The following is a 57,671-nucleotide window of genomic DNA, read 5'->3' as shown; positions in this document are numbered from 1 at the left end:
CCCAATGCCATCGCCCAAAGCTTTGCCCGCAGAAAAAGCGGCAATCTCGGCGTCGTGCTTCCTTATGTGCCGAAGGTACATATTTTTTCAACCTATTATTTTTCGGAGATTTTGAGCGGGATCGGGGAACAGGTTCGCGAGCTTGGTTACGATATGCTGCTTATTTTTCGCAAGCCCGGCGATGACAACGGTTACATCGAGTTGTTTCGATCGCAAAAGATCGACGCTTGCATCCTTTTGGGAACGACGGATACGCCGGAGGAGCGGAAAGCGTTAAGGGCGCTGAAGGAGGCGAACCACCCGTTTTGCTTGGTGAACCAGCATTTTGCGGGCGAAGATTTTCTTGAAGTGGATGCGGATCATGAACAAGGCGCCTATGAAGCGGTGAAACATCTGCTTGATGAGGGTTATCGCCGCATCGCGTTCCTGAACGGTCCGCCCGGGTATTCGAACAGTGCGGATCGCCTCAAGGGATACGTACGCGCAATGACGGAAGCGGGCATATTCAATCCCGTCGATGATCCGGATGAAGCGATCCCCGCCCAATGGCTTGAAACGGGCAACTACAGCCGGACGAGCGGGTATGAGTCGGCATTTCGTTTCGCCCGCCATCTCGATAGCATCGATGCCGTTTTTGCCGCGAATGACCGCATGGGCATCGGGCTTATTCAAGGCTTTCGGGAATTGGGCGTTCTGCCCGGCAGAGACATCGCCATCGTCGGCTATGACGATTCGGATGGCGCCCGGATTACAGATCCGCCGTTGACGAGCGTGGCCGTCCCTTTTTACCGGATGGGGGCATTGGCCGCCAAGCTTTTGCTTAAGGAAAATGCGGATGAAGCTGTGTCGGAATTTCAGGAAGGGGTAAATCATATCAGCGGTCATCTATATCAAATGGCAACCCGGCTGGTCGTTCGATCATCGAGCGCTGGGAGCCAAGCATAGTTATGAATAGGGTGCATATGAAAAGGAGGCGTATTCAATGCAGCAGATTCGAGTAGGAATGGTAGGCTACAAATTTATGGGGAAGGCGCATAGCCATGCGTACCGCGACATTCCGATGTTTTTCCCGGGTGTCGTTCAGCCCGTCATGCAGGCGATTTGCGGCCGCGACGCGGACGGGGTGTCCCAAGCCGCAAAGCAGTTCGGCTGGCAGGATTACGTCACGGACTGGAAAGAACTGATCGGGCGGGATGACATCGACCTCATCGACATCAATGCTCCAAGCGATATGCACAAAGAAATCGCCCTTGCGGCGGCGAAGGCAGGAAAGCATCTGCTCTGCGAAAAACCGCTTGCGCTGACGCTTCAGGATTCCCGTGAGATGCTGGCGGCTGCCGAAGCGGCAGGAGTCAAACATATGGTCGGATTCAATTATCGTTTTGCCCCAGCCGTGCAGCTTGCCCGCAAGCTGATCCAGGAAGGCCGTCTGGGACAAATTTATCATTTCCGGGGCTGGTTTTTGCAGGACTGGATTATCGATCCGGAATTTCCGCTCGTGTGGCGTCTCCAGAAAGATATCGCCGGTTCCGGTTCCCATGGGGATTTGGGCGCGCATATCATCGACCTGGCCCACTTCCTTGTGGGCGACATCGAGGAAGTTATCGGCATGAGCGAGACGTTTATCAAAGAACGGCCGCTGCCGGGCTCCATGAGCGGTTTAAGCGCCAAGGGCAACCAATCGGACGAAAAAGGCCCCGTCACCGTGGACGACGCAACCTTGTTCCTGGCGAAATTCGCCAACGGCGCATTGGGAAGCTTTGAAGCGACCCGGTTTGCCGCCGGCCACCGCTGCACGAATTCCTTCGAGATCAACGGAAGCAAAGGCAGTTTGAAATTCGATTTCGAACGGATGAACGAACTTCAGGTTTATTTTACGGAGGATGACGAAGACGTGCAGGGCTTCCGCCGCGTTCTGGCGACCGATCCCGCGCACGCTTATGCCGAAGCCTGGTGGCCGCCGGGGCATACGATCGGGTTCGAACATACGTTTATCCACGAAACGGTCGAGCTGCTTCAGGCGATCCGCGAAGACCGGCAGCCCGTTCCGAATTTTGCTGACGGCGTGAAATGCCAGCAGGTGCTTGAAGCCGTCGATTTGTCGATCGCGGAGAGAAGATGGGTGCGCACCGAGGAGCTTTAAAATATGAGCTTGAGCTTAAAGAGGAGATGTGGACATGAACAAAGCGCTGATCGTATGGGGAGGCTGGCTTGGCCATCAGCCCGAGGAAGTATCGGCCATTTTTCGCGGCATTTTGGAAGATGAGGGTTATGAAGTCGAAGTGTCCGACACGCTAGCGGCATTTGACGATGCCGAAAAATTGAAAACGCTTGACCTGATCATTCCCGTATGGACGATGGGCGAAATCAGTCAGGAAAGGGTCAACAACGTGTCGGAAGCCGTGCAATACGGCGTCGGTTTAGCCGGATGCCACGGGGGCATGTGCGACGCATTCCGCAGCAACGTCGACTGGCAGTTCATGACGGGCGGAAACTGGGTCGCGCATCCGGGCAACGACGGCACTCCCCATCGGATTAACATGGCGAACACGTCAAGTCCGATCGTAGAGGGGATCGAAGATTTCGACGTCTCGACCGAGCAGTATTACCTCCATGTCGATCCTGCCGTCGAAGTGCTGGCCACGACCCGTTTTCCGGTTGCGGACGGTCCCCATGTTTATAACAAGTCCGTCGATATGCCAGTGGCGTGGACCAAGCGGTGGGGACTCGGCCGGGTATTCTATTGCTCGCTGGGGCATCAGGCGAACGTGATCGAGCTTCCGCCGGTCAAGGAGATTATGCGCAGAGGGATGCTGTGGGCGGCCGAAGGCAAAGCCAAGGCGGCAGGGAAGCAAGCAGGAAGCCAATATACCGGCATGATGGATAGCCAGGTTTAAATTTAGCGGATTGGAGAGCGCTCATCATCATGAAGAAAATGAATGTCGGCATTATCGGATGCGGAAACATCAGCTCCATATATTTTGAGAATTTGAAAACGTTTCAAGCGGTCCACGTTTCCGCCTGCGCGGATTTGGACCTGGACCGGGCAAAAGCGAAAGCCGAGCAGTTCGGAATCGCCAAAGGCTGCACGGTTGCCGAACTGCTTGCGGATCCGGAGATCGAGCTGGTCGTGAACCTGACGATTCCCGCTGCGCATGCCCGGGTCTGCCTGGATATTTTGGAAGCCGGAAAACATGCTTATGTCGAAAAACCGCTGGCCGTCACCAGGGAAGAAGGGCGGGCCATTCTGGCCAAAGCCAAAGAAAAAGGGCTGCTCGTCGGCAGCGCCCCGGATACGTTTCTTGGCGGAGGCATCCAAACCTGCATCAAACTCATCGAGGACGGTTGGATCGGCACACCCGTGGCGGCGACGGCGTTTATGATGGGCAGGGGACATGAGCATTGGCATCCGGATCCCGAATTTTATTATGCCAAGGGCGGGGGACCGATGTATGACATGGGGCCGTATTATCTGACGGCTTTGGTGGCCATGCTGGGTCCGATCAAACGCGTGGCGGGGGTAGCGAAAATATCTTATCCGGAGCGAACGATCACCAGCTCCAAAAAGTTCGGCCAAACCATTGCGGTCGAAACGCCGACCCATGTCGCAGGCGTACTCGATTTCCACAACGGAGCCATCGGGACGATGATTACGTCCTTCGACGTCTTCGGCGGCAGCCGGCTGCCATGCATCGAAATCTACGGCAGCCAAGGCACGCTTAGCGTTCCGGATCCCAATACCTTCGGCGGGCCAGTGCTTCTGAAGCGCCATGACAGCCAGGATTGGAAGGAAATCCCGCTATCCCATGGCTATGCGGCGAATTCGCGGGGAATCGGCGTGCTCGACATGGTTTATGCGCTGAACGGCGGCAGAAAGAACCGCGCCAGCGGCGATCTCGGTTTCCACGTCCTTGAAGCGATGCATGCCTTCCATGACTCTTCCGAGCAGGACCGGTATTACGTCATGACAAGCACCTGCGAACGGCCCGCACCGCTTCAGCAAAATCTCCCTTACGGCGTGATGGATTAATCCATCGCGCTTTTTTTCGAAAAAATAAGGGGCGAGGCATCTTTCCATAGCCAAAAACACAAGAATATCTTAAAAGCTTGGAATACATTAATATCTATATAGAATGAATTAAAGTTTTTACTTGTCATTCCTTGATCCACAGGGAATATCCGTTTCAAAGATGTGACTTACTTTAATTCAATCTATCTACAAGATATAAAAACAGACGATTCTTGAATTTGACTGCCCGAGGTGAGATAGATGCCTGTTAAAAGGAAGAAACAGAGACGGCGCTCGTCAAAATGGATGGGCAAACCGGTGCTTGTCATGCTAAAGGATGGCAGCAGCTATATCGGCACGGTGAAAAAACATGACCGCAGCGGTGTCGTTCTAAACGGGATATGGGCCGATCCGCGGCAAACCGCGGCAATTCTGGAGAACAGAGAAAAGGCTCAAGTATCCGGTCTGCTAAGCCTGCTGTTTGGAGGGGGATCCCGTCAGCCCGCGCCAACCGTGAATTCGACAAGAGTTGGAGGAACGGCCGCTAACGGTGGCGGAATGGGGATGTTCGGCTTCTTCGGAAAAATCATACCTGGCATCCAAATCGGAATGAACGTGATGCGCTCGATTATGCCGCTTATGGGATTGCTGAAATAACGACCGGGAGCATGGATGTAACGGATTCTTTCACAACCGCAGTATTTGCCGCACTGCCCGTACAACATCCATCATGCACCATACGATAATGTGCCCTTCGAATTGATTGAGGAGTATGGAAAGAGCGGAGTTGCAGGAGCATACGTTTATAGCCCTTTCAAATCTGTAGGTATTGTTCTGGTCCTCTTTATTTTGTTCGTTATTATCTTGAAAACTTGCTGGATCTAATATCGTAGGCACTGCCGGCATTTTGCGGCGGCGCCTTTTTTGTGTTTTTACGTTGGCCATTTCCCTTGAAGTGTGGCGCAAAGAAGCGGACGGGAGAATGGCGAATGATTCGCTGGCACGAAGAAACGCTAATGAAACATATTGGCGTGCGAACATTTTTCGGTGAAAGCCTTTTCATTGCTGACTAAATGTGGTATCTTGGAGATAACCTAATTGTGTCTAAATTGTGAATGGATGCGGCGTCATTGCGTATGATAAAGCATCACTGTATTAAGGGGGAATGATCCATGACCACGTTGATTCTTGCGCTGTTTACCGCGGCGATGCTTGGAGTGATCCTGTTTGGGAAGAAACATGAGGTACTGATCGCCAGCATCATTAACGCCGTTTTGCTTGTTGGCCTCGTCACCGCATTTAGCCTGAACGCCGGGCCGAACAGCATGTTCTATTTGGCGCTTGTGTTCTACTTCGTGATTCCGATGTATGGCGTGATCGCGCTGTTTGGAGCCATGAAGAAAAATCGTGCGAAAAAGGAAAATTCCTTGGCTTGATCGAAATCAAATATGTAACGGAAAGCGCCAATGGGGTGCTTTTAAACAAAACCGACTCTTTATGGAGTTGGTTTTATTTATGGAAGGGAGTCATTGGGTATATGCAGTGAAAAGATGCAAGGGCGGAAAGGGGGAGATTGCCGTTAGAACATTAGCGATCAGCGATATTCACGGATGTTTGGATGAGTTACACCTGCTGCTGCACAAAGTAAGTTACGATCCACAACAAGACAAGCTTGTACTGCTCGGAGACTATGTCGACCGCGGCCCGAACAGCAGGGGAGTCGTAGAGCAGGTAAAAGCGTTCAAGGAAAAGTGGGGCGTCGTCACGCTGCGCGGCAACCATGATCAGATGATGTATGACGCCATCGTTGTAGACAGTGAACCGCTGAACGCCAGATGGATCCGGAACGGGGCCAGGCAAACGCTGGAGAGCTATTGCGGAGCCGATTTTTTCGGCGAAGGGATGGGACCGGAACGGTATGCCGAAGCCAAAGCGCATGTTAAAAATCATTATATGCATCATTTGGAATTCCTTGGCGGTTTGGACTTTTATCATGAGACGGACACGCATATTTTTGTGCATGCGGGCATTAATCCCCAGTATGAAAATTGGAAAGACCAGCCTCAGGATGATTTTATATGGATCCGGGAGCCGTTTTTCCAATATCCGACGGGACGTGCACAGAAAGTTGTGTTCGGCCACACGCCCGTTTCCTATCTGCATGAGTCGGACGGAATCTGGTTTAGTCCCATGGAAGACAAAATCGGGATCGACGGCGGCTGCGCGTTCGGCAAACAGCTGCATTGCCTGGAGATTGGCGAACACGGAGAATATAAAATGTATTCCGTCCGTAGAGGCGAATCGCCTCAAACCGATGGGGATGCAACCGCTTGAACCGCTTTCGAGCGGTTTTTTTCTCGTGCGGATTTCCTGAGAATTGGGTGGCGTGTGATAAAGCATGACGAAATGGTTAAAAATAGATGAGAATTCAGCCAGCAATCATGCCTGGCATGCCCGGAACGCAATCTTATGGGTAAGGATTTTGCAAAATTCGATTCCTGTCTCTCCAGGGTACAATGTATAGACGAATAAAACCGTTTCGCTCTATGTTGCCAATTGAAAGCCGCTTTTTGGATTTTTGCAAAATCCTCGGGTAAAAAAAGGAGTCGTATGGCCAGTGGAAATATTTTTAATGGTTCTTGTACTGTTGCTTCTTATCGGGATATCCAATGTCATCAACCACTTTTTGCCCGTCGTGCCGGTTCCGATCATCCAGATCGGTTTGGGCGTCGTGGCGACGTTCGTGCCCGGGCTGCACCATATTCCGCTCAATCCGGAACTGTTCCTTTTGCTGTTCATCGCGCCGCTGCTCTTCAACGACGGTAAAATAACCCCGCGGGACGAGTTGTGGCAGCTCCGGTCGAGCATCCTGCTGCTTGCGCTGGGGCTTGTGTTCGCGACAGTGTTGATTGCCGGTCCTTTTATCCACTGGATCATTCCGGCCATCCCTTTATCGGCTGCCTTTGCATTAGCCGCCATCCTGTCGCCGACGGACGCGGTGGCGGTCGGCTCATTGTCCGGCCGGGCGAAGCTCCCCGGCAACATTATGCGGTTGCTCGAAGGCGAAGCGCTCATGAACGACGCCTCGGGCCTGGTTGCCTTCAATTTTGCGATCGCGGCGACCGTCACCGGTCAATTTTCGCTGCCCAAAGCGATCGGCAGTTTTATCGTTATCGCAATCGGCGGCGTGATCGCCGGCGTCGTGCTTGGATTTTTGATCATCGGGATCCGGATGCAGCTGCGGCGTATGGGAATGGAGGATGTGACGCTGCACATGCTGATTATCATCCTGACGCCGTTTATTATTTATTGGATCGCGGAAGAAGTCCATGTTTCCGGCATTTTGGCCGTCGTGGCCGCCGGGGTGACGCATGCCATCGAACGCGACCGGATGAGAAGCGGGTCGGTCCGGCTTCGCCTCGTATCCGACAGCACATGGTCGGTCATCCTATTTTGCCTGAACGGTCTCGTCTTTATTTTATTGGGGCTAGAAATACCGGGGGTTATCATCGAGGTGTGGAAGGATCCCGCATATAATAACGGTCAAGTGATCGGATACATCTTTCTGATTACGGCAGTGCTCATTATTCTCCGTTTTTTGTGGGTATGGGCCGTAAACCGCCACTTCCGTTCCGCCCTGCTTACGGCATTGTCCGGCGTTCGGGGTGCGTTGACCCTTTCCGCCGCTTTTTCCATTCCTTTAACGCTGGCCGATTTTAGCCCATTCCCCGAACGGAGTTTGATCCTGTTCATTTGCTCAGGCGTTATTTTACTCACGCTCATCATTGCCAGCGTGCTGCTGCCGATTTTGACGCGGGAGGCCCAGCCCGATCCGGACAAGCTGGCCGAAAGTGAGAGAGCGGCACGGATTCGGGTGCTTGAAGCCGGCCTGAAGGCGGTCCGAGAGGAGATAAACGATGAAAACCGGCAGGAGGCCATCGAGCTGACTACGATCTATTCCCAGAGACTGCAAATGGCCAAAATAAGAAACAAGGAAGATCTCGGGAAAGCTTGGAAACAAGCTTTGGACATCCGGATTGAGGCGCTCAGAGCCGAAAAAAGAACCGCGGACCGATGGATGCAGGAAGGGCGGATCTCCCCGAAACTCGCGGACCGGTTTCGAGCGTCGCTCAGCCGGGTCGAAGCGCTGCTTACGACAAGAAAGAAAATCAAAAAGCTGCTTGTGCTCGGCTGGGCCGGCCTGCTGCGGATCTTGCGCAAAGCCCGGAGTAAAGCGGAAGTATTTGATGCCGCCAATCCTAAATGGAGGGTTTATAAAGAGCTCAAGCTGGATGCGATCCGGGCAGCCATCAAGCAGGTGAAATCGATGGAAACGTCTGAAAACCACGATACGATCCAGGGCATTCTTGCCGATTATCGCAGCATGGAGCTTCAGCTTCTAAGCGGCAAGTTCCGGGGCGAAACGGTGAAAGAGCTCAGCGCCGAACGGAGGGAGCTGGAACTGAAAGCCATCCAGGCTGAACGCAACGAGATTCAAACCATGTTCGAAAAAGGAGAAATCAGCCGGACGGTCGCCAACACGCTGCGGATGGACGTGAACTACCACGAGGGGCATCTGTATGAAGCGGAGTCCGTGCATGAGGAGGAAGCAGAGGCTTAAAGGCGGAATCCAAGTAAACATGCAGGTCAAACGCATTTACTTTTAAAGAATTTGATGATAATATGTACCAAACTTTACACGCGATGAAGAGAAGAGTAGATGAACCGCGTTTCCTGACAGAGAGCCCCGGCAGCTGAAAAGGGGCAGGACAAAGTTCATTGAACCAAGCCTCTGAGCGGCGCTTCGGAAGCGGGTGGTCCCCCGCGGATGGTGCGACAGGAGCTCCTGTTACAGAGCTAGGGTATAAACAGCCGAGCTATAAGCAGCGAAGCGCGTCTGCCGTACCTGAAAAGGCGGATATAGTGATATATTCCGCGAACCGGGGTGGCACCGCGAAACCAAATCTCGTCCCCAAGACTACGGTCTTGGAGGCGGGATTTTTTGTTTTTTCAAGAGTGGTTAAGGCATTCAAACAAACGATGAAGGAGGTTTATCGGATGACTATGAATAAGGAGCATGAACCATCCGTCGATTTTTTGGAAAAGGAGGTACGGGAGGACGTTAAAAACAATGCGTATTCAAGGCCGGTCGCGACGCGTTTTCCGCCCGAACCGAACGGGTACTTGCATATCGGAAGCGCATATGCGATCCATATCAATCATTCCATTGCGCGGAAATTTAACGGTACGTTCAACCTGCGCCTGGATGATACGAATCCCGTAAAAGAAGAGAGCAAGTACGCGGAATCGATCCAAGAGGACGTCCGATGGCTGGGCTTGAATCCGCCGGTTTTTTATGGATCGGACTATTCGGAGCGTTATGCCGAAGCGGCTTTCGTTCTCATTCGCAAAGGAAAGGCGTATGTTTGCGACCTGACGCCGGAACAAATGACGGCATACCGTGGAACGTTGACGGAGCCCGGCAAGGACAGCCCGTTCCGCAACCGGTCGGTCGAAGAAAACCTGCGCCTGTTCGAGGGCATGAAAAACGGGGACTATCCCGCGTCATCGAAGGTTCTCCGCGCCAAAATCGACATGTCTTCGCCTAACATTAACCTGCGTGACCCCGTACTGTACCGCATTATTCACGCGGAGCATTACCGGACCGGGAAGCGATGGTGTATCTACCCGATGTATGATTTCGCCCATCCGATCCAGGACTGGATCGAAGGGATTACCCATTCCTTATGCTCGGCGGAGTTTTTCGAACATCGCCCGCTCTATGAATGGGTCCTCCGCGAAGTCGGGGCGGAAGAACCTCCAAAACAAAGGGAATTCGGACGTTTGAACGTTTCGGGTTCCGTCACGAGCAAACGATATATTCGGGAGCTGGTGGAAGGAGGATATGTCGACGGCTGGGACGATCCCAGGCTTCCGACGCTTAAAGGACTAAGGCGGAGAGGCGTCACGCCGGAAGGGCTGGCAAGCTTTTTGGAGGCGGTGGGCGTCCTAAGGCAAAACAGCACGGTGGATTCGGCGATGCTAGACCATTTTATCCGCAGGGATCTGAAAGAAAAAGCCGTCGGCGTGATGGCGGTGTTGGAACCGTTAAAGGTCGTCATTACGAATTATCCCGAGGATCAAACCGAGATGCTTCGGCTGAAAAACAACGAAAACAATGAAGCGCTTGGCACCAGGGAGGTCCCGTTTTCAAGGGAGTTGTTTATTGAAAAGGAAGATTTCATGGAGGCTCCGGCCGCAGGATTTCACCGGCTTTCTCCCGGCGTGGAGGTTCGGCTCAAAGGCGCTTATTTTTTGAAATGCGAACATGTCGTAAAAGACCCGGCCACGGGGGATGTGCGGGAGCTGCATTGCTCGTATGATCCGGAGACCAAAAGCGGTTCGGGATTCAACGCGAGAAAGGTCAAATCGACGATCCATTGGGTATCGGCCAAGCACGGCGTAACCGCGGAAGTTCATGCTTACGAGAAGCTGCTCCGGGACGGCATCCAAATTCTCGAATCGGGCAACGACTGGGAGGAGCTCGTGAACCCCGATTCGCGGATCGTTATAAAAAAGGCGGTAATGGAGCCGTTTATGCGGCATGCCGAGCCGGGAGCAAAATATCAATTCATAAGACATGGGTATTTTTGCTTGGATTGCGGATACGCTGCGGATCGCAAGCGGGTATTTAACCGGATTGTGGCTTTGAAGGATTCGTGGAAAAAACCGTGATCCGCCGGAGAAATTTTTTTCATGCCGTTTGGGAACGATTCGTGGTTCTTTTCTGTTATACTCAGAATGAGATTTTACAGAAGGGACGAACGTAATCGCTGCATGGGAGACTCAAATAAAACAATCGGGCTGCTTGCGCATGTCGATGCGGGAAAAACGACGTTTGCGGAGCAGCTTTTATACCATACGAACAGCATTCGCAGCCGGGGAAGGGTGGATCATAAGGATGCCTTCCTGGACAGCCACGAGCTGGAGCGGGCGCGAGGCATTACCATTTTTGCCGGTCAGGCCGTCATGGAATGGCGCGGCTCGACGTATTATTTGATCGATACCCCGGGGCACGTGGATTTTTCGGCGGAGATGGAACGGGCCGTGCAGGCGATGGACTATGCCGTTGTCATCGTCAGCGCGGTCGAGGGAGTCGAGGGGCATACGGAAACGGTTTGGCAGCTGCTGCGGGCATACGACATTCCGGTGCTGTTTTTTATCAATAAAATGGACCGCGAAGGGGCGGACGCTTCCGTCGTGCTTGAACAAATCCGCCAACACCTTACGAAGGAAGCCTGCTTGATCCCGGGGGCGCTTAACGAAGGAATCGGCGAGCCGGTGATCGAATTTGCCGCGGAACGCGACGAAACATTGCTAGGCTTGTACTTGGATGGGAAAGTTACGGATGATCGGGCGGTCGAAAGCCTTCGCACGTTAGTCAAACAACGAAGACTATTTCCCGTGATGTACGGTTCGGCGCTTCAGGATCAAGGAATCGCCGGGTTTCTCGCCAATTTGGAGCTGCTTACCGAGACGGAATACGATCCTTCGGGAGAGGCAGCCGCGCGCGTGTTCAAAATTCGCCATGACGCACAAGGCGTCCGCCTTACGCATATGAAGCTTTTGCAGGGGCAACTGCGCGTGCGGGACGAAATCGGTTATGTCGATGGCGCCGGGGAGCGGCTGCAGGAGAAAATCACTTCGATTCGGGTCTACAACGGAGAAAAATTCACTGCGGTGGACGAAGCTTGGGCCGGCCAACTCGTGGCCGTAACCGGATTATCCGCCGTTCCGGCAGGCGCAGGGCTGGGCGCGGAAAAGGAGCGGAAAGCTTTTGAACTTGTCCCTGCCCTGAAGTCCAAAGTAAGGTACGATCCCGCCGTTTCGATCCGGGAGGTGCTGCGCTGCTTTCAGATCCTCCATGCGGAAGATCCGTCGCTCGGCGTCGTCTGGGACGAACCGCTGCAGGAGCTTCATCTCCATGTGATGGGGATCATTCAGCTGGAGGTGCTGAAACAGGTCGTGCTGGACCGTTTCCGCCTTGAGGTGTCATTCGGTAAACCGGAAATTTTGTACAAAGAAACCGTAGCCAACGCGACGATCGGTTGCGGGCACTTCGAACCGCTCGGCCATTATGCGGAGGTTCATCTGAAGATCGAACCGGGACCCGAGGGGAGCGGCGTGACCTTCGTCAACGACTGTCATCCCGACGATCTGAGCGTCGGCTACCAGCATTTAATCGGTCAGCATTTGACCGAAAAAGAGCATCGGGGCCTGTTGACGGGTTCCCCTTTGACGGATATCGTCGTGACTTTGCTGACGGGCCGGGCGCATAACAAACATACGTCGGGCGGGGATTTCCGGGAAGCGGCGCTGCGCGCGCTGCGGCAAGGCTTGGAGAAAGCGGACAACATACTGTTGGAACCGTATTATGCTTTTAAGCTGAAAGTGGGAGCGGACCACATCGGCAGGGCGATGTCGGATATCCAGCAGGCGCGTGGAAGCTTCGAACCGCCGGAGATCGACGGAGACACGGCTATCCTAAGCGGAGAAGCGCCGGTCGCGACGCTGATGGATTATCCGGCGGAAGTGGCCGCGTATACGAAGGGCAAGGGGGCGCTCACGCTTCGCCTCGGCGGATACCGGCCATGCAGCAACGCGGCGGAAATCATCGCTTCCAAACGATACGACAAGGATGCGGATCCCGAATATACGTCAACGTCGATTTTTTGCGCGAAGGGCAAAGGTTTCAGCGTTGCTTGGAACGAGGCGGACGGATACATGCATGCGGAAGTGCCCGGCATCCATGGCATGAAATAAAATTAGACGGCGACATAGGGCTGCGGCTTTTGCCTCTGTTTCAGGACAGTGCCGATGTTCAAGCCGTCGAAAAAGGATAGATGTTACCGTCCAGACAAAACGACGTTGCCCCTTTTCCCGAGACGAGCAGAATTAGCGCATCGCACCGTTCGGACAATCCGACGGCGGACGCTTCGTTGATGTCAAACAAGCGGTCCCAAAAGATCTGCTCGGTGACGGGCAGCATATTGCCAGCGGAAACGACCTTGTCGGCTTGAATCAGCACGGCGCCGGACTGCAATCTGCTTCCCGGGTGAAAAATCGATTCCAGCAGCGGGCTTGAAATTTGGGCGTTGATGGCGGTTCCGCCCTTGATGTAAGGCGCTACGGGGTCGCTTTTTTCCAAAACGATAAGCGCTTCCTGGCCTTTCAAGCTCATTCGGTGGACGGCGCGGGAAAGTTCGCTGCTGGATGACGTATACTCGGACAGAAGGCAGTTCAGAAAATAGGTGGAAACCAACGTTTCCAATTCGGCGAATTCTTTGGAGATTTCCTCCAGATCGTTCAAAATTCGTATATCGTTTTGACCGAACGCCGAGATGCTGTCCTGTAGCATGCCCGCAATATGATGCAGCTGTTTCGTCATTTCCTCATGCAGCAGCGTGGGATCATTCTGACAGTTCTTTTTAATCATGGCATGCATTACACTCCCAACCATTCGTTTCGTCTATTTGAGGGTTTGAAAGGGGTATAGCGCCCCGTTAAACGAAAAGGACTCTTTTCCCGTCTCTTCGGAAACGACAAACACAAGCGCATCCGTCCGTTCCGACATGCCGATGGCTGCGCGATGACGGGTTCCGAGCTTTTTGTTAGGGTATATTTTTTTGGTAAGCGGGAGAATGTTGGCGGCCGAGACGATCGTGTCTTTGCGGATTAACACGGCCCCGTCATGCAGCGGGCTTCCGACATGGAAGATGGAATCAAGGAGCTCGCTGGAGATTTCGGCAAACAGGGGCGTGCCCCTCGTAATCCAATCGTCGACCGGCTTCTCCCTCTCAATGACGATGAGGGCTCCTTTCCGGATTTCGCTGAGCTGGCCGACGGCTTTAATAATTTCCCCGCATTTTGTCGTGTACGGGAAAAGCAAACGATTCAAATGATATCTGGACGCCATTTTGCCGGCGGTTGAAAACCGTTTGTACAGATGTTTGATTTCCTTGAGAATCCCGATTTGCTCCTTGTCCAAGGATGAAATTAATGAGCCGATGCCATCCGAGATATCCTCAAGCCGTCGTTTGATTTCTTCCGGCTGCGGAGACAAGCGGTCGTATTCGTTTTCCACGGGATGGGCCTCCTTTGCTGTTCAATACAATGATTCCCTCGAATGGAGATAATTATTTGTTCGCCGGCAATGTTCGCTCGAATGGTTCATGTTTTGAAAAACAGCATGAAATAGCCCCGCCTTGCGCAGCAAGGCGGGGCTATAAGCTTTACACAGCGCTGCTTGATTAAGCGCCGCTGCTGGACAACAGCTTCAACGACTCGCGGTTAAAGGCGGGCAAATCGTCCGGAGTGCGGCTAGTGACGATGTTGCGGGACACCACGACTTCCTCGTCTTTGTAGTTGGCTCCGGCGTTTTTCAGATCGTTGCGGATGGATCGATAGCCGGTAATGTCCACGCCTTTCAGCAAATCGGTGTCGATCAACAACTGCGGTCCGTGGCAGATGGCAAAGACGGGTTTTCCTTCTTGCACGAAGGTTTTGGCGAATTGCCCAAAACGGTCGTCCGCGCGCAGTTGATCCGGCGAGAATCCGCCAGGTATCAGCAATGCATCGAAGTCTTCCGGATTGGCTTCGTCAATGCCCAGATCGATGCGGACTTTCCCGCCTTTTTTGCCGGTAATTTGGCGGCCTGCTTTTGTTTCGATCGTGACGACTTCATGGCCGGCTTCTTGCAATGCTTTGGCCGGTTCGGTAAATTCGACGTCTTCAAACAGGTCCGTGATGAGGGTTGCGATTTTTTTGCCCATGGTTGTCATCCTCCTAACATTTAAAAGCATTCATTATGGTACTTACCACAAACATAGCCGAATGAATTGTTTTCACACAAAATAAACGAAGACCTTCCAAGGTTGTGAATACCGATGGAAGGTCTTCGTTTTTAACGGTTTGCTATCTTCCCTGCGCCTGCCAATGCTCCGGTCTGATAAGGGAGGAAGGGATTTTGGAGTGGGCGTCTCCTTTCGCCGCATTCACCTGGGCTTGCGTCAGGAAAATGCTCCCTCGAAGGTCCGCGCCCCGGAGATCGGCATCCCGCAAATCCGCCCCGATCAAATCGGCGCCTTTCAAATCGGCCGACCGGAGATCGGCTGCGATCAGGTATGCCCCTCGCAAGCTTTGGTATCTCAGATCGGCTCCTTTCAGCTTGGCCCCGATCAGGTCGGCGCCGCGTTCGGGGATTTTTCTTTGTTTCGGCTGACCTTTAAGTTTGCGCTGCCCGTCTTCCCGGACAAACCGGCTTGTCTGCAGTAGGAGCGCATTGATGTCCGCCCGGTAAGCGGTCATGTCGATCTTCAAAAGCGATTCCGGATCGAGACGGGTAAGCCGGTCGGTTTCCTCTAGAGCTGAATCCAGTTCAGCGTGTATGGGGGCGGCGGATTCCAATGTCCGGGCTTCGGTCAAATACCACAAAAGCTCGTGAAGCTGCCACATGACCGGAAAGACGTCGAACATTTGCGCCGCGGTCTCCGGCGATCGGCGCCAGTCGCGCCCGCGGTAGGTTTCTTGGGAAACTTGCTGCCCGGCTCCAAAGCAGTCGTACACCGTGCATCCGCGCATGCCCCGCTCCCGAAGATCCTTGTGGACGCCGCAGCGGAAATCCGCATCCAGGTTCCGGCAGGGCGTCCCGGCTTTTTTATCGAAAGCGAAATCTGCCGATGCGGCATAAGGAAGAGCGACGCAGCATAATCCGAAGCATTGCCCGCAGTCTGCCCGAAGGCGGGAACGGTCGGTATCATGGGGGTCGTTTTGAACGTTTTGCATAAAATCTCCTTCAGTCCGTAATGATGTAATGGATCATTGCTTTATTTCATCGCGTACTCATTGTACATCATTTTTTAAGATAAAAAGCGGAATTTTGACGAAGGCTCCGGCGGCAAGAATGAATCGTCGTGACTTGATTCGCCTACAATCGATCGGAAGCAGCCGGAATCCCGGCGTTTTTTTGATTGCCAAATGAAAAGATTTCCATTAAGATCATATTAGTACGATCGTTCTATTGTTTGCGGTGTTTCGGGTATGAGGATGTTTGTTTTTCGCGCCTAGATTAGAACGATCGTCCAAAATATTCGAAAGTGGTGGAGGCCATGCATTGGGTTTATTGGGTTTTAGGGGGATTAAATGTTTTGATGTGGGGGAGCATTGCGATTATTTTTACCGCAAAAGCAAGAGAGATCGGCGTCCTGCATCGAACGAGGGAAGAGGCGCAAATGCCAAAGCCGTTCGTTTCCGTCATCGTTGCCGCCAGAAACGAGCAAAAAGCGTTGGAACGCTGCGTCCGGTCTATAATGGAGCAAACGTACGGGCCGTTGGAGGTCATACTGGTCAACGATCGTTCCGAGGACGGTACCGCCGCGATTGCGGCCAAGCTCGAGCAAGCTTATCCGAACGTGACCGTGCTGAATGTGCGGGAGCTGCCGGAACAATGGATGGGGAAAAGCCATGCCTTATTCCAAGGCACCCAAATCGCCAAAGGGGAGTGGCTTCTGTTTACGGATGCGGACATCTTGTTTCAGCCAGAATGCATCTCCAAGGCGGTTGCGTACATGCATCGGCATGAGCTCGACCATCTGACGATGATCCCCGATTTTACCGGACCGCATTTCATTTCGAAATGGTATGCCGCCTTTATTTTCATGAGCGCCTCGTCCTTCGGACAGCTGTGGAAAATCAAGGATCCGAAGTCGCAGCAATCGCTTGGCGTCGGAGCGTTTAACCTGGTGAAACGGGAAGCTTACGACAAAATCGGCACCCATGCGGCCTTTTCTTACGTGACGACGGATGACGCGGAGCTCGGAAAACGGATCAAAAAAGCCGGATACCGTCAGGATGCCATCTACGGAACGCGGATGATCGGGGTTTGGAACTGGTATGAGAGCCTGAAGCAGCTGATCGGAAGCGTCGAAAAATCCGTATTCAGCTATCCGAAGGCGGTTATCACCGCTTTGTCCTGTCTATTGACCATGATTTATCCTTGGGTCGGATTGTTTGTCGGTCCATTATCCGGCCGCGTGTTATGCGGAATCAGCGTGCTGTCGGTGTTATGGCTGTATTTCATCTATTCGCGGTATTCGGGCAGCGGTTTCTGGTACGGGATCGTCCATCCGTTCATCGGCCTGATTCTGACGGTCGGCGGATTTCAGGGAGCTTACCGCGCATCCCGGCGCGGAGGGATGACCTGGCGTGGAACGACGTACGATCGCACTCATTTGAAAGCGTAAACTATAGAAGCAGCTTCTCCGTCGGCGGGGAGGCTTTTTTTAGTCAGCTTGCGGATTTTATTATGAAAATATGAACATAAAACATTCGCTTGACTTCGTTTGAATGACGGAGTATATTACTTAAGTGTTAAATGATTAAGTCACTTATTTATTAGAATCTAATTAAATAAAGCTTAATTAATTCAATAGTTTCAGCATAAGGATTTTGCGAGTGAATCCGAAAAAGGCGGACTTCAACGGGCAATGTTGCAAAATCCGGACAAAAACGCAGTAGAGAACGTGCGAGGAGGTTTGCATTTTGCCAAAAAGCGAATTGCTGTTTGAAGTTTCGGGAATGTTCCGCCAACTGCTGAAAGGCATGTCCCATGAATGGAACAAATTCAGCACCAAGGAATACAGTCTCACTTTTCCGCAATTTCAGGTTTTGTATACCCTAAAAATGCGCGGCTCCCTCAAAGTGTCGGAGCTGGCGGACGCGCTGGCGCTTACATCTCCGGCGATTACGAGCTTAACCGACAAGCTGATTGCGGCGGGGTACGTCAAACGCGAGAGGGCGGAGGACGACCGCCGGGTGGTGTATACGATGATCACGGAAAAAGGGTATGACATCATCGACAAGGTGACCGAAGACCAAAAGGAGGTCATTCAGGTATTTTTCGGCATGTTGTCCGAGGAAGATATCCAGCATTTGAGAAGAATCTTCTCCTCAATGCTTTTGAATATAGATCAAAACAACGTTTAGAGGTGAAGGAGAGGGAATGGAGCATTTAACGTTAAAACGTAAAATAACCATCATGATCGCGATCATGGCCGCCATGTTTTTTGCCGCCATCAACCAGACGATAACCAGTACGGCAATGCCGCGCATTATCGCGATTCTTGACGGAATGGACTATTATACTTGGACCATCAACATTTATTTGCTGACGTCCACCATCGCAACCATACTGGTCGGCAAGCTGTCCGACATGTTCGGACGGAAACCGTTCATTCTTATCGGTATATTGTTTTTTATGGTCGGGGCCTTTTTGACGGGGACTTCCACCGACGTCTACCAATTTATTATTTACCGCGGGATTCAAGGGATCGGCGCGGGGATCATCCAGTCCACCGCGTTTACGGCCGTCGGCGACTTGTTCCCTCCGCGTGAACGGGGCAAATGGATGGGTCTGATGACCGCTGTGTTCGGCTTCTCCAGCGTGCTGGGACCGACGCTTGGCGGTTATTTGGTCGACCACATCGATTGGCACTGGCTGTTCTGGATTTTCCTCCCATTGGGCATTGTGGCGTTTATCATGATCATGATGCTGTTCCCGAAAGTGGACAAAAAGAAAGGGCAGCATATCGACTATTTGGGATCGCTGTTCCTTACCACGACGATCGTTCCGCTGCTGCTTGCGTTCTCTTGGGCAGGCACGGAGTACCCGTGGGGTTCTTGGCAAATCATCAGCTTGATCGCAGCCGCGGTCGTATCCGCCCTGATTTTCATTTTTATCGAAACGCAAGTGAAGGAACCGATCCTTCCGCTGCACTTATTTAAAAACGGCGTCGTAACGATCTCGAACATTATCGGCTTCATCATGAACTTTGGGTTGATGGGCGCCATGATTTATATTTCGTTCTACGTGCAGGGCGTGCTGGCGATTTCGCCGACGTACGCAGGTTACGTGACGCTGCCGATGTCCCTGTGCATGGTCATCACAAGCGCCATCACCGGTCAACTGATCGCCAAATCGGGCAAATACAAACGGTTTGCGCTCATCGGCATGCCGATCATGATCATCGGCATGGGCATCATGATCTTTATGAACAGCTTGTGGATGACGATTCTCAGCTTGATCATCTTTGGCGTAGGTCTGGGCCTTGGTATGCCGGTCTTCTCGCTGGCGACCCAAAACGCCGTTTCGCATAAAGAGCTTGGCGTCGTGACGGCTTCCACGCAGCTGTTCCGTAACCTCGGCGGTACGATCGGCATCGCGGTCATGGGAACGGTCATGTCCAACAGCTTGACCAAAAACCTGAAGGAAGCTCTCCAATCGGCGAGCGCGCCGGATTTCAGCAAGCTGGATCCAAAGCTGGCGCAAAACATGCTTTCTTTTGCCAATCCGCAAACGCTGATGAACAAACCGCTCGTCGAAAAGACCGAAGCCAGCCTGCCGGCGGAAGCCAAACAGCTCTTCGTTCAAATGATCGACAGCATCCGCGACGCGCTTGGAAATACGCTTTCTACGGTGTTCCTTACCGGCACGCTCGTCCTCGTTGTGGCGCTCCTGCTCGTATTTTTCCTGAAGGAGCTGCCGCTCCGCTCGACAAACCAGGCCACGGAAGCCGGGGATGCAAAAGAAAAATCCGATGTCAGACCAGGCAAAACGCTGACTGCGGAATAAGGCTTTTCCAACGCAAAATACAGCGCAACATAAACGGTGCTCCGGCAGCTCAGGCTGGCTGGAGCACCGTTTTCTTTATTTGATGGGGATTATGCGAAAACCAATGGAACATAATGGTTGACAACGGAATCTACTGCGAATATAATACAATTAACAAAACGTTAAATGTTAAATAATCAATAAAGAGAGGCTGACTTCATGTCCAACGAACAAGCGCTCAAGCAATACGACATTAAAAAGTACAGAACGCCGGACGGTTATACCTCTGACATCGCCGTATTCACCATCTTGAGCGACAGACCCGAAGCGTTCAAGCCGCCCGCCATGAAGCTGAACATTATGCTGATCAAGCGAAGCATGACGGACAGCGAGGGGCGTCCGAACATCGAAGCCGGCAAGTGGGCTTTGCCGGGAGGATTCGTAAACGAGACGGAAAGCGCGTTTCAATCGGCGCAGCGGGAGTTAAAAGAAGAAACCGGGGTCGACCGGATTCATCTCGAGCACTTCGGGGTGTATGACACGCCGGGACGCGATCCCCGCGGCTGGATTATTTCCAATGCCCACTACGCGATCGTTCCGGAGCACCGGCTGGCGGGGCGGGTGGCGCAGGATGATGCGAGCGAGGTGGCGCTGTTTCCGGTGGATGAAGTCCTTGGGCTCGATCTGGCTTTCGACCATGAGGCGATCATCCGGGATGCGGTGGCGGTCATTCGCAAGAAGCTGCTGGAGACGACGGCGGCAAAAGCGTTTTTGCCCGAGGAGTTTACCTACTCCGAATTGCAGGCGGTGCTTCTGACCGTGACCGACGATTCCGCCGTTGCGCTGGATGCCGCGTTCGCCCGCAAAATCAAATCCCTGCCTTTCATCGAGGAAATCGAGGGGAAAAAGACGACGCGAACGTCCAAAAAACCGACGCAGCTGTACCGTTTTAACGACATGGAAGCGAACAACTCAATTTATTACGCGAAAAAGTAATGGATCAGGAGGAATCGTGATGAACGAAATGAAGAAAAAGGCGCTGATCAACATCGATTACACGAACGATTTTGTGGCGGCCGACGGGGCTTTGACCTGCGGCGAACCCGGGCAAAAGATCGAACAGCGCATCGTGCAGATTACCGAAGAATTCGTGAACAATCAAGACTTCGTCGTATTTGCCGTCGATTTGCACAAGGCCGGGGACACGCTCCATCCGGAAACGAAGCTGTTCCCGCCGCATAACATCGAAGGCACCGCCGGCCGGCAACTGTACGGAACCCTGCAGGGCGTTTACGAGGCAGCCAAAGATTCGGGTCACGTCTATTGGATGGATAAAACGAGATACAGCGCGTTCGCGGGCACCGATCTGGAGCTTCAGCTGCGGGCACGAGGCATTGCCGAGCTTCACCTCGTCGGCGTCTGCACCGACATTTGCGTTCTGCATACTGCGGTGGATGCCTACAATAAAGGTTTCGACCTGGTCATCCACGAAGATGCGGTGGCGAGCTTCGATGCCGAAGGCCATGTGTGGGCGCTGCGGCATTTTAAAGGTTCGCTGGGCGCGAAGGTCGTCTAATTATTGCTGATTTTACGCAAAGGAGGATCATGCCATGACACGCAACACGTTTCAAATCCCCGAGGCGCCTTATCCGGACGACAGCTTGGCGCTGCATACGGACAAATACCAAATCAACATGACCCAAGTATACTGGCAGGACGGAATTCACGATCGGAAAGCGGTATTCGAAGTCTATTTCCGCAAAATTCCGTTTCAGAACGGCTACGCCGTGTTTGCGGGATTGGAGCGTCTCGTCCGCTATTTGCAGGAATTCCGGTTCTCCGACAGCGACCTGGCGTATCTGAAGGAGGACGGTTATCCCGACGCTTTTCTCGAGTATTTGAAATCGGTACGTTTCACGGGGACGGTCCGCTCCATGAGGGAAGGCGAGCTGGTTTTTGCCAACGAGCCGATGCTCCGGGTCGAAGCTCCGCTGGCGGAAGCGCAGTTGATCGAAACGGCCGTGCTGAATATCATCAACTTTCAAACGCTGATCGCGACCAAAGCTTCCCGGATCAAACAAATCGTCGGCGACGAAACGACCATGGAATTCGGGACTCGCCGGGCGCAGGAACTGGATGCGGCGATTTGGGGCACGCGGGCCGCTTTCATTGCCGGTTTCGACGCAACGTCGAACGTCCGGGCGGGAAAGCTGTTCGGCATCCCGACGGCAGGCACGCACGCCCATGCGATGGTGCAGGCCTATCGCGACGAATATGCCGCTTTTCGCAAATATGCCGAATGCCATACGGACTGCGTGTTTTTGGTGGATACGTACGATACGCTCCGTTCGGGTGTCCCGACGGCGATCGAGGTTGCGAAGGAATTCGGCGATCGGATAAAATTTAAAGGAATTCGCCTGGATAGCGGCGACCTTGCGTATTTGTCGAAAGAAGCCCGGAAAATGCTCGACGAGGCCGGATTTACGGATGCCAAAATTTACGCGTCGAACGATCTCGACGAGCACACCATTTTGAATTTGAAGGCGCAGGGTGCCAAAATCGATGTGTGGGGCATCGGAACGAAGCTGATTACGGCATACGACCAACCGGCGCTTGGGGCCGTTTATAAGCTGATCGCCATCGAAGACGAAAACGGGGAAATGGCCGATACGATCAAAATCAGCTCGAACCCGGAAAAAATATCGACGCCCGGCCGGAAAAGAGTCTTCCGCATCATCAATAAAACGAACGGCAAATCGGAAGGCGACTATATCGCTCTGGAGCACGAAGAGCCGCAGCGCCAGGAACGGCTGAAAATGTTCCACCCGGTTCATACGTACATTGCGAAATTCGTGACGAACTTCGAGGCGAGGGAGCTTCATCATACGGTGATCGAAAACGGCGACCTGGTGTATCGGCTGCCCGCTCTGCGCGAAATCCAAACCTTCGTGAAGGAGAATCTGAACGTATTGTGGGATGAATACAAGCGGCTGCTCAATCCGGCCGAATATCCGGTTAATTTGAGCCAGGAATGCTGGGACAACAAAATGAAACGGATTGAGGAAATTCAGGAAAAAGTGAACCGGAGGGTTCAAGCTTAAGGAGGATCCTATGGCTAAAATCGGGATATACGGCTCGTCCTTTGATCCGATTACGAACGTGCATCTGTGGACGGCAAGCACCGTCGCGCAGCGCTGCAAGCTGGACCGCGTCATTTTCCTGCCCTGCTCGAGCAAAAGAACCGACAAACAGCTTCATATCAGCGACGAGCATCGCTGGAACATGGTGCTGATGGCGATCGAAGGCAATGATAAATTCGTCGCGGACGACTACGAGATGAAGCTGGCCGGATGGGAAATCGCCACGTATTTGACCCTAAAGCATTTTAAAGCCAAGTTCCCGGAGGATGAGATCTATTTTATTATGGGAGCAGACCTGCTGCTGGATATCGGCGAAGGGAAATGGAAGAAGTCCGAAGAGCTGATTCAGGAAAACAAATTTATCGTCATGGCGAGAGACGGCATCAACATGCTTACGGCCATCAGCAAATCGCCGATCTTGCGTAATAGCGATGACGGCCAAACGTTTCATCTGATCGATAAGGGGCTGGCTATGGAAATCAGCTCGAGTTATATCCGGGACGAACTGAAAATGGGCGGGGAACCCCGTTATTTGGTGCCCGAAAACTGCTACAGCTACATCAAAACCCACAAATTGTATGCATGAGGCATCTCAAAAACCGAAAAAGGGAGTATGTGAAACGATGAGCACGCAAGAACAAATCATGAAAGAGCTGCACGTAAAACCGGCAATCGACGCGAAGGAGGAGATCCGCAGACGGGTAGATTTTCTGAAAGCTTACTGCAAAAAAGCCGGAGCGAAAGGTTTCGTTCTGGGCATCAGCGGCGGCCAGGACTCCTCGCTTGCCGGTCGCCTTTGCCAGCTGGCTGTGGAAGAGCTTCGGGCCGAAGGGTATGAAGCGTCGTTTTGCGCGGTCCGTCTGCCTTTCGGCGTTCAAAAGGATGAAGACGACGCGCAGGCGGCGCTGGCGTTCATTAAGCCGGATGAGTCCGTCGTTTTCAACATCGAAAGCGCCGTGAACGCCTTGGCCGGCACGTTTGCGGTTTCGACGGGCGGCGAGCTGTCGGACTATCATAAAGGGAACGTTAAAGCGAGAATGCGCATGATCGCCCAATACGCGATTGGGGGCGAACGCCAGTGCCTCGTCGTTGGAACTGATCATGCAGCGGAAGCTTTAACCGGCTTTTTCACCAAATTCGGAGACGGTGGGGCGGACGTGACGCCGCTGACGGGTTTGACCAAAGAACAAGGCCGCGAGCTGCTGAAGGAGCTCCATGCCGACGAGAGGTTGTATTTGAAAGTGCCGACGGCCGATTTGCTCGACAACAAGCCGCAGCAGGCGGACGAGACCGAACTTGGCATGAAGTACACGATCATTGACGAATATTTGACCGGAAAGCAGGTCGATACGGAAGATCGCGCGAAGATCGAACAACGCTACAAAAACACGGAGCATAAACGCCAGCTTCCGGTTACGCCTTTCGATGAATGGTGGAAATAAGAAGGGGCGTTGTTCCCCAAATAGATTGAATGAAGCTCAGCGAATGCTGGGCTTTTTTTTCTTGACCGTTTCGATCCTCGGAAAGAGGGCGTCGATGTTCTTCGTCCCCGGTCGCTTTTTCCCTATTTTCATTTTTGAGTCTGAAGTCGATGTGGAATCAATAAGCAGGTAGTCAGTAACCTATTTTGACCAAGTACCTTGCAAAGCACAGTACTGGGTGATATTATAATACCGAAAGGAGCGGACGGTAGTTATGGAAATGTCGGAATGGACATCACAGGTTCGCAGGGGCATTTTGGAATACTGCATATTGCAGTTGATCGGTCATAAGCCCAGATACGGATATGAACTGGTGATGCTGCTCGACCGGTGGGAGCCGCTCGCCGTCACGGAAGGGACATTATATCCGCTATTGCGCAGGCTGTTGAAGGATCAATACATCGAATCCTTTTGGAAAGAGTCCGAGTCCGGACCGCCCCGGAAATATTACAGCCTGACCGATTCCGGTCGCCGCCTGATGGTTTCGATGATGGCCGAATGGAATAAAATCAGCGGCGCCGTCGAACAAATACAACAATTTGGGGGAGAAATCGATGATTAGCCCGTATGGAAGGGAATATTTGGAGAAGTTGAACCGTTATTTGGAGAAGCTGCCGGATGACGAAAGGATGGATGCGGTGATGGAGATCGAGAGCCATATTGCGGAAGGCATCGCAAGCGGCGTGCCGGAACCCGTCATTTTATCGCGTTTGGGCGATCCGCGCAAATTGGCAAGGGCATACCGGAGCGAGCGCATGAACGGGTTGAAGGGAGTACGGTCGTTCAAGGACGTGCTTTCGTTGATCGGGTTTTACTGCACTGCCGGATTGCTCAGCGTCATGGTCGTTCCGGTGCTGGCAGTCGTCGCCTATGGGTTCGGATTTTGTGCGATCCTGATCGTGCTTGCAGGCATTCTCCGTACATGCGGAGTGACCTGGATCAATATGAGCATCGGCCCGGGAATGGAAATCGCCACCGAATACAGCATGTTGTACGCCCTCGTGGTTGGCGGCATCGTCGGAGGGATCGCTTTTGCCAGCTGGATCGGATTGAAAAAATACCTTGCGTTCGTGTCGGAACGTTACCGGCGCGTGATTCCGGGCAAACAAACGGAAACGACGGTCTAAAAATATCGAGTGGCCTCCTTCGAATCGAAGAGGGCCATATTTACATATGGAAAAAAATGTGATATGTTTAACGTGTATTTCGTTATGCGGCATCAAGTTTCGTATAGTGAAACTAAAGAAAGATGAAGCAACCCGATCATCTGCACATTAGGCCAATACCGCCATAATTCAGGGAGGGGATTATCATCGAAGACGCTATGAAAAACCTTGTCCGGAAGCAATTTGCCCCAAACGCCGGAAAATATGTCACAAGCGCAAACCATGCCAAGGGAGAAGACTTGGCGTTTTTGGTTTCCTGTTCCCAAGCGGAACCGACCATGGACGTTTTGGACATTGCCACCGGAGGGGGGCACGTGGCGAATGCACTCGCCCCGCTTGTCCGTCGCGTAACCGCTTTGGACTTGACGGAAGAGATGCTGAATGCCGCAGCCGGTTTCATTCGGGGGAACGGCCACACGAATGTGGACTTCGTGGCAGGGGACGCGGAACATTTGCCTTTTGCCGACGTTTCCTTCGATCTTGTCACTTGCCGGATCGCGGCTCACCATTTTCCCGATACAGGCGCGTTTGCCCGCGAAGCTTACCGCGTGATCAAACCTGGCGGCAGACTGCTTCTGATCGACAACGTCGCTCCGGAACTTGACGTCTTAGACGATTTTTATAACGAGATCGAAAAGCAAAGGGATCCGAGCCATGTTCGCGCCTGGAAAAAGACCGAATGGATTCGCCTGTTGGAGCATACGGGATTTCGAACGGAAATGTTGGCCCGTTTTCCGAAACGGTTCCAGTTCCGGGATTGGTGCGAACGATCCGGACTGCCGGCGGATGAACGGACTGCTCTTGAACAAAAGCTGCTGCAGGCATCGGACGCCATCAAACGCTATTTTTCGATCGAAACGGACGAAACCGGCGGGCTTGCCGGCTTTACCGGCGAATCCGCATATATCCAAGCCGTGCGTGAAGATAAGTAAACAAGATGACTCCCTTAACATGTGGGCTTCGACGACAACAAAGCCTCCTTCACGTGAAGGAGGCTTTCATTCAAAAGTACCGGATTATTTCGCCAGACGGTAGCCGCCGTGGAATACCGGACCGACAAATTCGTTGAACTGATATCCGCTGCGAATCGCCGCGGAAACGAAATCCTTCGCCTTGGCGATAGCCTCGGCAACGGGTAAGCCGTTGGCCAATCCTCCGGTAATGGCCGCCGCAAACGTGCAGCCCGCGCCGTGGTTGAAAGCAGGTTCGATTTTGTCCGTTGTCAGCACAGTGAATTCCGAGCCGTCAAAAAAGACGTCGATCGCTTGTTCCCCGTCCAGCGCTTTGCCGCCTTTGACGACGACGTTTTTGGCGCCCAGCTGATGAATCCGGCGAGCCGCTTCTTTCATGTCTTCGATGGAGGAGAGTTTTCCGAGCCCCGAAAGCACCCCGGCTTCGAACAGGTTAGGCGTAACGACGGTCGCCAGAGGAAGGAGAGAATCGCGGATCGCTTCGGCGCTTTCCGGATTCAGCACTTCGTCCTCGCCTTTGCACACCATCACCGGGTCAATGACTACATTGGCCTGGTTATGCTCCTTGATCGCTTTTTCGGCGACACGAACGATGTCCACGCTGCCCAGCATCCCCGTTTTCATGGCGTCGACCGGTCCGCCGGCGAATACCGTTTTCAACTGCTCCGCCACAAGCGCCGGATCCACCGGATATACGTTATGGTGCCATCCGTTATCGGGATCCATCGTCACGATGGTCGTTAATGCGCTAAAGCCGTATGTTCCGTACTCCTCAAATGTTTTGAGGTCGGCTTGAATGCCCGCGCCCCCGCTGGAATCGCTGCCGGCAATCGTTAATGTTTTGATGATTTTGGACACGATGAAAAACCTCTTTCCTGCATTGAAATATGAACCGACTGAAGTCGAATTGATTATATCAGAAAAAAACAAGCAGGTGAATCATTATGCTCGCCAACCCGGAGCGTGTCTTATTTTGAATGGATCCGCTCCAGAACGGCATCCTCGATCCTCTCCCAAATGGATTTGCCGTTTTGAACCACGGCGTTTTCGGATGTATCGCTTTGCTCCGACGATGAGCCGGAAATCGCGCTGCCCGAGTTATGCTGAAGAAATAAAGTTTCTACCGAATCGTTCGGCTTATCCTCCAATTGCTGAAAAAAATATACGTAAAGTGCAAGCACGCTGGCGGCCAAAAAGGACATGACGCCATACATGATCGTTTGAGTTCGTTTCAATGGAATAACCTCGCTTTGAAAATTGTTTCCCGGACTGATAGTATTAGATAAAGTGATGTTGTTCATGCAGTATCCTCTTTTGGCAACATCGGAAAGTATAGACTACAGAGCCGTTGCTTCCTGATACTGCAAGAAAAACTGCCTTTAAACGCGGTCTGTCTTCTTAGGAAATGCGTCGATAGGCGTTTTTTTTACTATAAAATTTGCCCGTGTGGCAAACAATGGAGCAAATCTGATGAAATTATCATTTTTGATTATGGCTGCCTCCCGGGCCATCCATAATCTCGGATAGGAAAGTGGGAGATTCAATCATGCCGGATATCGTCAAAATCATTTTGGATACCGCCGGTCAAAAGGGACATGGTTCATTTCTTTACCTGGAACAGGGGAAAAGCATTACGATCGGCAGGCATACGCGTTCAAGCGGTGATATGCTGGCGATCTACAATCAGCTCGTATCCAAGCGCCATTGCTGCATATCCCGGGTGCGCCAGGATGTGTACGTGGAAGATCTGGGGAGCAAAAACGGCACGGAACTGAACGGACAACGCCTGATTCCGCACCGGAAATATCCGGTTGCCCCCGGGGATCGGTTGACGCTTGTAAGCGGGCTTGTCAGGCTGCAGGTGGATTTCGACGGGGATCTTGAAGAGACGCGGGAATATGCGGTTTCCGATCTGCTGGAACGGGAGGTTCAGCTGCACGACCACCTGCAAAGCATCCAGATTGGACACGAGCAAGTGACGTTATCGAAAAAGGAATATCTGCTGTTTAAGCTGCTGCACGACCGGCTAGACCATTTCGTCACCAAAGAGGAAATCATGCAGCGGGTATGGCCGGAACGGTGCATGGAAAACACCGAGCTCGTCGGAATAGACGAAGTGAATTCGCTCATTTACCGAACGAACAAAAAGCTGGGTTCGAGCTTCGTCATCAAGTCCGTTTACAAAAAAGGCGTTTACATGAAACGGGAGGAAAGTTACGCCGGTTCGGAAGCATCAAATTCATAACGGGAAAAGCCGCGATCGCGGCTTTTTTTGTTGCCGATTCATCGGAGCGCAGGAATATTTTACTCTTAGCTGGAGAAATTACCATTATTCATCATTTCGCATAGGCAGGCGGTAATCTCATGAACCCATCTTCCCGGCATGCATCCCTCGACCTGAACCAAAATACGGAATATATTCGAAAAGCGCTGTTTGATACCCATGATCTCAAAATAAAACATTATCCGTTTAAAGATACGCCGGCTGCTTTGATCTATTTGGAGTCGCTGGTGGATCCCGTCCTGATCGAACGCAATATCATTACGCCGATGAGCTTTGGCGAAGGCAAAAGCCTTTCCGAGCTGTTCACGACGTTGCGGATGGAGCTGAACCGCGATCTTGAACAAGGGATCCAGGGTTTGATGCAGGGCAGCTGCCTATATTTGTTGGACGGGAGGGATGAATTTTATGTGCTTACGACGCCGGCCACTTATGACCGAAGCATCGCCGAACCGGAAAACGAAGGCATCGTGCGCGGCCCGCATAACGGATTTATCGAAAATTTAACCGTCAACCTGCATTTGATCCGGCAGCAAATCAGCTCCCCCGATCTTACGGTTCGCTATCACAGCGTCGGCAACACCGTGCCGAGAAAGGTTGCGATGTTGTACGTTCAAAATTTATGCGACGCCGAGCTTGTTCAAAAGGTAGAACGCAGGTTAAGCCATATTTCGCTCGACACGGTCATATCTACGGGGTTTATTCAGGAAATGATGGAAGATAATCCGTATTCGATTTTCCCGCAGCACTTGAATACCGAGCGACCCGATCGGACGTGCTCCTACCTGCTTGACGGACACATCGTGGTCATGCTGGAGGGCGATCCTACGGCCCTGATCATGCCGGCATGCTTTTTTACCTTTTTTCAAACGCCTGACGATTACAATAACCGCTGGATGATTGCGTCTTTTGTCCGTTTCATCAGGCTTATTAGCTTTATCACGGCGTTTCAGCTGCCGGCGATTTATATCGCGACGGTTTCTTTCCATTCCAATGTGTTGCCGATTCAATTATTTTTTACGGTACAAGGTTCGTTGACGCGCGTCCCCTATCCGCCGATCGTCGAAGCGATGTTTCTCGAGCTGATCTTCGAGCTCCTGAGGGAGGCGGGGCTTCGTCTACCGAACCGGGTCGGACAAACGATCGGCATCGTCGGAGGTTTGGTCATTGGGGATGCGATCGTCAAGGCCGGGCTGGTTTCGTATACCATGACCATCGTCGTGGCGCTGACGGCCATTTCCTCGTTCCTCATCCCGTCCAACGAAATGAGTTCGGCGCTGCGGATTATCAGATTCCCGTTAATGCTTCTTGCGGCCATATTCGGGTATATCGGCATCGCGTTTGGGCTCACGATTATGTTTATCCATCTGTGCAAGCTCGAGTCCTTCGGGAAGCCGTATCTTTATCCGATTGCTCCTTTTAAACTTAAAGGGTTAAAAGATACGTTTTTGCGATTCCCTATTTGGATCATACGCAAAAAAGGGCAAGGCTCCAATAAATAACCGCATGCATGCCGCCATGAAGGGAGGATCATGATGACCCGGACTGAAAAAATGATGTCGGCCCGGCAGTTGTTCCTGTTTATTATCCAGGCTCAGATCGGGGTGGGGGTTCTTACGATTCCCTTCAAGCTGAACGAAACCGCAAGGGGCGGCGGAGGCATAACGATGATCTTGACCGGTGTGATTACCCAGATCATTCTTCTGATGTTTTGGGGGCTTCTTCGAAAGTTTCCGGGACTGAATCTGTTTCAAATCTGTCTTCGGCTTTGCGGACCCGCCATCGGCAGGGTGCTGATTGTTTGTTACATCGCCTATTTCATCCTGATCGGAGCCAACGTGATGATCAGTGCCGTCAGTGTGCTGCAGCGCTGGATGATGGATGCGACGCCAACCTGGATATTGCTCGCTTTGTTTTCGATCATGAGCTATTATTTGGCAAAGGAGAAGCTGACCGTCCTGGCCCGTTTCTATGCCTTATCGTCGTTTTTGTTGCTGCCGCTTATCATCTTCGTAAGTTACGGGTTGATGCAAGCCCGTCTTGAATATATGTTTCCGCTGCTGGAGGCGGGCATTTGGAACATTTTGAAGGCGTTGAAAGATACGACGGTCTCCATGTATGGTTTCGAGGTCATTCTTGTCATTTTCCCTCTGATCGATGCTTCGGACAAGAAAAAGCTTCGGGTGGTAAGCATGTCGAATTTGTTCGTCACGTTGTTTTATACTGTCGTGGTTTGCACTTGTCAGATGGTATTCAATACGGGGCAGCTGCGGTTAATTCCTGAACCCGTTCTATATTTGGTTAAATCGCTGAACTTTTACATCATCGACCGGGCAGACGTGTTATTTCTCCCGATTTGGTCCATTATCATCGTGTGTTCGATCACCAGTTATACGTATTCCGCATCGATCGGGTTGACGCAATTGTTTAAACAAAAAGACCATCGGATATTTGTACCTTTTGTCATTGCAGCGGTGTTTGCCATCGGCCTCATTCCGGCAACGCCGATCGCCAATCAACGCTTGGAAGTTGTGACGGATTACGCGGCCTATCTTTTCGTGTTTATCCTCCCGCTGCTCATGATGATCGGATCGCTGTTCATCAAAAAAACGAGGGGGAGAACCGCATGAAACGATCCGTCATCCTGCTGGCTGGGACGATGTCGGTTGCGGTGTTGTCAGGCTGCTGGGACAGCGAATATTTAAAGGACTTGACTCTTGCGTACAGCATCGGGTTCGATCTCACAAAAGACAAGAGAATCAAGGAAACGGTTGAGCTTATTATTCCTCCGGAAACGGAGCAGTCCGGCACGAAAAATGAAATCCACAGCGGGGAAGGGATCACGACGCGCGGAGCAAGCAACGAATTGCGGAGCAGGGTAAGAGGGAATATGAGGGTGATCAAAAACGGCATCCAAATCATCGGGAAAAGCCTAGCGATGGAAGGCTTGAAACCTCCCATGGACGTTAATTTCCGGGACCCCGACAATCCCACCTCGAACGTACGGTTGGTCATTACCGACGGGGCGGCGTCGGATATCATCAATAAAAAAGAGGTCGGCGAATTGAAAATCGGCGAATTCCTGATCCAGAAAATCAACAGCTTGGAGAAAATGAGCCTTTTTTATCCGCCCGAGACCATGGATACGGTTTTTAGGGCGTTGGAGGATCCGGGACAGGATTTTGCGCTGCCGTACATCGATTTGCAAGGGGAAGAAATCATCGCCAAAGGCGTGGCGTTGTTTGACGATCAAAAATTCAGCGGTACGTTGAATACCGAAGATTCGATCATGCTGGTTTTGCTCAAGGGGCACTCGGGGGATAACGCCCGTTTTACCAAAAGAATCGATGACGGGCCGCTTCATGGGGACATCAGTTTTAACGTCGGCAAAAAAAAGGTGAAACGAAAATTCAAGGTTACGGTAGCCCGAAACGGGGAGGTTCACGTTCAGTTAAACATCAAACTTAAGGGGATCATCGAAGAATATACGGGCACCCAGCCTTTGGATGAAAAATCGATTCTCACGGTGAACAAGGAGCTTTCCAAGATTTTGACGGATCAAGCGCGTGGCGTGGTACGGGATCTGCAGAAGGCGAATTGCGATATTTTCGGCGTCGGCAGAGAGTTGATCGCCTACCATAACAACGATTGGAAACGCAAGAAGTGGAGCAAGGATTTCTCGGAGGTTCGGTTCCACACGAGCGTCCAAGTATCCATCATAAACACCGGGATCATCCATTGAATCAGAATGATCCCGGTGAAAAGCGATAAAACCGCACTGGAGACCGGTCGTTTGACCGTTGGCTGCTGCGTAATTGCGCCTATAAAACGAAAATCAGTTCATTTGGATGGAAATGCGTTCCTGGTCCGGAAGCCAATTGACGGTGGCGCCCAGCTTTTCGCTGATCAGGCGGAGCGGCAGGTACACCGTTCCATCCACGGTAAACGGCTTGTTTTCGATCGTGATCGGAGCGTTGTTCAGCGTAATGCTTCCGGTTTTTACGTTGACGCTGATGGAAATGGCGGGTTTGCCGTCTTCCTTGCGGGACACTGTGGCCTGTTTGCTCTTTTCATCGTAAGAAACTTCGGCTCCCATCTTTTCGAACACGGAGCGCAGCGGCACGAAGTTTTGGCTGTTGCGCGTAATGACGCCGCTGGCCAAAGGCACGTTTTCCCCGTTCAAGGAAACGGATATCGGCTTTTGCACGGGAACAGGCGTTTGATGCATGAACTCGTAATCCCCGTAACCAAGCTCCGCGTTTTTGTTGACGCCCCAACCCCAAAGGGTGCCGTCTTTTTTCTGCATGATGATATGGCGGTAGCCGTTTTTGACGGAAGCAACGTCCGAAGCAAGCAGCTTAAAGGAGGCGTTGGAGGGCATACTGTTCCGTTTGATCGAAGTCGCGTATACTTTGTCGTCCCCCGTGAAAGCCACGATCGAATCTTCAACGACATAAGCTTCTTTGACGTTTTTAACGCCGGTCAAGAGAACCGGATCGGGAAGGTCCGTGTACACGGGTCCGTCCGAATAGCCGGTTAAGATCGCTCCCCAGAACCAAAGCCGGGATTGGCTGTCGATGGCCAGCGAGGAGTTTGCGTCTTGCCAAATGCTTTTAATCTGGTTTAATGGCTTGATTTGCGTTGCGGTCACCGTGTTCGGAAGGCTGCCCGTGCCTTTAAAGGTTTTCGGCCAGGTCCAAACCGTGCCGTCTTTTTTCAGCGCGATATTTTTTTCGATTTGAACGACGTTATCGAGATTTTTGGCTGGGGTGAGGGATGGCTCGGAATCCGTATTTGTCCAGACCGTACCGTCCGTCTTCAAAAAGATGCGGCGGGCTTGGCCGGTCTTGTCGTTCATTTCATAGTAGCTTTCGACATCGGACACATGGTCGATGCCTTTCACCGGTTCAAAATGCGTCATATCCCAGCCTTCAGCCGTCTTAACCGAAGCCGATACGTTGCCGTCACGATCTAAGGCAAGCGCAGGCCCATAACCCTCGATTTTCGTCACGTTGCTGATGCCGCTCACGGGTTTTACGGTCACCGTCTTGCTTAACGGCTTCGTCTCCCAGAGCCACACCGAATGGTCCTGTTTCTCCACCATATGGAATCCAAACGTGCTTGCCGCTCCGGTCAGCTCGGGGATTTGTGTCGGTACGGGCTGCTGCGGCCCCCAGATCCAGAACGTGCCGTCTTTTTTCACAAGGGAATCGGTTCCGTAGGAAACGATGTTCGAGGCTGAATTTGCGTTCGCCTCCGCGGCGGATGCTTGGGCCGAAACGGTCAAACCCAGCGCCAGCGACAAGAGTGCAATGGATTTTTTCATGTTACAAGACATCTCCCTTCAAGTTCATTTAGGAATGATGAGGAATGGCCGTGCCATATCCCCGCGGGTCGGAGTCAACCTGTGGAAGATTCCAATGATAAGACGGTTATGATTGTAAAATGTTTCATGTTTCTTCATAAAAAATTGGCCTCTCGCCCGGCTGATGCAAAAAGTTGTCACGTGTTCATGGAAAAAGTTTCGGTGAGAAACTGGGCGATGCTGTGTTACAATGAGTTCGTCCATTTCATAGAGAAGATTCATAGAAGGTTTCAAACGGATGGGGGAGGAAGTCGGCTTACATGAGAACAAATATGCCATTTATTGCCGTAGAAGGGCCGATCGGGGCCGGAAAAACAACGCTGGCCTCGATGCTTGGCGAACGTCTGCGGCTTCCGGTCGTGAAGGAAATCGTCGAGGAAAACCCGTTTATCGATAAATTTTATCAAAACATGGACGATTGGAGCTTTCAGCTCGAAATGTTTTTCCTTTGCAACCGGTATAAACAGCTGAAAGAGACGGTTAACGACTACATTTTGGCGGGGAAACCGGTGGTTTCGGACTACCACATTTTCAAAAACCTGATCTTCAGCCGGAGAACGTTAAGCGGAGCCGAACGGGATAAATATGAGCAAATCTATCATATTTTGACGGATGATTTGCCCAAACCGAACATCATTATTTACATCAAAGCAAGTCTTGAGACGCTGCAGCGTCGAATCGCCAAAAGGGGGCGTCCGTTTGAGCAAGACATGGATCCGGGTTACCTGGCGCAGTTAATCGAGGATTATGAAGCGGCGATGACGTCGCTTGCGGATCGCGAACCTTCCACGATCATCATGACGGTCGACGCCAACCGGGTCGATTTTGTCCAAAACAAAAACCAATTCGAAGAGATTGTCTCTCAGTTAAAGGAGAACTTGTCATGAATTCATACCATATCCCGGAAAACGCAATCATTACGGTCGCAGGAACGGTCGGCGTAGGCAAATCGACGCTTACCGCAGCGCTTGCGGCTCAATTGGGCTTTAAAACGTCCATGGAACAGGTAGAGCATAATCCTTACTTGGAAAAGTTTTACCATGATTTTGAACGATGGAGCTTCCATTTGCAGATCTATTTTTTGGCCGAACGGTTTAAGGAACAAAAAAGAATTTTTGAAATGGGCGGCGGATTCGTTCAGGACCGCTCCATTTACGAAGACACCGGGATATTCGCCAAAATGCACGCCGACCAGGGGACGATGTCCAAAATCGATTACGAAACATACACCAGCTTGTTTGAAGCGATGGTAATGACGCCGTATTTTCCGCATCCCGATGTTCTCATTTACCTGGAAGGAAGTTTGCCGTCCATCCTGGCCCGAATCCAGGAGCGTGGACGCGAGATGGAGATCCAAACCGACGTGTCCTATTGGGAACATATGCATAAAAGATATTCGGATTGGATCGGCGAATTCCACGCCTGTCCGGTGCTTCGCCTGAACATTGACGATTACGACGTGCATGATCCCGATTCGATGTCCGGCATATTGAAGAAGGTAGGAGAAATCATTCGTCGTTCCTAATCAAGACATCCGAGTAAGATAGCGGGGCTGTTAAGCGCCCGCTTTCTTTTTTTTCGGGAGACTGTCTAACAGGCCCTCCAGTTTTGTTCTTTCGCTTCATTGTTCTTTTCGAGTAATCATTGTACATTGGAAAGACAAGGATTAACGTAAAGGGTGATGGAATGAAGCCGTACGTAGGGGACGTATATTGCGTGTACGACGAAAAATTGCAAGGCTACGCGGCCTGCCAAGTTATCGAAATCAAAGCGGGAGGTCGCAAATCGCAAAATTTGGCGGCACTGCTGGAGCTGGATTGGGCGGACGAGGAACTGCCCGGCGAGGACGAAGTTCGGGAAATGAAGCCGCTGTATGCAGATTATTATTTTTGGAACAAGCAACTTGAGCTCAATTACGTCGAAGGAAAGGTCCCCAAGCCCTATATCAAGGTCGGAAACGTTCCTCCGAAGACGGACGCCGGGACAAGAGGCTACGGAAGCTGGAACGTCGGAAGCAGCTTGTACAGGCAGCGGAAATGGGATCGCATTCCTGAAGATCGCCGCAAAGCGTTCAAGGAAGCCGCGAATGACGATACGTTGATCAAGGTGGGCGGACAACGTCTGCGAAGATCGACCCACGTGATCGACGACGAGGTTTTGCAGAGCCTGAAGGATTGGTCGGAGCTGGACAATTTGCCGTGCCTTACCCGAATCATTGCCAAAAAAACGTATGCGGACCTTCAGCATTACGTTAACTGTAACCCGTTTATTAACGAGCTGCAGTGGGAGAATCATGGGTGCAAAACAATCGATGTAAGACACAGCGGGTTGGAACGCGTTATTTTGCGGGCAGGGGAATTGGAAGAGTTGTATTTGGGTCCAAACGTCGAGGAGCTCCATTTAACCGGCCCCGAGGCGGCAGGACTCGTGGTGCATGCCCATGAAGACGGCCGATGGATCACGGCCGGGTTTTATGAAGGAAAGCCGTACGGCCGCGGTCTTGAACGGCTTGGGTCCCTCCATGTAAAGGGCATCAAGGAATTGGATCTGAAAAAAGTCATCGACGCCTACCCGGAGCTTAACGAATTGCGGCTGTGGGGCAAGCCGGGAACCATCGTCCATATGGAATGCCTCGATAGGCTATCCGGTCTGACGCATTTCAGCACGTACGATCTGTTTGGTTTTACCGGGGAACAGTTCCCCGGACCCGAAAAATTGCAGCATTTGACCTGGCTGTGGTTGACGAGCCTGCCGGCGGAAACGGCGAAAGCCGTGAAACAAAAATACAAGCAAGAAACGGCCAATGGCCTGAGCCTCGCCATTACCAAGCCGCGCAAGCCGGAATGGCTTCAGGAAAATATGCTGAACCCTTTCCGCGATTGGGACGGACGGGAACATATTACCGCAGCCCATGCCAAAAAAGCGGCCGCCGTATACAAAAAGACGCTTGCCGCCATGAACTCCGCCGCAGGCAATACGATGGACGGAGCCACCGATGTTACCGTATTAAAGCAGGAGCTGTTGGCGATCGTCTCAGACTATACGGAAGCGTTCAATAAGATGGATCGGCGGACCGGCTTGATCGAAACGGTGGAACGCGAGGAAATTTTTACGGTGCTGTCCGAACTGCTTCAAACGGTACAAAACCGATTGGCGTCCGCAAACATCGGCATCGATGGCCAAATGCTGTTCGAAAGGTTTGACGAGCTTCGCGAATTTTAAGGACGATGCAAAAGGATGAAGGCCGTAAGGCGTCCGGATGACGGGCGTCTTTTTCTATGGATAAAGAAACGGGCTGTTTCGCCTTGCGAAAGCGTTGACACGTTTCAGACACAGGTGTACAATAATCCATGTTAAACGAGTGTTCAAAACGATCGTTCAAAACAATGGTTTACACCAATTCATGCCATTTCGATTCATGCCGGATGCCGGCGAATTTGCCGATTCGCGCGTTTCGCGATCCGAATACCGTTCACCCATCGGATGCTATCAGCATTGACGATGCGGCTGCCGAATGGTACGTTATTCATACTGTGATTTGAACAAACGTTCAAACGGATAGATGTTAACGATGACAGGTAGGGTGATCGCCATGAGTCCAAAAGATGAAATGAATGGGAAAGACGTGAAGACCGTAATTTTGCAGGCGGCCAAAAAGCTGTTTGCGTTAAAAGGATTCGAAGGAACGACCGTGAGGCAAATATGCGATGAGGCCGGCGTATCGCTTGCGCTCGTATCGTACCATTTCGGAGGCAAGGAAAATGTGTTTTATGCCTTATTCGAGCCGCTCCGGCACTACTTTGCAAAAATGCATTACGATTTGGCCGATCCGGTCGCGGATCTCCGCGAATTTATCGAGAAATTCGTGGACTACCGGTATGAAGAAAGGTATCTGATTTGCATTCTCCAGCAGGAGCTGATGATGAAAAGCCCAAGGGTGGAGAAGCTGACGTACGCCATTTTTCCAACCTGGGAGCAGCTTCGGAGCATTTTGCAAGCAGGGATGAATCGAGGGGCGATTCGTTTTCCTTCGCTCGAATTTGCGGTGAATTTTACGATGGGAACGATCATTTCTTCCATGCCCGATCCGTATTTGAATCCGATGGAGGACAAGCGGGAAATGACGCCGGCCGAAGCGGCGCAGCTCACGGTAAGGTTTGTATTTAACGGACTGGGTATCGATATCAAGCAATGACTTCCAAGGAGATGTTACATCATGAAAGCCGCACATATTTATGGCGTAAAAGACATTCAAGTCAAAGAGGCTGAAGTTCCTGCATTGCTGCCGGGAACCGTCAAGGTCAAAGTTTCCTATGCGGGAATTTGCGGAAGCGACATGCACGAATATTTGGCCGGATTGTATCCGATCCGCAAGCAGCCTGTCCTCGGCCATGAATTTTCGGGCGTCGTCACCGAGATCGGCGAAGGCGTGACCCGCGTGAAAGTCGGGGACCGGGTTGCGGTCGAACCGTTGATTCCGTGCGGTCGCTGCGCCAATTGCAGACGGGGCATGGCCAATTTGTGCACCAATTCCCAGGGGTACGGGTATACATTGTCGGGCGGATTTGCGGAATATGCGGTCGTCAGGGAAGAAAACGCGTTTATTCTCCCCGATTCCATGCCGCTGGAGCTTGGCGCGCTGGTTGAACCGACGGCCGTTGCCGTTCATGCCGTTCGCCAAAGCCAACTCAATCTGGGCGATTCCGTGGCGGTTTTCGGTGCCGGCCCGATCGGGCTTTTGCTGCTGCAAGCGGTCAAAGCTGCGGGCGCCGGCCAAATTTTCGTCGTCGAGGTATCGGAAGAACGCCGCGAGAAAGCGCTGGAGCTTGGCGCCACCCATGCGATGAATCCGGTCGAAGTTGACGCGGTCAAACGCATACGCGAAATGACGAACGGGGGCGTAGACGTCGCGTTTGATGCCGCAGGCGTGCAAGCGACTTTTGAATCCGGCATTTACGCGGTTAGACCCGGAGGAGAGTTCAAAATTATCAGCCTTTGGGAAAAACCCGTCACCTTCAACCCAAGCGTCATCGTAAAAACCGAAGCCAAAATCAGCGGTTCCTATGCCTACAACAACTTGTTCCCTGAAGTCATTCAACTGCTCGCCAGCGGCCGCATCGACGGCCACGCCGTAATCACGAGCATGATTGCGCTGGACGATATCGTGGAGCAGGGCTTTGAACAGCTGACAAAGGACCGCAAGCAGTGCAAAATTCTCGTTGATATGAACAAGTGATCATCCAAATCACAAATATGCCGGGAACGGACAGCGGATCCGTTTTCGGCTTTTTTGCATTTGTAGCACCTTATTCGAGGGCTGTGTCATTTTTGATAAAAAGCTTCGAACTCCCGCCGGAACGGGCATGATTCAAAACAAGAAACACATATATCCTCTTTCCGTATTTTGGATTATAATCGAAAGCGGTGGAAAAAGAAGGATGGGGAGGGAGGATCGGACAATCGAAAACGCTTCCATAGAAACCGAAAACAAAACATATTTGAGCAGAGAGGTATTGCATGAAGAGTAAGGGTGTATTTTTCCGGCTATTAAAATATATGGGCAAATATAAACTCCTCTATGCCGGGTTAATCATGACCATGCTGGCGGGCATCGCTTTAGATCTTTCCGTTGCCTGGTTTTTGTCCCAGATTACAAACGCGGCGGTGAAGTTCGAGATTGACCGCTGGCCGACGCTTGTCGCGATCGGGGCGATCATCCTGGTTGGCGCCAGCTTGACTTCTTTTTTCGATACATATTTGAAACAAAAAGCTTCAGTAAAAGTTAGGAACGACATCCGCTTGGACACGATGGACCATGCCTTGCGGCTGCATCAGGATTATTATGACCGGACCCACACCGGCGATCTGCTCGCCCGTTTCACCAGCGACAATCAGGCGGTAGGCGAAGCTGCCGGCAATATTGTGATGGGATTGCTCAGAAATCCGCTGCTTGCCTTGTGCGCATTTATCTACCTGCTGAATATACATTGGCCGCTTGCGTTGATCACCATTTGCGTCGGTCCGGCGATGATCCTGACAGGAAAAATGTTCGGGGAATCGATGCGTATCAAAGGAGCGCGACTGCAGGAGGCGATGGGGAGGGGAACCTCTTATTTGCAGGACGTGCTTGGCGCCAGCGTGCTGTACAAAATTTTTGGCTTGGAAAAAAAGATCTCCAAGCAGTACCGGCAATTCAGTACGGATATCGCGGAAATCGAGCAGAGCCAGGGCAAGACCCAAGGGGCTGCCGGTGCCGTTTCGCAAGTGATTGCCATTGCGACCTTTATGATCGCGATCCTGCTTGCCGGATATTTTGTCGCCAAAGGCAGCCTGGAAGTCGGCGCGATGCTTGCGTTTATTCAGCTTATGAATTATTTGGTTAACCCGTTTGCTCTTCTGCCGGCGTTATGGTCCAGCATGCAGCAGGCTTTGGCGGGGGCGGACCGAATCTTTCAGGTGATCGACGCGCCCAAGGAATATGCCGAATTGCCGACGCCAAGCCGGGCCAAGTCTTCCTTCAGCGAGATTGACGTTTCATCCGTAGGTTTTTCATATACGGGAGATGTCAACGAATTGGCGCTGCATGATATCCGCTTTCGGGTGCATGCAGGCCAAACGGTGGCGATCGTCGGCGGAAGCGGCGGCGGGAAGTCTACCCTTTTCAAATTGCTGCTCGGGTTATATGCTCCAACGGCGGGCACCATTGAGATTGACGGAAAGGATCGGGGGGCGATCGGGCTGCGGGAATACAGAGATTATTTTTCGCTCGTGCCGCAGGAATCCGTTTTGTTTACGGGATCGATTCGGGACAATATTCTTGACGGGAACCCGACTGCGGATGATGAGCAAATGTTCGCGGCCGCCAAGCAGGCAAACGCCTATGATTTTATCATGAAGCTGCCGGAAGGCTTCGACACCGAAATCGGGGAACGGGGCTCCCGTCTCTCCGGCGGACAAAAGCAGCGGATTGCAATCGCCAGAGCCATCTTGCGGGATGCGCCGATTTTGCTGCTGGATGAAGCCACCGCCGCTTTGGATAACGAATCCGAGAGGCTGGTGCAGGACGCGCTTTCGCGGCTGATGGTCGGCAAAACGACGCTGGTTATTGCCCACCGCCTGTCTACCGTGCAGCATGCCGACCTCATTTTAGTCATGGAGCATGGAAAAATCGTGGAAAAAGGGAAACATCACGCGCTGCTGGCAGCAGGCGGACGATATCAGGAGCTGTATCAGGCTCAGTTGATGAATGAAGAGCAAGAGACGTTGGTGGAAAGCTGAACTACAGTTTGCTAATGATGCTTAAGGGCTGCTCTGGTAAAATCATCAATAAAAGACGCTAAAAAGGAGGGGAAGCGTGAAAAGCATACTGATATCGATTCTGTTGATATGCTCGATGGCAGGAAGTTGGCATCCGTCAACGCATTTGCCATTGAACGAAAAAGAGGTTCGGCAGCTGATGGCGGAACACGTGAATATCGATGGCTGGAAAATGGCACGAAAAGGGCATATTTATACGTTCTGGTCCGTGCCGGAAGCACCAAGCTCCAATGGGTTAAGTTATGGGGTGAACGCCATGACCGGAACCGTATATGATGCAGTCTCCGGCGGCCCGTTGTGGAATCTGCTCATCAAGGACGCACCCGATCTGGATAAGATCGTCAGCGGTGAACAATATCAGAAAGTCATTTTGAAACTCGCTGATCAGGCCATAAAAACCAGCGGAATGACAACTGACCGGAAGCAATGGGTATCCGGAGGGTATGGAGAGGGTTTCATTTACGGCGATGTCATTAAAGATCATCGGAGAATTTATATTAAATTGGATGTGTTTACACAGCAATGGGAGGAAATCGAGGATCCGTGGAAAAACTGATATGAGGGTTCGGAAGAAGGGGATTAATGGGCTCTGCTCATCTACCAGGCAGCAGCCCGTTTTTATTTGAGATGAATCGAGAAAAACATAATCGGGCCATTCGTCCACTCCCAGGGTGTGCATTTGTCATATAGATATGGCATATGCACATTTTTTGCGCCTTAAGGGAGGTGACTTGCATGAAACGTTTGAAAATGCGAAAAAACGGAAGTGCCGGATGGAAAAGAAACGGCAAATGTCCGCCAAAAACCAAAGCGGCATACAAATGTAAAAAGGCTATCCGGAAAAGGCCTTCATCCGGCTATCGCGGTTCCCTCCATCCATGTTCAGCCAAAAGAAGGCGGAAACTACAAACCCGCACGGCAACGGTTGCCGAGCAATTGTTACGGGCGGCACTGCGGCAGGTTAGAGCCCTTATGAACGCCGGATTCGCGGGAAAATGCGATGCTCGCGTCGCTCCATGGCTTTCGGGCCCTTCAGGCGCCCAATGGATTCAAGGCCCTCAAGGGGTTCAATGTCCCCAAGTGGGCCAAGGGTTTCCCGGACCGCAAGGGGGAAGGGGAGGTGACGGATTGGAAGGACCTCCAGGTCAGGGACGTGCCGGCCCGCAAGGAGCGCAAGGCATTCCCGGATTACAAGGGCCGGCAGGAGCTCAAGGCGAGCAAGGGGCGCAAGGCCCACCGGGAGAGCAGGGACTCCAGGGCTTGCGAGGTGTGCAGGGCCCACCGGGAGAGCAGGGACTCCAGGGTCCGCAAGGTGTGCAGGGCCCACCGGGAGAGCAGGGTCTCCAAGGTCCGCAAGGTGTGCAGGGTCCACCGGGAGAGCAGGGGCTCCAAGGTCCGCAAGGGGCGCAGGGTCCACCGGGAGAGCAGGGTCTTCAAGGTTTGCAAGGCGCCGAAGGTCCAGCCGGACCGAGAGGGGAGCAGGGCCCTCAAGGCCCAACAGGACCGCAAGGGCCTCCCGGGGCGGTGGTCATCCCGGATATTACGGTTACGCCAACGCAAAACCGTTATTTTTATGCTCCGGAAAGCGATCTGGATTTAACGGAGTCGGCAGCGATTCCAGCCGGTTTGTTCACGAACGACGCGGGGGATCCGGTGACGGAATTTTCAGGCTTCGGATCGGACGGTTTCAACAACCTCTACATCAACGGAATCCTTCAGCCGGGGAATCTGTATCTTGCGAGCCCTTCCCAATTGTTTTTCCCGCCCCAAAACTCAACCATTTACGCCGGCACGCCGATCGTCCTGGAAACGATTCAACTGACCGCCAATGTCGTAGTCTAGCAACTTTTAGTAGTTTTGCCCTCGCACCTTCCTTGCTTTCTGCATTTAATAAATCAGGGAATCATGCAAGATTTGATGCTTAAAGTCTCTCATCACCGAGGAATGATAAGCATAGATTCGAAAACACGCGTGTTCCCCAAGAAAGAAGGAAGGTGAGAAACATGCCACTCGTAACGCCATATCAAAACAGCCGAAGATTCATTTCTACGATTAGCGCAGGGACGGGGACGGGGGCGACGTTCGCGATCGCGGCAACGGCCTTCACCAATGATACCGGAGCTGCCGCGACGGCATTTCCCGGAACGTACAGCTATTATAACCTCTACGTAAACGGCGTGATGCAAACCGCGGATACGTCCTCTGTGACGACGACCGCGATTACGATCCCCGGAGGCGATGCGCTGGATCCCGGAACACCGATCATCGTGCAATTTGTCGTATCTTAAGGAACAATTGAACGAATCCATGGTTCACCGATTTTTCTTAAAGCCCCGGCTCTGTATTTGTCCAGAGCGGGTTCTTTTTTCCTTGGCCGGGGGTTTGCAGGGAGGAAGCTTTCGAAATCGCTCATTTTTATCGTTCACGGCAACAATGACATATGGTACAATTTTCAAAAGATGCGGTAATTCGGGCTGATGTGAGCGCTTTACTTGGAGGGGAAAATCGTTTGCGAAATGGAACCTATTCGAAAATGCTACGTAGGTATAGGAAAAGATGAAAGGATTGGCGCAATAGAACTATTCGGTGCCAAATGTACATAAGGAAAAGGGGAAGAAAAACGGTTTGCCGCATAACCGCCCTCCGAATTGGATAGCAAAAGCACGCTGCCGTTAACAACGCGAAAGCACATGGATTTGCCTGATGTACTTCAGGGCGTTTTTGAAGGAAGCAGAGGAGGTAGACGATTGGATCGAATGAAGTACATAAAATTTTTGGGACTTGTGGCAGGGATCGTAATCTTGAACATTCTGGTGCTTTCACCCGGATTTCTGGGCATTTCGATCGGAAGCAGCGCCTTTGCGACGGCATTCGGGATCACCTTGCTGGTCGCAAGCGCGATAATCCTCTTTTACGGAAGTTATGTGCTGCTCTTCAAGCCGCCGGCCGTCATTCCCGTCAAAGAGATCAGCACGCATGAAGACTACGTGGAAGCGCTGAACCGGTACCGGCAGGTCAAATCCCTGGAGGAATTCATTACGCTGGCCTTGGAACAGCTGGATCGCATCAAGAAAAAAAGAACCACGCTGATGAACATCATCAACCAGCGGTTTGACCAAGGGGAATTAAGCCATAAAAAGTTTTCGTCCGTAACCTACGAGGTCGAAAAGCTGTTTTATTTGAACGTCAAAAGTATGCTGAGCAGGATAAGCGTCTTTGACGAGTCCGAGTATCTTAGCATGATGAAAGGGAAGCAGTCCAAGTTCTCGCAGGAAATCCTTCAGGAAAAGATGAACGTGTACAACGAGTATCTGTCTTTCATGAAAAACTCTTTAAGCACGAACGAGGAAATTTTGCTGAAGCTGGATAAGCTGATCATCGAAATATCCCGGCTGGACAGCTTTGAACCGGGAGATATCGACAACATGCCGTGCATGCAGGAAATTGACTCGTTAATCAAACAGACCAAATTTTATAAACAGTGAGAGGTGCAATGAATGGCAAGAAAAAAATTTTTTCTCGTTTCCGGTATCATTCTGGTCATCGTTTTTGTACTGGTATACGTAGGAGTGAGCATGACCTCCAATTTCGGCAAAACGAAAATGCAGGTTACGGCGGAGGATGCGGCCAAACGTTTGAATAAGCTTTACTCCAATATCGCGGTAAAAACCGATACCCCGGTCAAAGGGCAAATCGATTTGAACCCGATCGATATCGGCGAATCGCTGCCGGAAATATCCAAGTTCCCGATCACCGTCAAAAACACGACGCCGGACAATTTCGTGGAGATTTTTTCCTCGATCGAAAAGGCGGGGACGGGCGTTGACGGCTGGCTGACCGAAGCCGCCACCGAATTCAACAAAGCGGGCATTGTCGTAAACGGTAAACCCGCCTCGGTCAAAATCCGGAACATCGCATCGGGCACCGCCGTCGATTACATCAAATCGAAAAAGTACGTGCCGGACGCGTTTACGCCGTCCAATGAACTATGGGGCGAAATGGTGAAGGCGAGCGGCATCAAGACGCAGCTGATCTCCAAAAGGCTTGTCGGCAACGTCCCCGGCATCGTTTTATCGAAGGCGAAGCATGACGCGCTTGTCGAAAAATACGGAGCCGTCAATGTCAAGACCGTTACCGAAGCGATCGCGAACAACGAGTTTTCGATGGGGTATACCGATCCGTTCGCAAGCTCTACGGGGTTGAACTTCCTGGTTACCGCGCTGTATACGTTCGACAGTAAAAATCTTTTGAGCGAAAAGGCGGTCCAAGGCTTTGAGAACTTCCAGGCGAACGTGCCGTTTACCGCTTCGACGACGATCCAAATGCGCGACGCAGCCAAATCGGGCATGCTCGACGGTTTCGTTTTGGAATACCAGACGTTTGCGAATGCCCCCGATCTGAAGGGCGGATATGTGTTTACCCCGTTTGGAGTAAGACATGACAGCCCGTTGTACGCCATCGGGGACGTTCCTCAGAACAAGCTGAATATCATTAAAAAGTTCGGCGAATTCGTCACGCAGGAAAAATATCAGAAAGAAGCGGAGAAAAAAGGCTTTAACGGCCTCGAGGATTACAAATCCGAGCTTCCGGTCGTCGGCGGAGACGTGCTGACCGCGGCGCAAAAGCTGTGGAAGGAAAAGAAAAACGGGAATAAACCGATTGCGGCCGTGTTCGTCACCGACGTTTCCGGCAGCATGGCCGGAGAGCCTTTGAACCGATTGAAATTATCGCTGCTGAAGGGCCAGAAATTTTTGGGCAAGGACAACAGCATCGGTCTCGTCTCCTATTCCAGCGACGTCACCATCAATTTGCCGGTCGGAAAATACAATACCAACCAGCAATCGATGTTCGTCGGCGCGGTGGAAAGCCTGCAGGCGAACGGAGGGACCGCTACCTTCGACGGCATCGTCGTTGCGATCAAGATGCTGCAGGATTATATGGCGGAAAACCCGTCGAGCAAGCCGCTTATTTTCGTCCTGAGCGACGGCGAAACGAATGAAGGCCACACGCTCAAAGACGTAAAAGGATTGATCGAAGCGTACAAAATCCCGATCTACACGATCGGTTACAACGCCAACATCAAAGCGCTCCAAAGCATTTCGAGCATCAACGAGGCGGCGAGCATCAATGCGGATACCGACGACGTCGTCTACAAGATCGGAAACCTGTTTAACGTTCAAATGTAAAGGTACCTAAAGGAGGATTACGATGTCATTTTCGATGGAAGTCGCAAGCCCGGAAGAAATCAAAGCGGTGATTGAGGAAGAGGTAAAGCCGGTCCCCGAGGAAGTCGCAAAGCTGAAGGAACTCGCGGATTCGAACGTCACGGCGATTATGGAACTGGATATGGACTCGCTGGAGAAGCGAAAGGAAATTTTGCAGTCGATCGACTCGTTCGGTTTAAATACGATGAGAACGTCATCCGATAAAAACACCATGCTCCAAGTTTCGGTCGGGAAGTTGTCCCAGACGGGGGATGAAGGCGGGCAAGTCGCCAAAGGCTTGGCTGAACTTCATACGCAGCTGAAGGATTTGGACCCGAGCGCCATCGATTTTGCGAAAACGGGCTTGCTCGGCAAGCTGTTTAATCCGCTCCGCGCTTATTTTGTAAAGTTCGAAAAAGCGGACAGCGTTATCGCGGATATCGTCGTTTCGCTTGATAAAGGGAAGCAAACGCTCAAAAACGACAATACGACGCTCGAGATCGAGCAGCAGGCGCTGCGGGATTTGACGAAAAAGCTGCAGAAGGAAATCCAGCTGGGCGAAATGATGGATGCTTCCATCGAAGCGCAGGTTGAAGCGGCGAAAGCCCGCAACGAAGACCCGGACAAAATCCGCTTTATCACCGAAGAGGTGCTGTTCCCGCTCCGCCAGCGGATCATGGACCTGCAGCAGATGCTGGTCGTAAACCAGCAGGGGATTATGGCCATCGAAGTCGTCATCCGGAACAACAAAGAATTGATCCGCGGAGTGGACCGGGCAAAAACCGTCACCATTTCGGCGCTTAAAATCTCCGTTACCGTGGCGGCCGCGCTGTACAACCAAAAAATCGTCCTGAAAAAAATCGAGCTGCTGAATCAAACGACCAACGAACTCATTTCAAGCACGTCCCGCATGCTCAAAAACCAAGGCGCAGCGATCCAAAAGCAAGCGCTGGAGGCCAGCATTTCGGTGGATACGCTGAAGCAGGCGTTTACGGACGTGTTATCCGCGCTCGATTCGATCAGCACCTACAAGCAAGAAGCCCTGCCTAAAATGCGCGAAACCATCAATCAATTCCGCGAAATGGCCGAAACGGGCGAGAAGCAGATTTCACGCATGGAGCGGGGCCACAAGCTGGACTTATAATTTTTTGACTCCAGGCAAAAAGTGATATAACGAAGAACTCTATATGGAATTAAAAAAGGATATAGGCTCTGTCTGATTTTCAGATCAAGAGCCTATATCCCTTTTTTATGCTTGGAAGCAAAAGGTGATCCATAAGATTCTAACCGGTAAACTCCTGTACCCATTCGTTGTTATAAAAAGCGATGCCGATTTTGGTATAACCTTTGTTAAGAATATTCGCTTTATGTCCCGGGCTGTTCATCCATTCGTTCATCACCTGCGTCGGACTTGTTTGCCCCTTGGCGATGTTTTCTCCTGCCGATTGATAGCTGATTCCGTATTGCTTCATCATATCGAAAGGGGAACCGTATGTCGGAGAATTATGGTCGAAATAATTGTTATTGTACATGTCCTGCGCTTTGGCCATCGCCATTTTCGACAACTGATCGTCCATGCTCAAGGAACCCAATCCGGCTTTGGATCTTTCCTTATTGACCAGATCCAACACCTGCTGCGCATATTGGGTGGAGTTTTTGCTGTTTGCCGGTGTTTGTCCTTCGGTGCCCGTTGTTGTGCCTGTGGTGTTTCCAGGGGTGCCTGTTGGAGCCTGAGTTCCGGTGTTTCCTGTCGTCCCGGTCGGAGCTTGAAATCCGGTATTACCCGCAGGTACCCGATTTAATGGATTCCCTGTAGGCATTTGGTTTGCGGGAGTTCCTGCAGGCGCTTGGTTTGCAGGCGCTCCTGTAGGAGCCTGGATCAGATCAAGCAGTTCGGACGTCAGCCCATCTTTCGTTGATTTAGCGGTCATTTTCCGTGTCAGCCACGTCGCCGTGGATGATGACTGCGTTCTGATCGAACCGGGGGCGTGCATATGGTCATGCGTTTTCATCGTTGATGGTGTGGTCCCATTCGTTGACATTCCATCATGTGTTGAGGATCGGTTATGCGTCGAAAATCCGTCGTGTGTTGAAGTTCGGTCATACGTCGAAACTCCGTTGTGCGTTGAAGTCCGGTCATACGTCGAAATTCGTGCAGGCTGTGGGGAAACCTGTTTTGTCGTGACATTGTGGTTAGATGCGCCGCAGCCTGCCGTCAAAATAAGCGCGGCCAGCGCGATATACTTTACCATAAATATGACCTCCGAGGGTTAGATATAGAAAATTACCCCCTTAAGGTCTCCCTTAGCGCTTGGATTTATTCCTCTTTCGAGCCGAGCTTCAAGCACAAAAAAAAGAACCGTCCGATCGCAAAAAAAAGCTTCAATCGGAAGATCCTTTTGCGAAAAGACGGGTATTCGATTGGTTTACGGTATTTGCATGAACGATTTATAGACGGTTACCATCTCATCCTTAGGCAGATCGCTGCTGATTTGAATGATTTGGGTCTGATAAGTGCCAAGCAGTTTGTTGTAAACGCCCGGGCTGTAAAAAATCTCCTGACCGCCCAGCATGAACTTCTCGGTTTCTTTCGGAACGGTCGTAATCGTCGATTGGTACGTCTTCAAATTCATGAGGTGGATCCATAACGTATGCTGCTCATCATCGGTATATTTCAAAGAAATTTTGTCATACGTTTTGCCGTTCACGGACGGACTTGACAACGTATAATTTTCAAAATGGTATTTTGCAGGAATTTCCGTTAACGCGGGCAGCGAAAACGATAATTTCGATTTCAGTTCATCCATATTAAGAGGTTCGCTGACACTATCCTGCACTTTTGACCATTCGAGACGGGAAAAATTGTTGTCGTCGTTGTCTTGTTCAACGTACGTATCCGGTTTTTCGGTTTTTGGAGTCACGACGGTCGCCGGCACATCGCCGTTTTTGATTACGATACCGATCATCCCGTTGCCTAAATCCACGACGGATTTCACGATCGGAGAAAGAGCTTTGGTTACGCCGGACGGACTGAAAAATACAGCACCGGCAATAAACGAGGCGGCAACGATCCCGCTAAGCTGCATGCGCCGTTTGCGTTTTCGCTTGCGGTTTACCTGTTCAATCTGTGCTTGAACCTTCTTCCAGGATGCTCGCTTGCTTTCGTCGGATGTCAGGGAAGAAGAAGATACAGCGCGGTCAAAGGCCACATCAAACCATTCTTCAAATTTTTCGCTTTTCATCCTTAATCCCCCACTCTTTAAACAACATTTTCTTAATATTCTCCCGAGCCCTGAATAGACGTTGTTTGACGACATCTTCGCTCAGCTCCAGCATACTTGAGATTTCTTTGTAACTTAGCCCCTGTTTCCATCGGTATTCGATCAACACCCGGTATTCGGGTTTCAACTGCTGAAGGTATTCCATGATGGATTCTTCGATGAGTTTCGTTTCAACGGTGTTTTCGACCGATATCGGTGACTGGGGAACGTCTTCTTTATACATAAAAACACCTTCAACATCCACTTGGTTACGGTAGTTTTTATTTTTTCGCAAATAATTTATCGTCGTATTTTTCGTCACGACCTTCAGCCAGGCTCTGAGTTTGCCTTCGTTTTCGAAGACGGGCTTGTTTTTGATCACCTTGATAAAGGCTTCCTGGATGATGTCTTCGGTCGCCGCGTGATCTTTGACGATGTAATAAATCATGCCATACGCAAAATCGTAATACTCGTAATAGATTTCTTCCTGCAAATCCTCACTGATATCGCTAAAGTCCGTCGTTGTGAGGAGCCGAATCATTGTGGACATGGTTATCCCCTTCCCGAAAACCCGTCTTTCTATATCTTACAACCAGATCGATTCTATAATTAAATACTTGCTCATACGCAAGCTGCAGTGCCTTCCCATTCGCCGAAGGAGGTTTTTCTTCTTTCTATTTTACAATATTTATGGCCGTTTGGCCTAATATTTGACTTTGAAATTTTATGGGAAACAACAGTCTAAAAATAAGATAAATAACGTACTGAAGCGTTAACGTTTCAAATATATGCTTTTTTATTGGAAATAAGCCTTTTCCTTCCCATTTTGCGCGAAGATCGGGCTTTGGAAGGCCTTTGTCGTTTTACAGGCATGCCCGTTCACGCTTACGATTCACTTATAGGTTGAACGGCGGGAGGGTTTATGAATGGATGAATATAAAAGGAAAACGCCGGAACAGATCTTGGAGGAAATCCGCAAGATTCAAAGAGGCAAGTTAAAAATCATGATCGGCGCCGTAAGCGGCAGCGGAAAAACGTACCACATGCTGCGGGAAGGTCAAATGTTGAAAGAAAAGGGGATCGACGTCGTCATTTGCGCCGTTTCCACTTTGAAGCGGCCGGAAACCGTGAAACAGCTCACGGGCTTGGAGCGGGTGCCGAGCATTCACTGGATCGACCGCGGAAGGGAAACCAAGGACCTGAATTTGGACGGTCTGCTGGCGCGTTATCCCGAGGTTGTTCTGGTGGACGGTTTGGCGCATCGGAACCGGAAAGGAGCCCGTTTTCCGAATCGGCTGAAAGATATCGAATGGTTGCTGGAACATGGCATTAACGTCATTACGACCTTGAACGTGTACGAGATTGAAGGCATTCAGGATGTGGCGAGAAAATGGACGAGTCTGGAAGCCCGGGAGACGGTGCCGATCGGGACGCTGGAACTGGCGGACGAAATCCGATTGATCGACGTTTCGCCGGAAACGCTGATGACAAGATTCAAGGAAGGGCATTTGGAGCAAAGCCCGGATACCGGACTGTTTACCCGCAAGGATTTGACCGTGCTGCGCGAGCTGTCGCTGCGACTCGTTGCCGAGGACGTCAATGCAGCGCTCGAAAAACACCGCGAGGAGATGGGGCTGCAAGGACCGTCGGGGGCGTCGGAGCGGATTTTGGTGTCGGCGCAATATCATTGGAACGGCTCGATTTATATCCGCAGAGGGCAGCAAATCGCCAAACGGTTAAACGGGGATCTGATTGTCGTCGTGTTTGTTCCGGAAAAAAGCAAGCTATCGAAGGAAGCGGCAGCTTTTAAGCGATCCTTGCATAAGATGGCCAAAAAAACGGACGCCGGCATCGAAGAACTGCCGCTTCGTTCATCGAGGCAATTTCCGGATGCGCTCATTCGGTATGCCGTCGAAAACAACGTGACGAGGATCGTCCTGGGACATTCCAAGAAAACCCGCTGGCAGGAATTTTGGCAGGGCTCCGTTACGGACGGCATCTTGAGACGAGCCCGAGGCATCGATATATTTTGGGTGGCGGACCGATCGGCTCGCGGAGAGACTCGCTTTCTCCCTGCCCAACGCGAGCGGCACGACCAGGAAAGCCCCTATCACAGGCTCAGCAAGGAGGAAATCGAAAAGAAGGTGAGTCGGATCAAACGCGGCCGCTTCAAAATTTATATCGGAGCGGCGCCGGGGGTCGGAAAGACGTACACGATGCTGAGGGAAGGCAACGAAAGCTTGCGCAAGGGCACGGACGTCGTCGTCGGTTGGCTGGAAACCCACGGCCGGGCCGAAACGGCAGCGCAGGTCGCAGATCTGCAGCTGATTCCGGCAGCGGAAATTCCCTATAAAGGCACACTCTTAAAGGAAATGGACCTGAATGCCATCCTGGCCCGCAATCCCGAACTGGCGCTTGTCGACGAGCTTCCGCATACTAACGCTCCAGGCAGCCGGAACCAAAAAAGATACGAGGACGTGATGGCGCTGCTCGAGTGCGGGATATCGGTCATCACGACCATGAACGTGCAGCATTTGGAAAGCTTGAACGATGCGGTGGCGCAGATTACCGGCGTGCGGGTCCGGGAAACCGTCCCGGATTCGATTTTGTCCATGGCGGATGAGGTCGAATTGATCGACGTCGCGCCGCAAGCGCTGCGCCAACGGATGAAAGACGGGAAAATTTATGCGGCGGGCAAAGTCGAGCAAGCACTGGGTTCTTTTTTTAAAACGGGCAACCTGATCGCTTTAAGAGAGCTTGCGCTGCGGGAGCTCGCCGATGATGTCGACGAAAGGCTGGAATCGCGGGATCGCAGCTTCTCCATGCGCGGGCCGTGGCGCAGGGAGGAAACGATATACGTCTGCATTTTGCCCGGTGCGAACGGAGAGCGGTTGATTCGGCGCGGCTTCCGCATCGCTTACCGGCTTAAGGCGGACCTTATCGTAAACTGGATTCGCGTCGGCCGTGGCAACGGCAGCGAAGAAGAGCCCATGGCCGATTGCTGCCGCATGTTAACGGATCGTTTGGGTGGAACATTCGGCATTTTGGAAAGCAAGTCGTGGAAAGAAACGCCGCGGATCGTCATGGAACAGGCAACCGGGGTCAACGCAACGCAAATCGTGATGGGCCAGGCAGCGTCATCGGGCCCGGTCCTGCGCAGGCGCAAAGCCGTTAGGGATCTGATCCGCCTGGCCAGAGATTTGGACGTGTTATTGGTATCCGATCCGGAGTAATCCGCTTAAATGCAAAGATTTGTGAATGCAAGCGTTCCCGAAGGGCTTTCCGCATGGTATATTTAGTTCAGGACGATACCAATCTCCAGCAAAAATAAGATATATTTCTAGAGGAAAGAGGAGGAAACCATGACAACACAACAATCGGCCTACGAAGGCGAATTTCACGGCGAACGCGCCGTCTGGCTGAAGCACGGTCCGTATGAAGCGGCGCTGCTGCCTGAGCTTGGCGGCAATCTGATCTTGTTCCGGGACACGGAAAAGGGATTTAAGTACCTGCGGGAGCCTGAAGAGCATGAAATGGAAGATTTCAAGGCAAACCCGGGCGTTTACGGCATTCCTGTTTTGATACCGCCAAACCGTTACGACGGGGGGAAATTCGCCTGGGAGGGCAAAGTCTACGAATTGCCGGTGAACGAAACCGACCGGGGCAACCATCTGCACGGGTATATGCATAAGCTGCCCTGGACGGTAGATTACATAAAAGGCGACGAGTTTGAAAGCGTGGTCATCGTTTCCCAAAAGGTGAGGGAAGGCCATCTGTACAAGCAGTATTTCCCGTTCGATTTCACGGTAACTCTCCGCTACACCTTAAATGCCGATGGCTTGCACCAACAGGTGACGGTCGTCAACGACGGCAAGGAATACATGCCGAATCTGCTGGCATTCCATACGGCGATCAACGCTCCTTTCGTACCCGGCAGCAGCGCTTCGGACTATACATTCAAGGTGACGATCGGCGAGCGCCGCGAAATGAACGAGCGGATGCTGCCGACGGGACGGTTCCAGCCGCTGAGTCCGGAGGAAGAACGGATGAAGACCGATGGGGTAAGCCCGTATTTCGCGGAGATGGACAACCATTACACGGCAAGCCCGCAAAACGGCCGCAACCGGATGGAGCTGACCGACAACCGTACCGGCGACGTCTTTGTATACGATGTCGGCACTTCCTACAAGCATTGGATGATTTGGAACAACGGCGCCGGCGGCAAGTTCTTCTGCCCGGAACCGCAGACGAACTTGGTCAACGCGCCGAACATCCCCGGCTTGCCTGCGGAAGAAATCGGACTATTCGGCCTTCAGCCCGGCGAGCGCTGGGAAGAAACCAGCTCTTTTTACGCGTCGAAACGTTAATACCGCTGTACGGCCATATGGCAAAAAAACCGCCTTTCCGATTACGGAAGGGCGGTTTTGGAATGGTTTGGCGATTCGCCGTCGTTATTCCGATAACTGACATCCGCAGCTGCGGCAGAAGTTGTCTGACGCTCCCGCCGCTTCTCCGCATTTGGGGCAAAAAGAAGCTTTTTCGGCTTGAACGACAGACGGCTGCAGCACGATCGTTTGGAACTGCTGTCCGCAGAACGGACAGTAGGACGCGTCGGCCGGCAGCATTTTTCCGCAGCCGCATTCCTTGAGATTTTGCAGATGCTGTATTTTGCGGTTCAGCTCTTCGATTTCCTGTTCGAGGTGGACGATAGCCTCGCGGTATTTTTCGTATTCCGCATTGGGAGCGAAGCTGATTTGGCTTTCTAGGGAGCGGTATACGATCCGCCCGATTTCCGTGTAATTTTTTTCGATTTCTTTTTCTTTGGCCGCTACCTGAAATTTCAATGTCGTGGACTCCACGGTTTGCTGAGCTTTTTTGCCCGCATCCGACACACCCTGTTTGAGTTTGTTTAAAAAGTTGGACATAACGGGGCTTCTCCTCCTTCATCCGCTTGGCGTATCCATGCCGATCATACCCGATGATGCTTTGTAAGAATCCTTTTATTGACCCTCTTGCTTATGGATACATATGGTAATATAGTTTATGGTTTTGCTTAGAAATCTAGAATGGATAAGTATGTCTTTCGACATGCCTTATGGCATTATACCCGAGACGAAGGGAAGAAGGAAATACAAAAAAAATCGGTGACATCCAAGCTGTCACCAATAGGTTGATATAATCGGCCTGTAACGAAAAACGGGGTGATGGATTGAATAAAATGGAACGCCAAATGGCCATCGTCATGGCCCTTCAGCATGGAAGCCAAACCGCCGCCTCGCTTTCGGAAAAGTTGGAGGTGTCCCGCCGAACCATTTTGCGCGATATCCAAACGCTGTCCGAGATCGGTGTGCCGATCGGAGCCGCAAGCGGTCCCCGCGGCGGTTATTACCTCATGGAAGGATTTCTGCTGCCTCCGCTCCAGCTCAGCTCCAGGGAAGCGTTATGCGTGCTTTTTGCGCTGCAGGGGTTGACGGGTTATACGGATACGCCTTTTAACGGGGAGCGATGGACGGTTATGGACAAAATCCGGAGCATGCTTCCGCTGGAGACGGTGCAAAACATCCATCCGCTGCTGTCGAGCATGGAGGTGGAGGTTCCCAAACGGGTTTACAGCGTTCCGCACTTGGATAAGTTGCTCGAGCTCACGGCCCGTGGGAGATGGATTACCGTGTTCTATCAGTCCATGAATCACCGCAGACAACTGCTGATCAAGCCGCTTAAAATTTTTGCAGCCCACGGCTTCTGGTACTGCGACTGCTTTTCCCGCACGCATGGGGAGAACCGGAGGCTGCGGATCGACCGGATCGGTGACATAGCGGAGGCGGATACGCCGTCCGATGATGCGAAACCCCGGAATGCAAGCAGGCCCCAAAACTCTGAAAGCACCGTTCGTATTCGCGCGGAGTTAACTTACAGAGGGATGCTTCGGGTTGAAAGGGACGAGCATATCGGCGAATGCATCGAGCAGATGGATGACGACCGCTGGATCGCGGATTTTCACCTGCCTGAAAGGGAATGGGAATGGGTGATCGGGTTGTTTTTTTCGTTAGGGCGGGAAGCGCGAGTCATCGTGCCGGAACACCTGCGGGCCGAAATTCGCGCCCGGGCGGAAGAACTTCGCAAACATTACGACGATGAAGAAAAAGGAGAGGTGTTCCATGAATGACCATACGCCACACGGAACCATGATCACCAGCTTTGATGAAGCCGCAGAGCTTATAGGACGGCTTGGGATTCTGCCGCTGGCAAGTTTGATCCCGGATTACCCGTCGCTCGAAAGCGTAACCCCGCGGGCTAACTGGCACAGCGATACGGAGCAGGACCCTTGGAGGTGGAGGGTACGTTTTCCGGCGGAAGGAAAAGCCGCATACGGCAAGTTCATGAAGAAAAAAGCGGTTCTGGTTTCGCCCGAGTGGTTTCCGCTCGTATATGATGCCCTGCGTTTGGGGCAAAACGCGGAAACCTGCTTTAAGGACGGCTTGTTGTCCAGAACGGCTTGGGAGCTGTACCAGCTGATCGAAATCGAGCAAGGCATTGACACCAGAGTGCTGCGCGAACGGGCGTTTATGAAGGGGAAGGAAGACAAAAAAGCATTCGATCAGGCCGTCATCGAGCAGCAGGATGCGATGTTTATCGTCATCTCCGGGGTAAAGGCAAAGGTCAATGCCGCCGGAGAGAAAAACGGTTGGAGCAGCACTGCCTATGAAACGGCAGCAAACTGGATGCGCCAAAACGGAATCAAGGAAAGCAGTTTGTCGAAGCAAGATGCGCGGGCCGAGCTCATGCGGAGGCTGCGGGAAAGATGCAGCGGCAAAACCCTCGCGTATTTCGAAAAAATATTCCAATGTTAGGAGGATTTCGAATGAAACTGACCCGAACGAAGTTCATGAAGGCCCGGGAGTTCGTTTACGCCAACGCCAGATTGCTTGACCGCAGAAGATTTGCATACCAATTCGAGCAAGGTTCTGCCGATTTCGTCCTGAATGCGCTCCGTTCTTACCAAAACGACGACGGCGGATTCGGAAGCGCGCTCGAGCCGGACATCCGCACGCCATACAGCCAGCCCGTCGCCGTAGAATGCGCTTTGGCGATCCTGGATGAAATCGGGGCGGCGGATCCGGGTATCCTTCGAGGGATCCGAAAATTTCTGAAAGATACCGAGAGAGACGGGGGAGGTTTTCCTCGGGCGAAAATCGACGTGAATGAATACCCCCATGCTCCTTGGTGGAATACGGCGGACGATTCGCACGGATCGTTGAATCCGACGGGGAGAATATTGGGGTTGCTGCATAAGTTGAAGGCAGAGCCTCTTCCAGGCGAAGAAGACGCATGGTTTTCCCGCAGCACCGATTTTGTATGGAGCCGGATCCCATTGGCGGACCCGTCGGATTACCATGATCTCATTCAATGCATTACGTTTCTGGAGCATGTGCCGAATCGGCGGCGGGCGGAAGCCGAGCTAAGAAAGGTGGATGAGTGGCTTCAGGTGCCGGGAACAATCGAGCTGGACCCGAATGCATCAGGGTATGTGCACACCGTGCTGGATTGGGCTCCAAGCCCGGATAGTTACGCTAGGAAGTGGATTTCAGAGGAAGATATCGGACGGCATCTCGACGTCCTGATCGAGCGGCAGCAGGAAGACGGGGGATGGGATATGAACTTTTCTGCGCTGAGCGGCGGGAACGAAGCGGAATGGAGAGGGCTGGTCACGGTGGATCGTTTGGTGACGCTTAAGGCATACGGACGGCTGGAATAGGTTCGCCATAGGGTTCGCCTCAGGTTCGCCATATGAGCAAAGCCGGGAAATTGC

53 protein-coding genes (1 of these 53 running past the window's edge) are annotated in these 57,671 nt (G+C 51.9%); 42 read left to right on the top strand and 11 right to left on the bottom strand.

What is annotated here, in order from left to right:
- From GQY55_RS13675 to GQY55_RS13630, 10 genes are all read left to right on the top strand, one after another.
- Positions 1–945 carry the 3' portion of a LacI family DNA-binding transcriptional regulator gene (locus GQY55_RS13675; RefSeq protein ID WP_201452152.1) on the top strand. 111 nt of this gene lie to the left of the window's left edge, so 945 of the gene's 1,056 nt are visible here — the last part of the coding sequence; its start codon lies off the left edge, out of view; it ends in the stop codon at positions 943–945.
- A 37-nt stretch (positions 946–982) separates the two neighbouring features.
- Positions 983–2,143 carry a Gfo/Idh/MocA family protein gene (locus tag GQY55_RS13670; protein ID WP_160042202.1) on the top strand — a complete coding sequence of 387 codons (1,161 nt, stop codon included), beginning with the start codon at positions 983–985 and terminating at the stop codon, positions 2,141–2,143.
- Between the two features lie 34 nt (positions 2,144–2,177).
- The gene (locus GQY55_RS13665; RefSeq protein WP_160042200.1) at positions 2,178–2,897 is read left to right on the top strand and encodes a ThuA domain-containing protein; all 720 of its coding nucleotides are present in this window, start codon (positions 2,178–2,180) and stop codon (positions 2,895–2,897) included.
- 29 nt (positions 2,898–2,926) lie between these two features.
- The gene (locus GQY55_RS13660; RefSeq protein WP_201452151.1) at positions 2,927–4,030 is read left to right on the top strand and encodes a Gfo/Idh/MocA family protein; all 1,104 of its coding nucleotides are present in this window, start codon (positions 2,927–2,929) and stop codon (positions 4,028–4,030) included.
- Positions 4,031–4,336: 306 nt separating this feature from the next.
- Complete coding sequence (locus GQY55_RS13655) at positions 4,337–4,666, top strand: hypothetical protein (protein ID WP_236575592.1); 330 nt, start codon at positions 4,337–4,339, stop codon at positions 4,664–4,666.
- 515 nt (positions 4,667–5,181) lie between these two features.
- Positions 5,182–5,445, top strand: a complete 264-nt coding sequence (locus GQY55_RS13650) for a hypothetical protein (RefSeq protein WP_160042196.1) — start codon at positions 5,182–5,184, stop codon at positions 5,443–5,445.
- 106 nt (positions 5,446–5,551) lie between these two features.
- Positions 5,552–6,343, top strand: coding sequence for a metallophosphoesterase family protein (locus GQY55_RS13645; RefSeq protein ID WP_244873066.1), 792 nt, complete (start codon positions 5,552–5,554; stop codon positions 6,341–6,343).
- A 283-nt stretch (positions 6,344–6,626) separates the two neighbouring features.
- Positions 6,627–8,630 (top strand): Na+/H+ antiporter, encoded by a 2,004-nt coding sequence (locus GQY55_RS13640; protein ID WP_160042192.1) that lies wholly within the window; start codon positions 6,627–6,629, stop codon positions 8,628–8,630.
- A gap of 437 nt (positions 8,631–9,067) precedes the next feature.
- The gene (locus GQY55_RS13635) at positions 9,068–10,744 is read left to right on the top strand and encodes a glutamine--tRNA ligase/YqeY domain fusion protein (protein WP_160042190.1); all 1,677 of its coding nucleotides are present in this window, start codon (positions 9,068–9,070) and stop codon (positions 10,742–10,744) included.
- 102 nt (positions 10,745–10,846) lie between these two features.
- Positions 10,847–12,832, top strand: coding sequence for an elongation factor G (locus GQY55_RS13630; RefSeq protein ID WP_160042188.1), 1,986 nt, complete (start codon positions 10,847–10,849; stop codon positions 12,830–12,832).
- Positions 12,833–12,890: 58 nt separating this feature from the next.
- Here GQY55_RS13630 and GQY55_RS13625 read toward each other — a convergent pair whose 3' ends face one another.
- The 4 genes from GQY55_RS13625 to GQY55_RS13610 form a co-directional block, all read right to left on the bottom strand.
- Positions 12,891–13,505 carry a diadenylate cyclase gene (locus GQY55_RS13625; RefSeq protein WP_160042186.1) on the bottom strand — a complete coding sequence of 205 codons (615 nt, stop codon included), beginning with the start codon at positions 13,503–13,505 and terminating at the stop codon, positions 12,891–12,893.
- Positions 13,506–13,538: 33 nt separating this feature from the next.
- Positions 13,539–14,153 carry a sporulation-specific diadenylate cyclase CdaS gene (cdaS, locus tag GQY55_RS13620; protein WP_160042184.1) on the bottom strand — a complete coding sequence of 205 codons (615 nt, stop codon included), beginning with the start codon at positions 14,151–14,153 and terminating at the stop codon, positions 13,539–13,541.
- 166 nt (positions 14,154–14,319) lie between these two features.
- A complete protein-coding gene (locus tag GQY55_RS13615; protein WP_160042182.1) occupies positions 14,320–14,841 on the bottom strand; it encodes a type 1 glutamine amidotransferase domain-containing protein in 522 nt (173 codons plus the stop codon).
- A 142-nt stretch (positions 14,842–14,983) separates the two neighbouring features.
- Complete coding sequence (locus tag GQY55_RS13610) at positions 14,984–15,853, bottom strand: pentapeptide repeat-containing protein (RefSeq protein WP_160042180.1); 870 nt, start codon at positions 15,851–15,853, stop codon at positions 14,984–14,986.
- A 365-nt stretch (positions 15,854–16,218) separates the two neighbouring features.
- On the opposite strand from GQY55_RS13610, the gene GQY55_RS13605 reads away from it, so the two are divergent.
- The 11 genes from GQY55_RS13605 to GQY55_RS13555 all read left to right on the top strand — a co-directional run bounded on the left by GQY55_RS13605 (position 16,219) and on the right by GQY55_RS13555 (position 26,395).
- A complete protein-coding gene (locus GQY55_RS13605) occupies positions 16,219–17,310 on the top strand; it encodes a glycosyltransferase (protein ID WP_236575600.1) in 1,092 nt (363 codons plus the stop codon).
- Between the two features lie 298 nt (positions 17,311–17,608).
- Positions 17,609–18,052, top strand: a complete 444-nt coding sequence (locus GQY55_RS13600) for a MarR family winged helix-turn-helix transcriptional regulator (protein WP_160042176.1) — start codon at positions 17,609–17,611, stop codon at positions 18,050–18,052.
- Between the two features lie 16 nt (positions 18,053–18,068).
- Positions 18,069–19,697 carry a DHA2 family efflux MFS transporter permease subunit gene (locus GQY55_RS13595; protein ID WP_160042174.1) on the top strand — a complete coding sequence of 543 codons (1,629 nt, stop codon included), beginning with the start codon at positions 18,069–18,071 and terminating at the stop codon, positions 19,695–19,697.
- Between the two features lie 198 nt (positions 19,698–19,895).
- A complete protein-coding gene (locus GQY55_RS13590; RefSeq protein ID WP_160042172.1) occupies positions 19,896–20,672 on the top strand; it encodes an NUDIX hydrolase in 777 nt (258 codons plus the stop codon).
- Between the two features lie 28 nt (positions 20,673–20,700).
- A complete protein-coding gene (locus GQY55_RS13585; RefSeq protein ID WP_160042316.1) occupies positions 20,701–21,252 on the top strand; it encodes a cysteine hydrolase family protein in 552 nt (183 codons plus the stop codon).
- A gap of 34 nt (positions 21,253–21,286) precedes the next feature.
- Positions 21,287–22,777, top strand: a complete 1,491-nt coding sequence (locus tag GQY55_RS13580; protein WP_160042170.1) for a nicotinate phosphoribosyltransferase — start codon at positions 21,287–21,289, stop codon at positions 22,775–22,777.
- Between the two features lie 10 nt (positions 22,778–22,787).
- A complete protein-coding gene (gene nadD, locus GQY55_RS13575; protein WP_160042168.1) occupies positions 22,788–23,402 on the top strand; it encodes a nicotinate (nicotinamide) nucleotide adenylyltransferase in 615 nt (204 codons plus the stop codon).
- Between the two features lie 37 nt (positions 23,403–23,439).
- The gene (nadE, locus tag GQY55_RS13570) at positions 23,440–24,258 is read left to right on the top strand and encodes an ammonia-dependent NAD(+) synthetase (protein ID WP_160042166.1); all 819 of its coding nucleotides are present in this window, start codon (positions 23,440–23,442) and stop codon (positions 24,256–24,258) included.
- 253 nt (positions 24,259–24,511) lie between these two features.
- On the top strand, positions 24,512–24,859 hold the full coding sequence (locus GQY55_RS13565; RefSeq protein ID WP_160042164.1) for a PadR family transcriptional regulator: 348 nt from the start codon (positions 24,512–24,514) through the stop codon (positions 24,857–24,859).
- Positions 24,852–25,424 (top strand): DUF1700 domain-containing protein, encoded by a 573-nt coding sequence (locus GQY55_RS13560; protein ID WP_160042162.1) that lies wholly within the window; start codon positions 24,852–24,854, stop codon positions 25,422–25,424. Before GQY55_RS13565 ends, GQY55_RS13560 begins: the two co-directional genes overlap by 8 nt.
- Positions 25,425–25,609: 185 nt before the next feature.
- On the top strand, positions 25,610–26,395 hold the full coding sequence (locus tag GQY55_RS13555; RefSeq protein WP_160042314.1) for a class I SAM-dependent methyltransferase: 786 nt from the start codon (positions 25,610–25,612) through the stop codon (positions 26,393–26,395).
- 84 nt (positions 26,396–26,479) lie between these two features.
- Here GQY55_RS13555 and pdxK read toward each other — a convergent pair whose 3' ends face one another.
- Positions 26,480–27,292, bottom strand: a complete 813-nt coding sequence (gene pdxK / locus GQY55_RS13550) for a pyridoxine/pyridoxal/pyridoxamine kinase (RefSeq protein WP_160042160.1) — start codon at positions 27,290–27,292, stop codon at positions 26,480–26,482.
- Positions 27,293–27,402: 110 nt separating this feature from the next.
- Positions 27,403–27,669 carry a hypothetical protein gene (locus tag GQY55_RS13545; protein WP_160042158.1) on the bottom strand — a complete coding sequence of 89 codons (267 nt, stop codon included), beginning with the start codon at positions 27,667–27,669 and terminating at the stop codon, positions 27,403–27,405.
- A gap of 311 nt (positions 27,670–27,980) precedes the next feature.
- On the opposite strand from GQY55_RS13545, the gene GQY55_RS13540 reads away from it, so the two are divergent.
- The 4 genes from GQY55_RS13540 (at position 27,981) to GQY55_RS13525 (ending at position 32,457) form a co-directional block, all read left to right on the top strand.
- Positions 27,981–28,679, top strand: coding sequence for an FHA domain-containing protein (locus GQY55_RS13540; protein WP_160042156.1), 699 nt, complete (start codon positions 27,981–27,983; stop codon positions 28,677–28,679).
- A gap of 119 nt (positions 28,680–28,798) precedes the next feature.
- On the top strand, positions 28,799–30,217 hold the full coding sequence (locus tag GQY55_RS13535; RefSeq protein ID WP_160042154.1) for a spore germination protein: 1,419 nt from the start codon (positions 28,799–28,801) through the stop codon (positions 30,215–30,217).
- 33 nt (positions 30,218–30,250) lie between these two features.
- Positions 30,251–31,345 (top strand): GerAB/ArcD/ProY family transporter, encoded by a 1,095-nt coding sequence (locus tag GQY55_RS13530; protein WP_160042153.1) that lies wholly within the window; start codon positions 30,251–30,253, stop codon positions 31,343–31,345.
- Complete coding sequence (locus tag GQY55_RS13525) at positions 31,342–32,457, top strand: Ger(x)C family spore germination protein (protein WP_160042151.1); 1,116 nt, start codon at positions 31,342–31,344, stop codon at positions 32,455–32,457. Before GQY55_RS13530 ends, GQY55_RS13525 begins: the two co-directional genes overlap by 4 nt.
- Before the next feature lie 93 nt (positions 32,458–32,550).
- Here GQY55_RS13525 and GQY55_RS13520 read toward each other — a convergent pair whose 3' ends face one another.
- Positions 32,551–34,041 carry a stalk domain-containing protein gene (locus GQY55_RS13520; RefSeq protein ID WP_160042149.1) on the bottom strand — a complete coding sequence of 497 codons (1,491 nt, stop codon included), beginning with the start codon at positions 34,039–34,041 and terminating at the stop codon, positions 32,551–32,553.
- Positions 34,042–34,340: 299 nt separating this feature from the next.
- Between GQY55_RS13520 and GQY55_RS13515 the strand changes: the two genes are divergently transcribed.
- The 12 genes from GQY55_RS13515 to GQY55_RS13460 all read left to right on the top strand — a co-directional run bounded on the left by GQY55_RS13515 (position 34,341) and on the right by GQY55_RS13460 (position 47,745).
- Positions 34,341–34,967, top strand: coding sequence for a deoxynucleoside kinase (locus GQY55_RS13515; RefSeq protein WP_160042147.1), 627 nt, complete (start codon positions 34,341–34,343; stop codon positions 34,965–34,967).
- Positions 34,964–35,605, top strand: coding sequence for a deoxynucleoside kinase (locus GQY55_RS13510; RefSeq protein WP_160042145.1), 642 nt, complete (start codon positions 34,964–34,966; stop codon positions 35,603–35,605). Before GQY55_RS13515 ends, GQY55_RS13510 begins: the two co-directional genes overlap by 4 nt.
- A 161-nt stretch (positions 35,606–35,766) precedes the next feature.
- On the top strand, positions 35,767–37,302 hold the full coding sequence (locus tag GQY55_RS13505; protein WP_160042143.1) for a hypothetical protein: 1,536 nt from the start codon (positions 35,767–35,769) through the stop codon (positions 37,300–37,302).
- A 370-nt stretch (positions 37,303–37,672) separates the two neighbouring features.
- On the top strand, positions 37,673–38,275 hold the full coding sequence (locus GQY55_RS13500; RefSeq protein WP_160042141.1) for a TetR/AcrR family transcriptional regulator: 603 nt from the start codon (positions 37,673–37,675) through the stop codon (positions 38,273–38,275).
- 21 nt (positions 38,276–38,296) lie between these two features.
- Complete coding sequence (locus GQY55_RS13495) at positions 38,297–39,316, top strand: 2,3-butanediol dehydrogenase (RefSeq protein WP_160042139.1); 1,020 nt, start codon at positions 38,297–38,299, stop codon at positions 39,314–39,316.
- A 281-nt stretch (positions 39,317–39,597) separates the two neighbouring features.
- Positions 39,598–41,358 (top strand): ABC transporter ATP-binding protein, encoded by a 1,761-nt coding sequence (locus GQY55_RS13490; protein ID WP_160042137.1) that lies wholly within the window; start codon positions 39,598–39,600, stop codon positions 41,356–41,358.
- 115 nt (positions 41,359–41,473) lie between these two features.
- Positions 41,474–41,953 (top strand): hypothetical protein, encoded by a 480-nt coding sequence (locus tag GQY55_RS13485; protein WP_236575590.1) that lies wholly within the window; start codon positions 41,474–41,476, stop codon positions 41,951–41,953.
- Between the two features lie 572 nt (positions 41,954–42,525).
- Positions 42,526–43,239, top strand: coding sequence for a DUF4183 domain-containing protein (locus tag GQY55_RS31795; RefSeq protein WP_268895014.1), 714 nt, complete (start codon positions 42,526–42,528; stop codon positions 43,237–43,239).
- Between the two features lie 161 nt (positions 43,240–43,400).
- Complete coding sequence (locus tag GQY55_RS13475; RefSeq protein ID WP_160042131.1) at positions 43,401–43,685, top strand: DUF4183 domain-containing protein; 285 nt, start codon at positions 43,401–43,403, stop codon at positions 43,683–43,685.
- A 468-nt stretch (positions 43,686–44,153) separates the two neighbouring features.
- On the top strand, positions 44,154–44,882 hold the full coding sequence (locus GQY55_RS13470; RefSeq protein ID WP_160042312.1) for a hypothetical protein: 729 nt from the start codon (positions 44,154–44,156) through the stop codon (positions 44,880–44,882).
- Positions 44,883–44,894: 12 nt separating this feature from the next.
- A complete protein-coding gene (locus GQY55_RS13465) occupies positions 44,895–46,583 on the top strand; it encodes a vWA domain-containing protein (RefSeq protein ID WP_160042129.1) in 1,689 nt (562 codons plus the stop codon).
- Between the two features lie 22 nt (positions 46,584–46,605).
- Positions 46,606–47,745 (top strand): toxic anion resistance protein, encoded by a 1,140-nt coding sequence (locus GQY55_RS13460; protein ID WP_160042127.1) that lies wholly within the window; start codon positions 46,606–46,608, stop codon positions 47,743–47,745.
- Between the two features lie 139 nt (positions 47,746–47,884).
- Here GQY55_RS13460 and GQY55_RS13455 read toward each other — a convergent pair whose 3' ends face one another.
- The 3 genes from GQY55_RS13455 to GQY55_RS13445 all read right to left on the bottom strand — a co-directional run bounded on the left by GQY55_RS13455 (position 47,885) and on the right by GQY55_RS13445 (position 50,411).
- Complete coding sequence (locus tag GQY55_RS13455) at positions 47,885–48,853, bottom strand: CAP domain-containing protein (protein ID WP_373309100.1); 969 nt, start codon at positions 48,851–48,853, stop codon at positions 47,885–47,887.
- A gap of 174 nt (positions 48,854–49,027) precedes the next feature.
- Positions 49,028–49,843 carry a hypothetical protein gene (locus GQY55_RS13450; RefSeq protein WP_160042125.1) on the bottom strand — a complete coding sequence of 272 codons (816 nt, stop codon included), beginning with the start codon at positions 49,841–49,843 and terminating at the stop codon, positions 49,028–49,030.
- A complete protein-coding gene (locus GQY55_RS13445; RefSeq protein ID WP_160042123.1) occupies positions 49,824–50,411 on the bottom strand; it encodes an RNA polymerase sigma factor in 588 nt (195 codons plus the stop codon). The genes GQY55_RS13450 and GQY55_RS13445 overlap by 20 nt, the downstream gene beginning before the upstream one ends.
- A 376-nt stretch (positions 50,412–50,787) precedes the next feature.
- Here GQY55_RS13445 and GQY55_RS13440 point away from each other — a divergent pair, with 376 nt between their 5' ends.
- Entirely contained in the window at positions 50,788–53,094 is a 2,307-nt protein-coding gene (locus GQY55_RS13440) for a histidine kinase (RefSeq protein WP_160042121.1), read from the top strand.
- Positions 53,095–53,223: 129 nt separating this feature from the next.
- On the top strand, positions 53,224–54,228 hold the full coding sequence (locus GQY55_RS13435) for an aldose 1-epimerase (RefSeq protein WP_160042119.1): 1,005 nt from the start codon (positions 53,224–53,226) through the stop codon (positions 54,226–54,228).
- An 84-nt stretch (positions 54,229–54,312) separates the two neighbouring features.
- On the opposite strand, the gene GQY55_RS13430 is transcribed toward GQY55_RS13435, so the two are convergent.
- Entirely contained in the window at positions 54,313–54,786 is a 474-nt protein-coding gene (locus tag GQY55_RS13430) for a zinc ribbon domain-containing protein (protein ID WP_160042117.1), read from the bottom strand.
- A 293-nt stretch (positions 54,787–55,079) separates the two neighbouring features.
- On the opposite strand from GQY55_RS13430, the gene GQY55_RS13425 reads away from it, so the two are divergent.
- Genes GQY55_RS13425 through GQY55_RS13415 form a run of 3 tightly spaced genes read left to right on the top strand, consistent with a single transcriptional unit; the run spans position 55,080 to position 57,617 of the window.
- Positions 55,080–56,027 carry a helix-turn-helix transcriptional regulator gene (locus tag GQY55_RS13425; protein WP_236575597.1) on the top strand — a complete coding sequence of 316 codons (948 nt, stop codon included), beginning with the start codon at positions 55,080–55,082 and terminating at the stop codon, positions 56,025–56,027.
- Complete coding sequence (locus tag GQY55_RS13420) at positions 56,020–56,712, top strand: AlkZ-related protein (RefSeq protein WP_160042113.1); 693 nt, start codon at positions 56,020–56,022, stop codon at positions 56,710–56,712. The genes GQY55_RS13425 and GQY55_RS13420 overlap by 8 nt, the downstream gene beginning before the upstream one ends.
- Before the next feature lie 11 nt (positions 56,713–56,723).
- Complete coding sequence (locus GQY55_RS13415; protein WP_160042111.1) at positions 56,724–57,617, top strand: hypothetical protein; 894 nt, start codon at positions 56,724–56,726, stop codon at positions 57,615–57,617.
- Positions 57,618–57,671 lie beyond the last annotated feature (54 nt).

The sequence above is a fragment of the Paenibacillus sp. USDA918EY genome (assembly GCF_009870825.1).
GTDB lineage: Bacteria > Bacillota > Bacilli > Paenibacillales > Paenibacillaceae > Paenibacillus_AQ > Paenibacillus_AQ albilobatus.
This window is presented reverse-complemented; position numbering and strand designations above follow the sequence as displayed.

What these genes read in the sequence shown, in the direction of transcription:
- GQY55_RS13670 (WP_160042202.1), top strand. Translation starts at nt 983, where the DNA reads ATGCAGCAGATTCGAGTAGGAATGGTAGGCTACAAATTTATGGGGAAG.
- GQY55_RS13665 (WP_160042200.1), top strand. Translation starts at nt 2,178, where the DNA reads ATGAACAAAGCGCTGATCGTATGGGGAGGCTGGCTTGGCCATCAGCCC.
- GQY55_RS13660 (WP_201452151.1), top strand. Translation starts at nt 2,927, where the DNA reads ATGAAGAAAATGAATGTCGGCATTATCGGATGCGGAAACATCAGCTCC.
- GQY55_RS13655 (WP_236575592.1), top strand. Translation starts at nt 4,337, where the DNA reads ATGCTAAAGGATGGCAGCAGCTATATCGGCACGGTGAAAAAACATGAC.
- GQY55_RS13650 (WP_160042196.1), top strand. Translation starts at nt 5,182, where the DNA reads ATGACCACGTTGATTCTTGCGCTGTTTACCGCGGCGATGCTTGGAGTG.
- GQY55_RS13635 (WP_160042190.1), top strand. Translation starts at nt 9,068, where the DNA reads ATGACTATGAATAAGGAGCATGAACCATCCGTCGATTTTTTGGAAAAG.
- GQY55_RS13630 (WP_160042188.1), top strand. Translation starts at nt 10,847, where the DNA reads ATGGGAGACTCAAATAAAACAATCGGGCTGCTTGCGCATGTCGATGCG.
- GQY55_RS13625 (WP_160042186.1), bottom strand. Translation starts at nt 13,505, where the DNA reads ATGATTAAAAAGAACTGTCAGAATGATCCCACGCTGCTGCATGAGGAA.
- GQY55_RS13615 (WP_160042182.1), bottom strand. Translation starts at nt 14,841, where the DNA reads ATGGGCAAAAAAATCGCAACCCTCATCACGGACCTGTTTGAAGACGTC.
- GQY55_RS13610 (WP_160042180.1), bottom strand. Translation starts at nt 15,853, where the DNA reads ATGCAAAACGTTCAAAACGACCCCCATGATACCGACCGTTCCCGCCTT.
- GQY55_RS13605 (WP_236575600.1), top strand. Translation starts at nt 16,219, where the DNA reads ATGTGGGGGAGCATTGCGATTATTTTTACCGCAAAAGCAAGAGAGATC.
- GQY55_RS13595 (WP_160042174.1), top strand. Translation starts at nt 18,069, where the DNA reads ATGGAGCATTTAACGTTAAAACGTAAAATAACCATCATGATCGCGATC.
- GQY55_RS13590 (WP_160042172.1), top strand. Translation starts at nt 19,896, where the DNA reads ATGTCCAACGAACAAGCGCTCAAGCAATACGACATTAAAAAGTACAGA.
- GQY55_RS13585 (WP_160042316.1), top strand. Translation starts at nt 20,701, where the DNA reads ATGAAGAAAAAGGCGCTGATCAACATCGATTACACGAACGATTTTGTG.
- GQY55_RS13580 (WP_160042170.1), top strand. Translation starts at nt 21,287, where the DNA reads ATGACACGCAACACGTTTCAAATCCCCGAGGCGCCTTATCCGGACGAC.
- nadD (WP_160042168.1), top strand. Translation starts at nt 22,788, where the DNA reads ATGGCTAAAATCGGGATATACGGCTCGTCCTTTGATCCGATTACGAAC.
- nadE (WP_160042166.1), top strand. Translation starts at nt 23,440, where the DNA reads ATGAGCACGCAAGAACAAATCATGAAAGAGCTGCACGTAAAACCGGCA.
- GQY55_RS13565 (WP_160042164.1), top strand. Translation starts at nt 24,512, where the DNA reads ATGGAAATGTCGGAATGGACATCACAGGTTCGCAGGGGCATTTTGGAA.
- GQY55_RS13560 (WP_160042162.1), top strand. Translation starts at nt 24,852, where the DNA reads ATGATTAGCCCGTATGGAAGGGAATATTTGGAGAAGTTGAACCGTTAT.
- GQY55_RS13540 (WP_160042156.1), top strand. Translation starts at nt 27,981, where the DNA reads ATGCCGGATATCGTCAAAATCATTTTGGATACCGCCGGTCAAAAGGGA.
- GQY55_RS13535 (WP_160042154.1), top strand. Translation starts at nt 28,799, where the DNA reads ATGAACCCATCTTCCCGGCATGCATCCCTCGACCTGAACCAAAATACG.
- GQY55_RS13530 (WP_160042153.1), top strand. Translation starts at nt 30,251, where the DNA reads ATGACCCGGACTGAAAAAATGATGTCGGCCCGGCAGTTGTTCCTGTTT.
- GQY55_RS13525 (WP_160042151.1), top strand. Translation starts at nt 31,342, where the DNA reads ATGAAACGATCCGTCATCCTGCTGGCTGGGACGATGTCGGTTGCGGTG.
- GQY55_RS13520 (WP_160042149.1), bottom strand. Translation starts at nt 34,041, where the DNA reads ATGAAAAAATCCATTGCACTCTTGTCGCTGGCGCTGGGTTTGACCGTT.
- GQY55_RS13515 (WP_160042147.1), top strand. Translation starts at nt 34,341, where the DNA reads ATGAGAACAAATATGCCATTTATTGCCGTAGAAGGGCCGATCGGGGCC.
- GQY55_RS13510 (WP_160042145.1), top strand. Translation starts at nt 34,964, where the DNA reads ATGAATTCATACCATATCCCGGAAAACGCAATCATTACGGTCGCAGGA.
- GQY55_RS13505 (WP_160042143.1), top strand. Translation starts at nt 35,767, where the DNA reads ATGAAGCCGTACGTAGGGGACGTATATTGCGTGTACGACGAAAAATTG.
- GQY55_RS13500 (WP_160042141.1), top strand. Translation starts at nt 37,673, where the DNA reads ATGAGTCCAAAAGATGAAATGAATGGGAAAGACGTGAAGACCGTAATT.
- GQY55_RS13495 (WP_160042139.1), top strand. Translation starts at nt 38,297, where the DNA reads ATGAAAGCCGCACATATTTATGGCGTAAAAGACATTCAAGTCAAAGAG.
- GQY55_RS13490 (WP_160042137.1), top strand. Translation starts at nt 39,598, where the DNA reads ATGAAGAGTAAGGGTGTATTTTTCCGGCTATTAAAATATATGGGCAAA.
- GQY55_RS13485 (WP_236575590.1), top strand. Translation starts at nt 41,474, where the DNA reads ATGGCAGGAAGTTGGCATCCGTCAACGCATTTGCCATTGAACGAAAAA.
- GQY55_RS13475 (WP_160042131.1), top strand. Translation starts at nt 43,401, where the DNA reads ATGCCACTCGTAACGCCATATCAAAACAGCCGAAGATTCATTTCTACG.
- GQY55_RS13470 (WP_160042312.1), top strand. Translation starts at nt 44,154, where the DNA reads ATGAAGTACATAAAATTTTTGGGACTTGTGGCAGGGATCGTAATCTTG.
- GQY55_RS13465 (WP_160042129.1), top strand. Translation starts at nt 44,895, where the DNA reads ATGGCAAGAAAAAAATTTTTTCTCGTTTCCGGTATCATTCTGGTCATC.
- GQY55_RS13460 (WP_160042127.1), top strand. Translation starts at nt 46,606, where the DNA reads ATGTCATTTTCGATGGAAGTCGCAAGCCCGGAAGAAATCAAAGCGGTG.
- GQY55_RS13455 (WP_373309100.1), bottom strand. Translation starts at nt 48,853, where the DNA reads ATGGTAAAGTATATCGCGCTGGCCGCGCTTATTTTGACGGCAGGCTGC.
- GQY55_RS13450 (WP_160042125.1), bottom strand. Translation starts at nt 49,843, where the DNA reads ATGAAAAGCGAAAAATTTGAAGAATGGTTTGATGTGGCCTTTGACCGC.
- GQY55_RS13445 (WP_160042123.1), bottom strand. Translation starts at nt 50,411, where the DNA reads ATGTCCACAATGATTCGGCTCCTCACAACGACGGACTTTAGCGATATC.
- GQY55_RS13440 (WP_160042121.1), top strand. Translation starts at nt 50,788, where the DNA reads ATGGATGAATATAAAAGGAAAACGCCGGAACAGATCTTGGAGGAAATC.
- GQY55_RS13435 (WP_160042119.1), top strand. Translation starts at nt 53,224, where the DNA reads ATGACAACACAACAATCGGCCTACGAAGGCGAATTTCACGGCGAACGC.
- GQY55_RS13430 (WP_160042117.1), bottom strand. Translation starts at nt 54,786, where the DNA reads ATGTCCAACTTTTTAAACAAACTCAAACAGGGTGTGTCGGATGCGGGC.
- GQY55_RS13425 (WP_236575597.1), top strand. Translation starts at nt 55,080, where the DNA reads ATGGAACGCCAAATGGCCATCGTCATGGCCCTTCAGCATGGAAGCCAA.
- GQY55_RS13420 (WP_160042113.1), top strand. Translation starts at nt 56,020, where the DNA reads ATGAATGACCATACGCCACACGGAACCATGATCACCAGCTTTGATGAA.
- GQY55_RS13415 (WP_160042111.1), top strand. Translation starts at nt 56,724, where the DNA reads ATGAAACTGACCCGAACGAAGTTCATGAAGGCCCGGGAGTTCGTTTAC.